At 68.4% G+C, this 56,023-nt stretch carries 55 protein-coding genes, 4 tRNA genes and 1 pseudogene (2 of these 60 running past the window's edge); 44 read left to right on the top strand and 16 right to left on the bottom strand.

The window, feature by feature from the left end; translation table 11 throughout:
* The 4 genes from ACZ3H8_RS10105 to ACZ3H8_RS10090 form a co-directional block, all read right to left on the bottom strand.
* Window positions 1-1,521, bottom strand: the 5' portion of a protein-coding gene (locus ACZ3H8_RS10105; RefSeq protein WP_467399643.1) for a 2-oxoacid:acceptor oxidoreductase subunit alpha. 420 nt of this gene lie to the left of the window's left edge; only the first 1,521 of its 1,941 coding nucleotides appear in the window; the start codon lies at window positions 1,519-1,521; the stop codon falls past the left edge of the window.
* A gap of 249 nt (window positions 1,522-1,770) precedes the next feature.
* Window positions 1,771-2,430, bottom strand: a complete 660-nt coding sequence (locus ACZ3H8_RS10100; RefSeq protein WP_398991367.1) for a LuxR C-terminal-related transcriptional regulator — start codon at window positions 2,428-2,430, stop codon at window positions 1,771-1,773.
* A gap of 223 nt (window positions 2,431-2,653) precedes the next feature.
* Window positions 2,654-4,054, bottom strand: a complete 1,401-nt coding sequence (locus ACZ3H8_RS10095; protein WP_467399997.1) for a sensor histidine kinase — start codon at window positions 4,052-4,054, stop codon at window positions 2,654-2,656.
* A 331-nt stretch (window positions 4,055-4,385) separates the two neighbouring features.
* Window positions 4,386-5,582, bottom strand: coding sequence for a sensor histidine kinase (locus ACZ3H8_RS10090; protein WP_467399641.1), 1,197 nt, complete (start codon window positions 5,580-5,582; stop codon window positions 4,386-4,388).
* 261 nt (window positions 5,583-5,843) lie between these two features.
* Here ACZ3H8_RS10090 and ACZ3H8_RS10085 point away from each other — a divergent pair, with 261 nt between their 5' ends.
* From ACZ3H8_RS10085 to ACZ3H8_RS10030, 12 genes are all read left to right on the top strand, one after another.
* Window positions 5,844-6,242 carry an NADH-quinone oxidoreductase subunit A gene (locus tag ACZ3H8_RS10085; protein WP_307661724.1) on the top strand — a complete coding sequence of 133 codons (399 nt, stop codon included), beginning with the start codon at window positions 5,844-5,846 and terminating at the stop codon, window positions 6,240-6,242.
* On the top strand, window positions 6,233-6,859 hold the full coding sequence (locus ACZ3H8_RS10080) for an NADH-quinone oxidoreductase subunit B (RefSeq protein ID WP_307661723.1): 627 nt from the start codon (window positions 6,233-6,235) through the stop codon (window positions 6,857-6,859). Before ACZ3H8_RS10085 ends, ACZ3H8_RS10080 begins: the two co-directional genes overlap by 10 nt.
* A complete protein-coding gene (locus ACZ3H8_RS10075) occupies window positions 6,856-8,070 on the top strand; it encodes an NADH-quinone oxidoreductase subunit C (RefSeq protein ID WP_467399638.1) in 1,215 nt (404 codons plus the stop codon). Before ACZ3H8_RS10080 ends, ACZ3H8_RS10075 begins: the two co-directional genes overlap by 4 nt.
* On the top strand, window positions 8,067-9,035 hold the full coding sequence (locus ACZ3H8_RS10070) for a complex I subunit 1/NuoH family protein (protein ID WP_307661721.1): 969 nt from the start codon (window positions 8,067-8,069) through the stop codon (window positions 9,033-9,035). The genes ACZ3H8_RS10075 and ACZ3H8_RS10070 overlap by 4 nt, the downstream gene beginning before the upstream one ends.
* A complete protein-coding gene (locus tag ACZ3H8_RS10065; RefSeq protein WP_467399636.1) occupies window positions 9,035-9,715 on the top strand; it encodes a NuoI/complex I 23 kDa subunit family protein in 681 nt (226 codons plus the stop codon). The genes ACZ3H8_RS10070 and ACZ3H8_RS10065 overlap by 1 nt, the downstream gene beginning before the upstream one ends.
* The gene (locus ACZ3H8_RS10060; protein WP_467399633.1) at window positions 9,712-10,353 is read left to right on the top strand and encodes an NADH-quinone oxidoreductase subunit J family protein; all 642 of its coding nucleotides are present in this window, start codon (window positions 9,712-9,714) and stop codon (window positions 10,351-10,353) included. Before ACZ3H8_RS10065 ends, ACZ3H8_RS10060 begins: the two co-directional genes overlap by 4 nt.
* Window positions 10,353-10,724 carry an NADH-quinone oxidoreductase subunit NuoK gene (gene nuoK / locus ACZ3H8_RS10055; RefSeq protein WP_307661718.1) on the top strand — a complete coding sequence of 124 codons (372 nt, stop codon included), beginning with the start codon at window positions 10,353-10,355 and terminating at the stop codon, window positions 10,722-10,724. Before ACZ3H8_RS10060 ends, nuoK begins: the two co-directional genes overlap by 1 nt.
* Window positions 10,721-12,727, top strand: a complete 2,007-nt coding sequence (locus ACZ3H8_RS10050) for an NADH-quinone oxidoreductase subunit 5 family protein (protein WP_467399630.1) — start codon at window positions 10,721-10,723, stop codon at window positions 12,725-12,727. The genes nuoK and ACZ3H8_RS10050 overlap by 4 nt, the downstream gene beginning before the upstream one ends.
* Before the next feature lie 27 nt (window positions 12,728-12,754).
* Window positions 12,755-14,317: an NADH-quinone oxidoreductase subunit M gene (locus ACZ3H8_RS10045; RefSeq protein WP_467399993.1), complete on the top strand. Its 1,563-nt coding sequence runs from the start codon at window positions 12,755-12,757 to the stop codon at window positions 14,315-14,317.
* The gene (locus ACZ3H8_RS10040; protein ID WP_467399628.1) at window positions 14,314-15,843 is read left to right on the top strand and encodes an NADH-quinone oxidoreductase subunit N; all 1,530 of its coding nucleotides are present in this window, start codon (window positions 14,314-14,316) and stop codon (window positions 15,841-15,843) included. The genes ACZ3H8_RS10045 and ACZ3H8_RS10040 overlap by 4 nt, the downstream gene beginning before the upstream one ends.
* A 178-nt stretch (window positions 15,844-16,021) precedes the next feature.
* Window positions 16,022-16,885: a zinc metalloprotease HtpX gene (htpX, locus tag ACZ3H8_RS10035; protein WP_467399627.1), complete on the top strand. Its 864-nt coding sequence runs from the start codon at window positions 16,022-16,024 to the stop codon at window positions 16,883-16,885.
* Complete coding sequence (locus ACZ3H8_RS10030) at window positions 16,882-17,274, top strand: YccF domain-containing protein (RefSeq protein ID WP_307661714.1); 393 nt, start codon at window positions 16,882-16,884, stop codon at window positions 17,272-17,274. Before htpX ends, ACZ3H8_RS10030 begins: the two co-directional genes overlap by 4 nt.
* 145 nt (window positions 17,275-17,419) lie before the next feature.
* Here ACZ3H8_RS10030 and ACZ3H8_RS10025 read toward each other — a convergent pair whose 3' ends face one another.
* The gene (locus ACZ3H8_RS10025; RefSeq protein WP_467399624.1) at window positions 17,420-18,688 is read right to left on the bottom strand and encodes an APC family permease; all 1,269 of its coding nucleotides are present in this window, start codon (window positions 18,686-18,688) and stop codon (window positions 17,420-17,422) included.
* An 86-nt stretch (window positions 18,689-18,774) separates the two neighbouring features.
* Between ACZ3H8_RS10025 and ACZ3H8_RS10020 the strand changes: the two genes are divergently transcribed.
* Complete coding sequence (locus ACZ3H8_RS10020) at window positions 18,775-19,044, top strand: GlsB/YeaQ/YmgE family stress response membrane protein (RefSeq protein WP_467399622.1); 270 nt, start codon at window positions 18,775-18,777, stop codon at window positions 19,042-19,044.
* Here ACZ3H8_RS10020 and ACZ3H8_RS10015 read toward each other — a convergent pair.
* From ACZ3H8_RS10015 to ACZ3H8_RS10005, 3 genes are all read right to left on the bottom strand, one after another.
* Complete coding sequence (locus ACZ3H8_RS10015; protein WP_467399619.1) at window positions 19,041-19,748, bottom strand: alpha-ketoglutarate-dependent dioxygenase AlkB family protein; 708 nt, start codon at window positions 19,746-19,748, stop codon at window positions 19,041-19,043. The genes ACZ3H8_RS10020 and ACZ3H8_RS10015 overlap by 4 nt on opposite strands.
* Complete coding sequence (locus ACZ3H8_RS10010) at window positions 19,745-20,248, bottom strand: methylated-DNA--[protein]-cysteine S-methyltransferase (protein WP_467399617.1); 504 nt, start codon at window positions 20,246-20,248, stop codon at window positions 19,745-19,747. The genes ACZ3H8_RS10015 and ACZ3H8_RS10010 overlap by 4 nt, the downstream gene beginning before the upstream one ends.
* A 226-nt stretch (window positions 20,249-20,474) precedes the next feature.
* On the bottom strand, window positions 20,475-20,963 hold the full coding sequence (locus ACZ3H8_RS10005) for a YajQ family cyclic di-GMP-binding protein (protein WP_467399615.1): 489 nt from the start codon (window positions 20,961-20,963) through the stop codon (window positions 20,475-20,477).
* A gap of 195 nt (window positions 20,964-21,158) precedes the next feature.
* On the opposite strand from ACZ3H8_RS10005, the gene ACZ3H8_RS10000 reads away from it, so the two are divergent.
* A tRNA-Tyr gene (locus ACZ3H8_RS10000) sits at window positions 21,159-21,240 on the top strand.
* Between the two features lie 460 nt (window positions 21,241-21,700).
* On the opposite strand, the gene ACZ3H8_RS09995 is transcribed toward ACZ3H8_RS10000, so the two are convergent.
* The gene (locus ACZ3H8_RS09995) at window positions 21,701-22,009 is read right to left on the bottom strand and encodes a hypothetical protein (protein ID WP_467399612.1); all 309 of its coding nucleotides are present in this window, start codon (window positions 22,007-22,009) and stop codon (window positions 21,701-21,703) included.
* A 526-nt stretch (window positions 22,010-22,535) separates the two neighbouring features.
* On the opposite strand from ACZ3H8_RS09995, the gene ACZ3H8_RS09990 reads away from it, so the two are divergent.
* The 3 genes and pseudogenes from ACZ3H8_RS09990 (at window position 22,536) to ACZ3H8_RS09980 (ending at window position 23,289) form a co-directional block, all read left to right on the top strand.
* Entirely contained in the window at window positions 22,536-22,772 is a 237-nt protein-coding gene (locus tag ACZ3H8_RS09990; protein WP_467399610.1) for a hypothetical protein, read from the top strand.
* Between the two features lie 90 nt (window positions 22,773-22,862).
* Window positions 22,863-23,054, top strand: a pseudogene (locus ACZ3H8_RS09985) (transposase); the annotation flags it as partial.
* Window positions 23,032-23,289: a hypothetical protein gene (locus ACZ3H8_RS09980; protein ID WP_467399608.1), complete on the top strand. Its 258-nt coding sequence runs from the start codon at window positions 23,032-23,034 to the stop codon at window positions 23,287-23,289. The pseudogene ACZ3H8_RS09985 and the gene ACZ3H8_RS09980, both read left to right, overlap by 23 nt.
* A gap of 80 nt (window positions 23,290-23,369) precedes the next feature.
* Here ACZ3H8_RS09980 and ACZ3H8_RS09975 read toward each other — a convergent pair whose 3' ends face one another.
* The 3 genes from ACZ3H8_RS09975 to ACZ3H8_RS09965 form a co-directional block, all read right to left on the bottom strand.
* Complete coding sequence (locus ACZ3H8_RS09975) at window positions 23,370-23,867, bottom strand: GyrI-like domain-containing protein (RefSeq protein ID WP_467399605.1); 498 nt, start codon at window positions 23,865-23,867, stop codon at window positions 23,370-23,372.
* Between the two features lie 72 nt (window positions 23,868-23,939).
* Window positions 23,940-24,596 (bottom strand): SDR family oxidoreductase, encoded by a 657-nt coding sequence (locus ACZ3H8_RS09970; protein WP_467399603.1) that lies wholly within the window; start codon window positions 24,594-24,596, stop codon window positions 23,940-23,942.
* 124 nt (window positions 24,597-24,720) lie between these two features.
* Window positions 24,721-25,953, bottom strand: a complete 1,233-nt coding sequence (locus ACZ3H8_RS09965) for an amidohydrolase family protein (RefSeq protein ID WP_467399600.1) — start codon at window positions 25,951-25,953, stop codon at window positions 24,721-24,723.
* A 225-nt stretch (window positions 25,954-26,178) separates the two neighbouring features.
* Here ACZ3H8_RS09965 and ACZ3H8_RS09960 point away from each other — a divergent pair.
* From ACZ3H8_RS09960 to ACZ3H8_RS09915, 10 genes are all read left to right on the top strand, one after another.
* Window positions 26,179-26,251 (top strand) — tRNA-Thr (locus ACZ3H8_RS09960).
* A gap of 46 nt (window positions 26,252-26,297) precedes the next feature.
* A tRNA-Met gene (locus ACZ3H8_RS09955) sits at window positions 26,298-26,370 on the top strand.
* A gap of 89 nt (window positions 26,371-26,459) precedes the next feature.
* Entirely contained in the window at window positions 26,460-26,624 is a 165-nt protein-coding gene (gene rpmG / locus ACZ3H8_RS09950) for a 50S ribosomal protein L33 (protein WP_003956487.1), read from the top strand.
* Window positions 26,625-26,727: 103 nt separating this feature from the next.
* Entirely contained in the window at window positions 26,728-27,180 is a 453-nt protein-coding gene (locus ACZ3H8_RS09945) for an FAS1-like dehydratase domain-containing protein (protein ID WP_467399598.1), read from the top strand.
* Window positions 27,180-27,608, top strand: a complete 429-nt coding sequence (locus tag ACZ3H8_RS09940; protein WP_467399595.1) for a MaoC family dehydratase — start codon at window positions 27,180-27,182, stop codon at window positions 27,606-27,608. Before ACZ3H8_RS09945 ends, ACZ3H8_RS09940 begins: the two co-directional genes overlap by 1 nt.
* A gap of 103 nt (window positions 27,609-27,711) precedes the next feature.
* Complete coding sequence (locus ACZ3H8_RS09935) at window positions 27,712-28,305, top strand: TetR/AcrR family transcriptional regulator (RefSeq protein WP_467399593.1); 594 nt, start codon at window positions 27,712-27,714, stop codon at window positions 28,303-28,305.
* A 78-nt stretch (window positions 28,306-28,383) separates the two neighbouring features.
* On the top strand, window positions 28,384-29,826 hold the full coding sequence (locus ACZ3H8_RS09930) for a DHA2 family efflux MFS transporter permease subunit (protein WP_467399591.1): 1,443 nt from the start codon (window positions 28,384-28,386) through the stop codon (window positions 29,824-29,826).
* Window positions 29,827-29,953: 127 nt separating this feature from the next.
* Window positions 29,954-31,009 (top strand): UDP-N-acetylmuramate dehydrogenase, encoded by a 1,056-nt coding sequence (locus ACZ3H8_RS09925; protein WP_467399588.1) that lies wholly within the window; start codon window positions 29,954-29,956, stop codon window positions 31,007-31,009.
* Between the two features lie 65 nt (window positions 31,010-31,074).
* On the top strand, window positions 31,075-31,359 hold the full coding sequence (locus tag ACZ3H8_RS09920) for an RNA polymerase sigma factor (RefSeq protein WP_467399586.1): 285 nt from the start codon (window positions 31,075-31,077) through the stop codon (window positions 31,357-31,359).
* 17 nt (window positions 31,360-31,376) lie between these two features.
* Window positions 31,377-32,213 carry a hypothetical protein gene (locus tag ACZ3H8_RS09915; RefSeq protein WP_467399583.1) on the top strand — a complete coding sequence of 279 codons (837 nt, stop codon included), beginning with the start codon at window positions 31,377-31,379 and terminating at the stop codon, window positions 32,211-32,213.
* Window position 32,214: 1 nt separating this feature from the next.
* On the opposite strand, the gene ACZ3H8_RS09910 is transcribed toward ACZ3H8_RS09915, so the two are convergent.
* Window positions 32,215-32,850, bottom strand: a complete 636-nt coding sequence (locus ACZ3H8_RS09910) for an NAD(P)-dependent oxidoreductase (RefSeq protein ID WP_467399581.1) — start codon at window positions 32,848-32,850, stop codon at window positions 32,215-32,217.
* 98 nt (window positions 32,851-32,948) lie between these two features.
* On the opposite strand from ACZ3H8_RS09910, the gene ACZ3H8_RS09905 reads away from it, so the two are divergent.
* The 3 genes from ACZ3H8_RS09905 to ACZ3H8_RS09895 all read left to right on the top strand — a co-directional run bounded on the left by ACZ3H8_RS09905 (window position 32,949) and on the right by ACZ3H8_RS09895 (window position 35,087).
* Window positions 32,949-33,542 carry a TetR/AcrR family transcriptional regulator gene (locus ACZ3H8_RS09905; RefSeq protein ID WP_467399579.1) on the top strand — a complete coding sequence of 198 codons (594 nt, stop codon included), beginning with the start codon at window positions 32,949-32,951 and terminating at the stop codon, window positions 33,540-33,542.
* Window positions 33,543-33,660: 118 nt separating this feature from the next.
* Window positions 33,661-34,185, top strand: coding sequence for a SigE family RNA polymerase sigma factor (locus ACZ3H8_RS09900; RefSeq protein ID WP_467399576.1), 525 nt, complete (start codon window positions 33,661-33,663; stop codon window positions 34,183-34,185).
* The gene (locus tag ACZ3H8_RS09895) at window positions 34,182-35,087 is read left to right on the top strand and encodes a hypothetical protein (RefSeq protein ID WP_467399574.1); all 906 of its coding nucleotides are present in this window, start codon (window positions 34,182-34,184) and stop codon (window positions 35,085-35,087) included. Before ACZ3H8_RS09900 ends, ACZ3H8_RS09895 begins: the two co-directional genes overlap by 4 nt.
* On the opposite strand, the gene ACZ3H8_RS09890 is transcribed toward ACZ3H8_RS09895, so the two are convergent.
* On the bottom strand, window positions 35,084-36,103 hold the full coding sequence (locus tag ACZ3H8_RS09890) for an adenosine deaminase (RefSeq protein ID WP_467399572.1): 1,020 nt from the start codon (window positions 36,101-36,103) through the stop codon (window positions 35,084-35,086). The two genes, ACZ3H8_RS09895 and ACZ3H8_RS09890, sit on opposite strands and share 4 nt — an antisense overlap.
* A 186-nt stretch (window positions 36,104-36,289) precedes the next feature.
* A complete protein-coding gene (locus ACZ3H8_RS09885; RefSeq protein ID WP_467399569.1) occupies window positions 36,290-37,516 on the bottom strand; it encodes a pyridoxal phosphate-dependent aminotransferase in 1,227 nt (408 codons plus the stop codon).
* 171 nt (window positions 37,517-37,687) lie between these two features.
* Here ACZ3H8_RS09885 and ACZ3H8_RS09880 point away from each other — a divergent pair.
* From ACZ3H8_RS09880 to tuf, 14 genes are all read left to right on the top strand, one after another.
* Window positions 37,688-37,760 (top strand) — tRNA-Trp (locus ACZ3H8_RS09880).
* Between the two features lie 111 nt (window positions 37,761-37,871).
* Window positions 37,872-38,159 carry a preprotein translocase subunit SecE gene (gene secE, locus ACZ3H8_RS09875; protein ID WP_307661695.1) on the top strand — a complete coding sequence of 96 codons (288 nt, stop codon included), beginning with the start codon at window positions 37,872-37,874 and terminating at the stop codon, window positions 38,157-38,159.
* 75 nt (window positions 38,160-38,234) lie between these two features.
* Entirely contained in the window at window positions 38,235-39,164 is a 930-nt protein-coding gene (gene nusG / locus ACZ3H8_RS09870) for a transcription termination/antitermination protein NusG (protein WP_467399567.1), read from the top strand.
* Window positions 39,165-39,331: 167 nt separating this feature from the next.
* Window positions 39,332-39,766 (top strand): 50S ribosomal protein L11, encoded by a 435-nt coding sequence (gene rplK, locus ACZ3H8_RS09865; RefSeq protein ID WP_307661693.1) that lies wholly within the window; start codon window positions 39,332-39,334, stop codon window positions 39,764-39,766.
* A gap of 82 nt (window positions 39,767-39,848) precedes the next feature.
* Complete coding sequence (gene rplA, locus ACZ3H8_RS09860) at window positions 39,849-40,571, top strand: 50S ribosomal protein L1 (protein WP_307661692.1); 723 nt, start codon at window positions 39,849-39,851, stop codon at window positions 40,569-40,571.
* A gap of 137 nt (window positions 40,572-40,708) precedes the next feature.
* Window positions 40,709-41,644 carry an SCO4651 family lipoprotein gene (locus ACZ3H8_RS09855; RefSeq protein WP_467399563.1) on the top strand — a complete coding sequence of 312 codons (936 nt, stop codon included), beginning with the start codon at window positions 40,709-40,711 and terminating at the stop codon, window positions 41,642-41,644.
* A gap of 258 nt (window positions 41,645-41,902) precedes the next feature.
* A complete protein-coding gene (gene rplJ / locus ACZ3H8_RS09850) occupies window positions 41,903-42,433 on the top strand; it encodes a 50S ribosomal protein L10 (protein ID WP_307661690.1) in 531 nt (176 codons plus the stop codon).
* A 112-nt stretch (window positions 42,434-42,545) separates the two neighbouring features.
* On the top strand, window positions 42,546-42,929 hold the full coding sequence (gene rplL / locus ACZ3H8_RS09845; RefSeq protein ID WP_142214215.1) for a 50S ribosomal protein L7/L12: 384 nt from the start codon (window positions 42,546-42,548) through the stop codon (window positions 42,927-42,929).
* Between the two features lie 540 nt (window positions 42,930-43,469).
* The gene (rpoB, locus tag ACZ3H8_RS09840) at window positions 43,470-46,952 is read left to right on the top strand and encodes a DNA-directed RNA polymerase subunit beta (protein WP_467399561.1); all 3,483 of its coding nucleotides are present in this window, start codon (window positions 43,470-43,472) and stop codon (window positions 46,950-46,952) included.
* A 97-nt stretch (window positions 46,953-47,049) separates the two neighbouring features.
* Complete coding sequence (locus ACZ3H8_RS09835) at window positions 47,050-50,970, top strand: DNA-directed RNA polymerase subunit beta' (RefSeq protein WP_467399558.1); 3,921 nt, start codon at window positions 47,050-47,052, stop codon at window positions 50,968-50,970.
* A 319-nt stretch (window positions 50,971-51,289) separates the two neighbouring features.
* Window positions 51,290-51,661 carry a 30S ribosomal protein S12 gene (gene rpsL, locus ACZ3H8_RS09830; protein ID WP_003948652.1) on the top strand — a complete coding sequence of 124 codons (372 nt, stop codon included), beginning with the start codon at window positions 51,290-51,292 and terminating at the stop codon, window positions 51,659-51,661.
* 2 nt (window positions 51,662-51,663) lie between these two features.
* Window positions 51,664-52,134, top strand: a complete 471-nt coding sequence (gene rpsG / locus ACZ3H8_RS09825; RefSeq protein WP_147987673.1) for a 30S ribosomal protein S7 — start codon at window positions 51,664-51,666, stop codon at window positions 52,132-52,134.
* A gap of 38 nt (window positions 52,135-52,172) precedes the next feature.
* Window positions 52,173-54,299: an elongation factor G gene (gene fusA / locus ACZ3H8_RS09820; RefSeq protein WP_467399556.1), complete on the top strand. Its 2,127-nt coding sequence runs from the start codon at window positions 52,173-52,175 to the stop codon at window positions 54,297-54,299.
* Between the two features lie 153 nt (window positions 54,300-54,452).
* Window positions 54,453-55,646 (top strand): elongation factor Tu, encoded by a 1,194-nt coding sequence (tuf, locus tag ACZ3H8_RS09815; protein WP_307661685.1) that lies wholly within the window; start codon window positions 54,453-54,455, stop codon window positions 55,644-55,646.
* A gap of 97 nt (window positions 55,647-55,743) precedes the next feature.
* Here the strand turns inward: tuf and ACZ3H8_RS09810 are convergent, their stop codons facing one another.
* On the bottom strand, window positions 55,744-56,023 hold the 3' portion of the coding sequence (locus ACZ3H8_RS09810) for a PIG-L family deacetylase (RefSeq protein ID WP_467399552.1). The gene runs 1,817 nt beyond the window's last position; the window shows 280 of its 2,097 coding nt (coding positions 1,818-2,097); the start codon falls outside the window, past its right edge; it ends in the stop codon at window positions 55,744-55,746.

Raw genomic sequence — 56,023 nt, 5'->3', positions numbered from 1 at the left:
GCCGTCCTGCTTCTCGATGCCGCCGATCCGGTGCTCGAGTCCGGGCGTCCCCGGAACCGCCCAGGGACGCGCCAGGGTCTGCGGATCACGCTTGTACGGCCAGAACACCTCCGTCCCGTCCGCCAGCTCGTGGTTGGGTCCGGTCGCGAACTGCACCCGCAGATCGGGGAGTTCGTCGATCTCCGGGATGCGCCACGGCTCGGAGCCGTTGGCCAGATAGCCGTCGCTCAGAAGGAAGACGGGGGTGCGGTAGGCGAGCGCGATGCGGGCCGCGTCGATGGCGGCGTCGAAGCAGTCGGCGGGCGTGCGCGGAGCGACGATCGGGACGGGGGCCTCGCCGTTCCTGCCGTACATGGCCTGGAGCAGGTCGGCCTGTTCGGTCTTGGTCGGCAGTCCGGTGGAGGGGCCGCCGCGCTGGATGGCGACCACCAGCAGCGGCAGCTCCAGGGAGACCGCGAGCCCGATCGTCTCCGACTTCAGCGACACACCCGGACCCGAGGTCGTGGTGACGGCGAGCGAGCCGCCGAAGGCTGCTCCGAGCGCCGCGCCGATGGCGGCGATCTCGTCCTCGGCCTGGAAGGTCCGTACGCCGAAGTTCTTGTGCTTGGAGAGCTCGTGCAGGATGTCGGAGGCCGGGGTGATGGGGTACGAGCCCAGGTAGAGCGGCAGGTCGGCCTGCTTGCTCGCGGCGATCAAGCCGTAGGACAGGGCCAGGTTCCCGGAGATGTTCCGGTACGTACCGGTGGGGAACGCCTGGCTGGCGGGCGCGACCTCGTAGGAGACGGCGAAGTCCTCGGTCGTCTCGCCGAAGTTCCAGCCGGCCCGGAACGCCGTGATGTTCGCCTCGGCGATCTGCGGCTTCTTGGCGAACTTGGTCCGCAGGAAGGTCTCGGTGCCCTCGGTCGGCCGGTGATACATCCAGCTCAGCAGCCCGAGCGCGAACATGTTCTTGGAGCGCTCGGCCTCCTTGCGGGAGAGCCCGGACTCCTTGAGCGCCTCGATGGTCAGCGTCGTCAGCGGCACGGGGTGGACGCGGTAGGCGTCCAGCGAGCCGTCCTCCAGCGGCGAGGACTCGTAGCCGACCTTGGCCATCGCTCGCTTGGCGAATTCGTCGGTGTTGACGATGATCTCGCCGCCGCGCGGCACATCGGCGATGTTCGCCCTGAGGGCGGCGGGATTCATCGCGACCAGCACGTTCGGTGCGTCGCCCGGGGTGAGGATGTCGTGGTCGGCGAAGTGCAGCTGGAAGCTGGAGACGCCCGGGAGGGTTCCGGCAGGCGCCCGGATCTCGGCAGGGAAGTTCGGCAGAGTGGAGAGGTCGTTTCCGAACGACGCGGTCTCAGAGGTGAACCTGTCACCCGTGAGCTGCATACCGTCACCGGAGTCACCCGCGAAACGGATGATCACCCGGTCCAGACGGCGGATCTCTTTCTCTCCGGCGGGTCTGCGCTGTCCGCCGACGACAGCCTCGTTATTGGCCTCGTCGGCCTGCTCGGCTGGGCTACTGACCTGGCTGGTCACTGGACTGGACCTCCCTCGAGGCGGCTGCTCGGGCCCGGCCGGCCCACCGGCCGTCCCATTAGCCACCCTACGTCGGTAAGGGTGGCCTTCCCTGGACCGTTCATATTTCGGACATCCTTTTGGGACACCCTCACGCCCTGGTTTGCCATGCTTTGCTCGCCCCCTGGGTCCTTCTGGTAAGACGCTCCCCGCTCATTCTTTGGTTCTCGGGCTGCCGGCCGACTCAACATCTGACAGAGTGTCAGTCAATTACGAGTTGAGGTAGGTCAACACTGCCAGGACACGCCGGTGATCCCCGTCACTGGGGGACAGTCCGAGCTTGAGAAAGATGTTGCTGACGTGCTTTTCCACCGCGCCGTCGCTCACCACCAGCTGTTTGGCGATCGCTGAATTCGTCCGCCCTTCGGCCATCAGACCCAGGACCTCCCGTTCGCGCGGGGTGAGGCCGGCCAGCACATCCTGCTTACGGCTGCGACCGAGCAGCTGCGCGACGACCTCGGGGTCCAGCGCGGTGCCGCCCTGGGCCACGCGGACCACGGCGTCCACGAACTCGCGCACTTCGGCTACCCGGTCCTTGAGCAGATATCCCACGCCGCGGCTGCTGCCCGCGAGCAGCTCGGTGGCGTACTGCTCCTCTACGTACTGCGAGAGGACCAGCACGCCGATCCCGGGGTGCTCCCGGCGCAGCCGCACCGCCGCCCGTACGCCCTCGTCCGTATGAGTGGGCGGCATCCGCACGTCGGCGACCACGACATCCGGCAGCGCCTCCTGGGCGGCCAGATCCCCGACCGTCTTGATCAGCGCTTCCGCGTCCCCGACGCCGGCCACGACATCGTGCCCGCGGTCGGTCAGCAGCCGGGTCAGGCCCTCCCGAAGCAGCACTGAGTCCTCGGCGATGACCACCCGCACTCTGTCCTTCACAACCCTGAAGCCCCCATGTCGATCTGCTTCCCACCCCTGCGTCTTCCAGCATCCCAGTATTCGGACCGGACCGCGCCCAGCCTTAGGGAATCGCCGGGATTGGGGGTCTGGGGGGTTGACGGTAGGGGGGTCTGGGGGATTCAGGGGTCCGGCAGGTGGTGATCGGTGTGGTGACGGGTGCGGTGATCGGTCTGGTGATCAAGGGATGGGGTCAGCCGCGCCAGGGGAGCTCGGCGGTCACCGTCGTCGGGCCGCCGGGCGGCGAGTCCACGGCCAGGATTCCGTCCACGGCGTCCAGCCGCTCGGCCAGGCCCGCGAGACCACTGCCCACCGAGTCCGCGGCAGAGCCGCTGACGGGCAACGCCGCGCCGCCCCGGCCGTCGTCGGTGACCTGCAGCATCAGCCGGTCCTGGGAGCGCCAGACGTCCACCGATGCACGGCCGGCCCGGGCGTGCTTGCTGACGTTCTGCAGCAGCTCGGAGACGGTGAAGTACGCGATGCCCTCGATGGCGGGCGCGGGCCTGGAAGGCAGGTCCACCTCGACCGTCACCGGGACCGTGCAGCGGGAGGCGACGGAGGAGAGGGCCGCGTCCAGGCCGCGGTCGGTCAGTACGGCGGGGTGGATGCCGCGGGCCAGATCGCGCAGCTCCTGCAGCGCCACCTTCACCTCGCCGTGCGCCTCGTCCACCATCCGGGCCGCCGCGTCCGGGTCCTCGAGCAGCTTCTCCTTGGCGAGACCCAGGTCCATGGCGAGGGCGACCAGGCGGGCCTGAGCGCCGTCGTGCAGATCACGCTCGATGCGGCGCAGGTCGGCGGCCGCCGTGTCGACGACCACACCGCGGTCCGACTCCAGCTCGACGACCCGGGTGGCGAGCATGGAGGGCCCGAGGAGCCCGGTGACCATGAGCCGGTCGACGGAGGCCAGGCCACGGATCAGCCAGGGGGTCGCGAGTACCAGCACCAGGCCGACAGCTGCGGTCGCGCCGATCTCGAAGGGGGTGTCGAGGTAGAACTCGTTCCCGCCGGTGTCGCCGTAGAGCGCGATGCCGGGCTCGCCGAGATAACGGGGGAAGGTCCACCGCCACAGCGGGTAGAGCAGCAGGCTCCAGCTGGTGACCCAGAACGTGACCGAGACGGTGAACGCGAAGACCGCCCAGGGGAAATGCAGTATCGCGTAGAGCAGATGCCGCCAGGAGGCGCCGCTCTTGAGGACGGCGCCGACCCAGGGCATCAGCCCGCTCTTGCCGGCGCGTACGGGGGTGGGGTCGCCGACGGACAGCCGCAGCAGCCCCCGGGCGCGGGCCCGCTCCAGCGCGCCGAGGCCACGGCAGCCGGCCAGCCCGGCGGCGAGCACCGGGATGCCGAGGAAGGTGATGAGCAGACCCGAGCCGAGGGAGATGGTCGCGACGGCGAAGGTGAAGAACACGATGCTGATCGGCAGGCTCAGCAGCAGATAGCCGAACTCGCGCCAGGTCCGGCCCTCGAGTGGCGCGCGCAGAGCCGGGGGGAGGAGACGGCCCCGGAGCTCCTGTCGCTCCCGATGCTCCCCATGCTCGTGCCGCTGCGGTCGCTGTGGTCGCGGCGCCTGCTCCGGTCGGTAGTCCGTCGCCATCGAAGTCGTCCGTTCTGCGATGCGGGCTGTCATGCCTCAAGACTGCGGCGGCGCCAGGGCCCGCACCATGAGGGCGGTTACCGTGTTGGAGCGGGGGTTTTCCCCACCATGCCCGGGCGCCCGGGCTCGTGGATGCCGTCGGGCAGCCGAACGGGACATGCGGACCCCGAAAGGGACGGGCGGGCCCAGAAGGGGAGAGGCGGGCCTTCCCTGAACGGGACAGGCCCCAACGGGACAGGCCCCAACGGGACAGGCCCCAACGGGACAGGCCCCAACGGGACAGGCCCCAACGGGACAGGCCCGAAAGGGAGGGGTGCGCTGCCGCGGGGGGTCAGCGATTGGCGCGCTCACGCCAGGGCAGCTCCGCCGTGACCGTCGTCGGACCGCCCTCCGGCGAGTCCAGGACGAACAGCCCGTCCACCGCGCCCAGCCGCTCCGCGAGGCCGGCCATGCCGGTGCCGCCGTCCAGTCGCGCGCCGCCGCGCCCGTCGTCCCTGACCTGGATCAGCAGCCGGTCGTTCGCCCGCCACACATCCACGGTCACGCTCTTCGCCTGCGCGTGCTTGCTGACGTTCTGCAGCAGCTCGGAAACCGTGAAGTAGGCGATGCCCTCGATAGCTTCGGCCGGTCGCTGGGCCAAGTCGACGGTCACCTTCACCGGCGCCGTACAGCGGGAGGCGACCGAGGAGAGGGCCGCGTCCAGGCCGCGGTCGGTCAGTACGGCGGGGTGGATCCCACGGGCCAGATCGCGCAGCTCCTGCAGCGCGAGCTTCACCTCGCCGTGCGCCTCATCGACCATCGCCGCCGCCGTGTCGGGATCTTCGAGCAGCTTCTCCTTGGCGAGACCGAGCCCCATGGCGAGCGCCACGAGCCGGGCCTGAGCGCCGTCGTGCAGATCGCGCTCGATGCGGCGCAGGTCGGCGGCCGCCGTGTCGACGACCACACCCCGGTCCGACTCCAGCTCGGCGATGCGCCGCTCCAGTTCGTCGGAGGGCGAGAGCAGCCCGCGGGCCATCGCCCGGTCGGCGTTGGTCAGCCCGCGCGCGATGAAGGGAAGCACGGGCCAGAGCACGAACAGGCTCACCATCATCACGCTGAAGGTCAGCACGCCCCACGGCAGCCGGATGAAGGAGTACAGCACCGACCGCCACGCCACCGGGTCCTTCAGGCTCGTCCACAGCCGGGGGGCGAGCCCTTCGCCGCGGTGCGGCCGGAACAGCGGGCTCGGCTCGTCGATCCGTACGCCGAGCAGCGCCCGGGCCCGGGCCCGCTCCGCCCGGCCGAGAAGGCGCGCGCCCGCGAGCCCGAGGGCGAGGAGCGGCAGACCGATCACCGTCACGGACAGTCCCACGCCGGTGAAAATCGCGAACGCCACGTAGACAAAACCGATCAGCGCGACCGGCAGATTGCCGAGGAGATACGCGATCTCCTTCCAGGTGTGGCGGTCGAAGGCGAAGCGCGCGGGCGGCGGCCGGTCGTCGCGGTCGTTGTCGCGGTCGTTGTCGGGGGCGGTGATGCTCGCGGTCATGCGGCACAGCCTGCCGGGCCCGGTCGCCGCACGCCATGGGGTACATGGGTGGGGCGAAGTAGGGATAACCCCACCTGATCCCTGACGCGACTGCTTACCGTCCCTTTAGCAGGGCCTAGACTCCGGTTCGTAGAGATAGATCGCCGAACTGGTCGAACATCACGATCACTGCGATCAGGAACGATCACGGTGATCACGGTGATCAAGGCGATCCATCTGGTCGAACGTATCGACAACGAGGTCAGGGAGCGAGGGGCGGACGTGCCGGAACCGACCGTGGCCGTGCTCGCGGCGGACTATTTCGAGGGTTATTCGGTCGTCGGACTGCTCGCGGTGATCGGCGTGCTGTTCGTCGCCGTCGCCTTCGGGGCAGGCCGGCTGCTGCGGCCTGTGGTGCCCACGCCGGAGAAACTGCTGACGTACGAATGCGGAGTGGACCCCGTCGGCGAGGGCTGGGCGCACACCCAGGTCCGCTACTACGTCTACGCGTTCCTGTACGTGATTTTCGCCGTCGACTCGATCTTCCTCTTCCCGTGGGCTACGGTCTTCGCCGCCGCGGGATACGGAGCGACGACGCTCGTGGAGATGTTCATCTTCCTCGGCTTCCTGGCCGTGGGACTCCTCTACGCATACAAGAAGGGCGTCCTGACATGGACGTGACCCAGCCCGAGGCCCAGCCCCACGCCCAGTCCGGGGCGCAGCCCGAGCTGCTGCCGGAGCCGAAGCGCCTGGGCGTTCTGTCGCGCCTGGCTCCGGAACCGATGAAGGTGGTCCTCAACTGGGGCCGCCGCTACAGCCTCTGGGTCTTCAACTTCGGGCTCGCCTGCTGCGCGATCGAATTCATCGCGGCGTCGATGGCACGCCACGACTTCATCCGCCTCGGTGTGATCCCCTTCGCGCCCGGCCCGCGCCAGGCGGACCTGATGGTCGTCTCCGGCACGGTGACGGACAAGATGGCCCCGGCGGTGAAGCGCCTGTACGAGCAGATGCCCGAGCCCAAGTACGTCATCTCCTTCGGCGCCTGCTCCAACTGCGGCGGCCCATACTGGGACTCGTACTCCGTGACCAAGGGCGTCGACCAGATCATCCCCGTCGATGTGTACGTGCCGGGCTGCCCGCCGCGGCCCGAGGCGCTGCTCCAGGGCATTCTGAAGCTCCAGGAGAAGATCGCGCGGGAGTCGCTCGGCGAGCGGTACTCGAACTCCGCACGACCCTCCGCCGCCGCCCTGCAGAGCGGCCTGGTGCTGCCGCCGACGCCGGGGGAGGGTGGCGCATGAACGCGTACGACCGTCTTCCGGACGCCGCGGCCGAGATCTTCGGCGAGGAGGCCACGGCCGAGCGGACGTACGACCTGCTCACGGTCGACGTCCCCGTCGGCTCCTGGATCGCCGCCCTCGAGACCGCCCGCGACAGGCTGGGCTGCACCTACTTCGACTGGCTGAGCGCGGTCGACGAACCGGGCACCGGCTTCCGAGTCTGCGCCCACGTGGTCGCCCTGGAGCAGGGGCGGGTGCGACGGCTGCTCGTGCGTACGACAGTCCCGCGCGAGGCTCCCGTACTCCCCTCCGCCGTCGAGATCTACGCGGGCGCGGGCTGGCACGAGCGCGAGACCTACGAGATGTTCGGCGTCACCTTCACCGATCACCCGCACCTCGTCCCGCTGCTTCTGCCGGAGGGCTTCGAGGGCCATCCGCTGCGCAAGGACTTCGTGCTGGCGGCCCGGGTCGCCAAGGCCTGGCCGGGCGCGAAGGAGCCGGGGGAGTCGGAGCACGGCGGCCCGAAGCGCCGCCAGATGCTCCCGCCGGGCGTCCCCGACCCGAACGAATGGGGCCCCCTCAAGGGCCAGCTCCCCCCGGCTCCCGCCCGCCCGGCAAGGGCGGCCCGCGGCGCGGCCGGCGCGACGGGCGACCGACCGCCGCGCCGTACGCGGAGTGTGTCGGAGGGCTCGGCGTCGCAGGCGACGGACGCACCGGGTGCGGTAGCGGGGGCGGCAACGCCCGAGGCACCGAAGGCTCCCGAGGCGCGGCCGCGCCGGGCGCGCAGCGCGACCGAGGGCTCGGCGACGCAGCGCGAGGAGACCCCCGCCACGCCGGATGCATCGGCCCCGGACCAGGACGCTTCGGCCCCGGAGGGATCCGGGCCGGCCGGGCCGCGGCGCTCCCGCAGCGCGGGCGCGGGCTCGGCGAGCCAACGGCAGGAGGCCGACGCCGCCCCGGCTGTGCCTCCCGCGCAGGAGCCCGCGGAGACCGGGGAAGCCCCGGAACCCCCGGATGCCCCGGCTTCGCCGCCGCGAACCCGCAGCGCCGACGCCCCGTGGCACCACGCGCGCCCGGCGTTCGACGACGCCGACACGAGCACTGACACGAGCACCGACGTCGATACACCCACGGGCACCCCCACGGACATACCACCCACCCCTCGGCCGAAGACCGGGTCCGCCGAAGGACCCGACGACGAGCCGACCGAATCCGCCGGAGGAGACGCGTGAACGACGCTCTCGACGTTGCCTTGCGGCTGGTCGTCGTCTTCGCTGTGTTCCTTGTACTTCCTCTCGTCATCGGGCAGACCGAGCACAAGGTGATGGCCCATATGCAGGGCCGCCTCGGCCCCATGTACGCGGGCGGCTTCCACGGCTGGGCCCAGCTCGTCGCGGACGGCGTGAAGTTCGCGCAGAAGGAGGACGTGGTCCCGGCGGGCGCCGACCGCCGTATCTTCCAGCTCGCCCCGGCTGTCGCCCTCCTCCCGTACCTCCTCGTATTGGTCGCGATCCCGATCGGCCCGAGCGAGAGCGCGGTCGGCCAGGTCGTCGACGCGGGCATCTTCTTCGTGCTCGCCGTTATGGGCGTCGGGGTGCTCGGCTCGCTCATGGCGGGCTGGGCTTCGGCCAATAAGTTCTCCCTCCTCGGCGGTTTGCGCACCGCCGCGCAGCTGCTCGCGTACGAGCTGCCGATGCTGCTCGCCGCCGCCTCCGTCGCCATGGCGGCCGGCACGGTCTCGCTGCCCGGCATCCTGAACGCCTTCGAGTGGTGGTGGCTGCCCTGGCAGATCGTGGGGGCCCTGGTCTTCTTCGTGGCGGGCCTCGCCGAACTCCAGCGCCCGCCCTTCGACATGCCGGTCGCCGACTCCGAGATCATCTTCGGCGCGTACACCGAGTACACCGGCCTGCGTTTCGCGCTGTTCCTGCTCGCCGAGTACGCGGGCATCGTCGTCCTGTGCGGTCTGACCACCGTCCTCTTCCTGGGGGGCTGGCACGGCCCGTTCGGGGCCGAGGGCCTCGGCTGGGTCTGGACCCTGCTCAAGACGGCCGTGCTCGCCTTCATCGTCATCTGGCTGCGCGTGACATATCCGCGGATGCGCGAGGACCAGCTGCAGAAGCTCGCCTGGACCACCCTCGTCCCGCTCGCCCTCGCCCAGATCGCGCTCACCGGCATCGTGAAGGTGGTGATCCAGTAATGCCTCCGATCCCCGGCTCCGGGCTCGCGAAGGGCCTCGCCGTCACCCTGCGGACGATGACGAAGAAGACGGTCACTCAGCAGTACCCGGACGCCCAGCCCGAACTCCCGCCCCGCACCCGTGGCGTGATCGGCCTGTTCGAGGAGAACTGCACGGTCTGCATGCTCTGCGCCCGTGAGTGCCCCGACTGGTGCATCTACATCGACTCCCACAAGGAGACGGTCCCGGCCGCGGCCCCCGGCGGCCGCGAGCGCAGCCGCAACGTCCTCGACCGGTTCGCCATCGACTTCGCGCTCTGCATGTACTGCGGTATCTGCATCGAGGTCTGTCCTTTCGACGCGTTGTTCTGGTCGCCGGAGTTCGAGTACGCGGAGACGGACATTCGCGAGCTCACCCATGAGCGCGACAAGCTCCGCGAGTGGATGTGGACGGTGCCCGCACCGCCCGCGCTCGACCCGGGCGCCGAGGAGCCGAAGGAACTCGCCGCGGCCCGCAAAGCGGCCGAAAAGCTCGCGGCCGCGCAGGCGGACACAACGACGGAGCCCGCTGCGGGCCCGGCCGGCCCGGGTGACGCCGCGGCGCCGCCCGCCGGCCCGAGTGACGCCGCGGCGCCGCCCGCCGGCCCCGCCGGTCCGGATGATGCCGCCGCGCCCCGCTCCGGCGAGGGAGGACCGGCATGATGCTCGCCGCAACCGAGACGCACGGCTTCCTCTCCCCGACCGGCGTCGAGGTCGCCTTCCTCCTTGTCGGCATCGCCACCCTCGGCGCGGCCGCCATAACCGTCAAGACCAAGCAGCTGGTGCACGCCGCCCTCTGGCTGGTCGTGGCGCTCGGCGGCCTCGCCGTCGAATACCTCCTGCTGACGGCCGAGTTCATCGCCTGGGTGCAGGTCCTGATCTACGTCGGTTCCGTGGTCGTCCTCCTTCTCTTCGGGCTGATGCTCACCAAGGCCCCCATCGGCCGCTCCCCGGACGCCGACTCCGGCAACCGCTGGGTCGCCCTAGCCGTGGCCGTCGCCGCCGCGGCCGCCCTGGTCTGGGTGGTCGTCGACGCGTTCCGTACGACCTGGATCGACCTCGACGGACCCGCCCAGGGCTCCACACAGGTGTCCGGCGAGATCCTCTTCCGGCACTGGGTGCTGCCTTTCGAGGCGCTGTCCGTACTGTTGCTCGCCGCCCTGGTCGGGGCAATCGTCCTGTCCCGCAAGGACGCCAAGGACGCCAAGGACGCCAACGCGACCAAGGACGCCAACGCGACCAAGGACGCCAACGCGACCAAGGACGCCAACGCGACCAAGGATCCCGAGGGGAAGAGCTGATGCACCTCGCCTATCCCGCCGTGCTCGCCGTCCTCCTTTTCTGCGTCGGGCTGTACGGAGTGCTCGCACGCCGCAACGCGATCCTGGTCCTGATGTCCGTCGAGCTGATGCTCAACGCGGTCAACCTCAACCTCGTAGCCTTCGACGTCTGGATGCGCGACACCCTGCACGCCGGCCAGGCGCTCACCCTGTTCACCATCGCCATCGCCGCCGCGGAGATCGGCATCGGCCTGGCGATCGTCCTGATGGTCTACCGCAATCGCGGAACCTCGGACGTCGACAGGCTCCGCGACACCGCCGAGGGCCCCGACGGCATCCCCGACGCCCCTGACGCGACCGCCCCGGCGCAGAAGGCTGAGGCCACCGCGTGACCACCACGACCCTCGCCGTCCTCGTCCCCCTCCTTCCGTTTCTGGGCGCCGCGGCCGGACTGCTGCTCGGCCGCACCGCCCCCGGTTTCGTACGGCCCCTGGCCGTCCTGCCGACTCTCGCCGCGGCCGCCATCGCCGTGCTCGTCGCCGTACGCCAGGGCGGCGGGAAGGCGATCGACGCCTCGACCGAGCTGACCCCCACCGGGTCGGTCCCCATCGAACTCGCCCTGCACCTCGACGGCTTCGCGGTCCTCGTCGCCGTCCTCGTCGGCCTCGTCGCCTCCTGCGTGCAGATCTACTCGACGGGCTATCTGCGCGACGACCCGCGCTACCCCTCGTACGCGGCTCTCGTCTCCCTCTTCACCTCCGCGATGCTGCTCGTCGTCTACTCCGGCGACCTGATGGTGCTGCTGGTCGGCTGGGAGATCATGGGCATCTGCTCGTACTTCCTCGTCGGCCACTACTGGGAGACGCCCGAGGCGCGCGCCGCCTCCCTCAAGGCCTTCCTGGTCACCAAGCTCGGCGATGTCCCCTTTCTGATCGGTCTGTTCGCACTCGCCGCCGACGCCGGCACGTTCCGGATCACCGGGATCCTCGGCTCCGTCGCGGCCGGCGGGATCGAGAACCCCACGCTGATCGCACTGCTCCTCCTCGCGGGCGTGGCGGGCAAGTCGGCGCAGTTCCCGCTGCACACCTGGCTGCCCGACGCGATGGCGGGCCCCACCCCCGTCTCCGCGCTGATCCACGCCGCGACGATGGTCGCGGCAGGCATCTACTTCGTGGCCCGGCTCCTTCCCGTCTTCGCCGCCTCCGCGGCAGCGCTCACCGTCCTCGCCGTGATGGCCGCGGTCACCATGATCGGCTCGGGGCTCGCCGCCCTCGCCCAGGACGACATCAAGCGCGTCCTCGCCTACTCGACCATCGGCCAACTCGGCTATATGGCGGGCGCCCTGGCCGTCGGGGACCGTGGCGCGGCCGTCTTCCACCTCCTGTCGCACGGTGCGTTCAAGGCACTGCTCTTCCTCGCCGCCGGCGTGATCATCCACGCCGCCGGCACCAACTCGCTCGCCGCCATGTCCCGGATGAGCGGCCTCGCCAAGCGCGTCCCCGACGCGTACTGGACGATGACGGTCGCCCTGCTCGCGCTCGCCGCGATTCCTCCCTTCGCCGGCTTCTTCTCCAAGGAAGCCGTCCTCGTGGCCGCCGAGCACGCGGCGCTCGGCGAATCCGACATCGCACCGGGCGCCGCGGGCTGGACGGTGCTGGTCTCCGGTCTGATCACCGCCCTGCTCACCGCCGCGTACGCAACCCGCCTGTGGCTGCTCACCTTCCGCGGCCGCGGAGCCGAAGCCCCCGACCACGGCCGCCAGCCGATCGTGATGAACGCCGTGCTCTGGGCGCTTGCCATCCCCTCTCTGGCCTTTGGCCTGACCGTCGGCTACCTCGACGACTGGTTCGACGGCCACAGCCTCACCCCGACCGTCACCACCGCCGTCCTCGGCACCGGTGTCGCACTCGTCGGCGGACTGATCACCTACGGCACCTGGCGCGCCATCCAGTACCGCGCGGACGCCGCCCGCATCCCCCTGGGTGCCGTCGCCGCACATCCGGAAGCCGCGCCGTCAGTAGTCGAGGCCGAGGCCATCGCCGCCCACGTCCCCGCATACGGCGACATCGCGGCAGCCCCCGACCCGGCGGATCCCGGCCGACTGCTGCTCGGCCCGCTCCACCGCCACGCCGCGGCCGGTTTCCACATCGACGCCGTCTACTCCGCCCTGTTCGTACGCCCCGTCCGGGCCGCCGCCCAGCTGGTCAGCTTCCTTGACCGGGAGGTCGTGGAAACGTACGTACGCGGATCGGGCACCGGAACCCGCTGGCTCGGCACGGCCGTCCGCCGCGCCCAGACCGGCAATGTGCAGACCTACCTCAGCGCGCTGCTCGCCGGCTCCGTCGTCCTGGCGATCGCCGCCGTCGTCCTTTCCAACGTCAACGCCGGATCGTGAGCCGTGATCGATATCAGCGAGTCCGTGATGCAGTTCCTTCTCGCGTTCATCGTCGTCGGCCCGCTCGTCGGGGCCGCGGCGGCGCTGCTGCCCGCCCCGCCCGGGCTGCGCGGCAGGAGCCCGGACCAGGCCGTCCTGCGGCACGGCGTGACCGTCACCGGCGCGATCCTCGCCGCGGCGATCGTGCTGGCCCTCGGCTTCGACCACGACCACCCGTCGAAGATGCAGGCCACGACGGACATCAGCTGGATCGCCGCACTCGATGTGCGGATCCACTTCGGCATCGACGGCATTTCCCTCCCCCTCTTGGTCCTTACGGCGCTGCTGACCTTCCTGTGCGCGCTGTACAGCTACTTCAAGATGCCCGCGGGCCCTTCCCCGAAGGCCTTCGTCGCACTGCTGCTCGTCCTTGAATCCGGGACCCTCGCGACCTTCGCCGTCCTCGACCTGCTGCTCTTCTTCCTGGCCTTCGAGATGGTGCTCATCCCGATGTACTTCCTCATCGCCCGCTGGGGCGGTGAGGCGCGGCAGCCCGCCGCCTGGAAGTTCATCCTCTACACGCTGCTCGGCTCGATCGTCATGCTGCTCGGCCTGCTGCTGATCGGGCTGAAGACCGGCACATTCGACATGGTGGCACTCGCCACTGACAACGGCCGTGGGCTGACCGCATCCACGCAGGTCATCGCCGTTTTGGCGATCGGTCTCGGGCTGGCCGTCAAGACTCCGATGTGGCCGCTGCACAGCTGGCTCCCGGACGCGCACACCGCCGCTCCGACCGTTGGCTCCGTCCTCCTCGCCGGCGTACTCCTGAAGATGGGTACGTACGGATTTGTCCGCATCGTGCTGCCCATCACGCCGGACGGCATGCAGACCTTCGCGCCGTACCTCGCCGCCTTCGCCGTCGTCGGCATCATCTACGGATCCCTCGCCTGCCTCGCCCTCGCCAAGCAGGGCGCGGGCGGCGACCTCAAGCGCCTGATCGCGTACTCCTCCGTCGGCCACATGGGCTTCGTACTCCTCGGCATCGCGACGATGACTCCCACCGGCGTGAACGGCGCGCTCTTCGCCAACATCGCCCACGGCCTCATCACCGGCCTGCTCTTCTTCCTGGTCGGAGCGCTCAAGGACCGTTACGGCACCGCCGACCTCGACACCCTCGCCGGCGCCACCGGAGCGGCCCTCTACGGCCGCGCGCCCCGCCTCGGCGGCCTCCTCGCTTTCGCCGCCGTAGCCTCCCTCGGCCTCCCCGGCCTGGCCGGATTCTGGGGCGAGATGCTCGCGCTGTTCGGCGCGTTCGACCCCGCCGAGGGACTGAGCCGCCCCGCCTTCCTCACCTTCATGGCGATCGCCGGCTTCGGCACCCTGCTCACCGCCGCGTACCTGCTCATCGTCGTGCGCCGCGTCTGCATGGGCGCGCTGCGGCACGAGGAGGAGCCGGACGCGAAACCGCTCGCCGACGTCCAGACGTACGAATTCGCCGCCTGGACCCCGCTCGTCGCTCTCACCGTCCTCGCCGGACTGTGGCCCGCGGTCCTCCTCGGCCTCACCGACCCGGCCGTGCAGAAGCTCCTCGCAGGAGGCAAGTCGTGACCGTGGCAGCCGACAGCGTCACCAGCCTCGTCCAGTCCGTCGACTGGCTCACCATCGCGCCGCCCACCATCACCGCGGTGGTCGCCCTGATCGTGCTGGTCGCCGATCTGTTCGTACCTGAGCAGCGCAAGCGGCTGCTGGGTGCCGTCGCGATCGCCGGTCTTGTGGCCGCGCTCATCACTCTGGTGCCACTGCGCAAAGGCAACCGCGCGACGTTCTGCCTCACGACGGACGCCGACGCCTGCAGCTACACGGCCGATCACTTCACCCTGGTGATCCAGCTGCTGGTGCTCGGGGGCGCGCTGCTGACTGCCCTGCTCTCGCTCCACGACACCCGCAAGAAGCTCCCGGCAGGGGAATTCTGGTTCCTGCTGCTCTCTTCCGCGGCCGGCGCGGCCCTGCTGCCCGCCTCGCGCGACCTGGCCACCCTCGTCGTCGCCCTCGAAGTCGCATCGCTGCCCGCGTTCGCGCTCGTCGGCCTCAGGCGTGGCGACCGGCTCTCCAGCGAAGCAGCCCTGAAGTTCTTCCTCTCCTCGGTCGCCGCGACCGCCGTGATGCTGCTCGGCGTCAGCTTCGTGTACGCCACGACGGGCACCCTGCATCTCACCCAGATCGCCGCCGAGCTCGACAAGGTCCCTGGCCAGCTGGACACCCTCGCCAAGGTGGGCGTGGCGCTGACCCTCGTCGGCTTCGCGTTCAAGACGGCCGCGGTCCCCTTCCACTTCTGGGTCCCCGACACCTATGTGGGCGCACCGCTGCCCATCGCCGCGTACCTCTCCGTCGTCGGAAAGGCGGTCGGCTTCTCCGGCCTCATCCTGGTGACCGTCATCGCCTTCCCCGGATACGCGAACGTCTGGGGACCGGCGATCGCCGTTCTCGCCGGTCTCACCATGACCGCGGGCAATGTCGCGGCGCTGCGCCAGTCGGCCACGCGCGCGTGGAGCGCGGTACGCCTCCTTGCATGGTCCTCCGTGGCGCAGGCCGGCTACCTCCTGGTGCCGATCGCGGCCGCCGCGTACTCCAGCGACGACCAGATCGGCGCCACCGTCGCGTACGCCCTCATGTACGCGGTCGTGAACCTGGGTGCCTTCGCGGTGGCGGCGCTCGTCGCCCGTACGCATCCGCTCAACCGGATCTCCGACTACCGCGGCCTCTACACCACCCGCCCGCTCACCGCCCTCGCGATGGGCTTCTTCCTGCTCTGCCTGGCCGGTCTGCCGCCCGGCATCATCGGCCTGTTCGCCAAGGTGACCGTCTTCGCGTCGGCCGTCGACGCGGGCCTTGGCTGGCTGGCGGTCATCATGGGCGTCAACGTCGTGATCGCCCTGTACTACTACCTGCAGTGGACAGCGATCCTCTTCCGCGCTCCGGCGGGCGCCGAGGAGAGCGCCGATGAGGCCCAGCCGGTCAGAAAGCGCGCCCCCGCTGCGGTCACCGTGGCCATCGTCCTGACCGCCGCCGTCGGCGTCGTACTCTCTGGCTACCCCCAGCTGGTGCTCCGCGTCGCGGCGAGCAGCCTGTTCTGAGCATTACCCGAACGGCCCACTACCCGAACGGCCCACTACCCGAACGGCCCGCTCCAAGGCCGACGGCACAAGGGAACTAGCGACCTTCGCCTGGCGTTGACCAGTACAGAAGGGTCCACTGGAGAGTGGAGACAACCACGCAAAGGGTTCCCCTGCCGCACGACTTGGAGGGCGTACCGTGCACCGTCGGCACAACAGGCTGAAGACCGCCGTACTCCTCGGGGGACTGTCCGCCCTCATCCTCGTCATCGGCAGCTTCTTCGGTCGCACAGGCCTGCTGGTAGCGCTCGTTGTGGCGCTCGGCACCAATGCGTACGCCTACTGGAACAGCGACAAGCTGGCGCTGCGGGCCATGCGCGCCCGCCCTGTCAGCGAATTCGAGGCCCCCGCGCTCTACCGCATCGTCCGTGAGCTCTCCACCGCCGCCCGTCAGCCCATGCCCCGCCTCTACATCTCGCCGACGCAGGCCCCCAATGCCTTCGCGACCGGCCGCAACCCGCGCAACGCCGCAGTGTGCTGCACCGAAGGGATCCTGCAGATCCTCAACGAGCGCGAGCTGCGCGGCGTCCTCGGCCACGAGTTGAGCCATGTCTACAACCGCGACATCCTGATCTCCTCGGTCGCCGGCGCCCTCGCCTCCGTGGTGATGTTCCTGGTGAACTTCGCCTGGCTGATCCCCATAGGCCGCTCCGACGACGATGAGGGCCCGGGTCTCCTCGGCATGCTGCTGATCATGATTCTGGGCCCGCTTGCCGCCTCCGTGATCCAGCTCGCCGTCAGCCGTTCGCGGGAGTACGAGGCCGACGCCTCGGGCGCCCAGCTCACCGGCGACCCGCTGGCCCTCGCCAGCGCCCTGCGCAAGCTCGACGCCGGTACGAAGCAGTTGCCACTGCCTGCCGAGCCGCGCCTGGAGACCGCAAGCCATATGATGATCGCGAACCCTTTCCGGCCAGGCCCGGGCCTCTCCAAGATGTTCTCGACACACCCGCCCATGGCGGAACGCATCGCCCGACTCGAGCAGATGGCAGGTCGCCGCCCATGAAGACAATCCTGAATGTCATATGGCTCATCCTGTGCGGCTTCTGGATGTTCCTCGGCTACATCTTCGCGGGGCTGCTGCTCTGCATCACGATCATCGGCATCCCGTTCGGTCTGGCCGCGTTCCGCATCGGCGTCTACGCCCTCTGGCCCTTCGGCTACACCGTGGTCGACCGCCGCGACGCGGGCGCACCGTCCTGCGTCGGCAATGTGCTGTGGCTGATCCTCGCCGGCTGGTGGCTGGCGCTCGGCCACATCTTCACCGGCATCGCCCTGTGCATCACGATCATCGGCATCCCACTGGGCATCGCCAACTTCAAGCTGATCCCGGTCTCGCTGCTGCCCTTCGGCAAGGAGATCGTCCCCACGGACCAGCCCTTCGCCTCGCGGTAGGCGTTCGCGGATCTGCCGTTGCCGGTCCGCGAACGGTACGAACTGCTCGGCTGCGCCCCTGAGGGGGACCTGCCGAACGCCGTCTTGCAGGCCAGGTCCGAAGGGCCCGCGCCGCTGGGCTTCCTGGCCTGAATGTGCGGCTGGCCTAGCGTCGCCGCCGTACCGCGTACACCACCACTCCCACGGCCAGCACGGCCGCACCCGCGGCCACCGACAGCGCCGGCAGCGCGAGAGCCAGCACCAGACAACCCACCAGCCCGCATCCCGCCGTGACCCGGACCGTCATCGCTCGAGACTCCGTCACTCGAACGGGTGTATCCCGATCCGAATCGGAACTCAGCGTCCACGCCGAGGCGTTGGCAATTGCGTAGTACACCAGCACTCCGAACGACGAGAAGCCGATCGCCCCGCGCACATCCGCCGTCGCGGCCACCACTGCGACGACCGCCCCCACAGCCAGCTCCGCGCGGTGCGGCACCTGGAAACGAGGGTGCACGGCGGCGAGTGCACCCGGCAGATGGCCGTCCCGGGCCATCGCCAGCGTCGTCCGGGAGACCCCGAGGATGAGCGCGAGCAACGACCCGAGCGCCGCCACCGCGGCGCCCACCCGCACCACAGGCGCCAGCCACTGCGCGCCCGCCGCCCGTACGGCATCGGTGAGCGGAGCCGTCGCCTTGCCCAACTCCCCGGCTCCCAGCACAGAAAGGACCGAGACCGCGACACACACATAGACCACCAGCGCGATGCCCAGCGCCAGCGGGACGGCGCGCGGGATCGTACGTGCCGGGTCCCGCACCTCCTCGCCCAGCGTGGCGATCCGCGCGTACCCCGCGAACGCGAAGAACAGCAGTCCCGCCGCCTGGAGCACCCCGTCCACGGTGGCGTCCGCGCCGACATCCAGCCGCCCGAAGTCCGCCGAGCCCGATCCGAGAGAGACCACCACGACCGCAGCGAGGACCGCCAGCACGACTGCCACGATCGCCCGCGTCAGCCACGCCGACTTCTGAACGCCCCCGTAGTTCACGGCAGTCAGCGCCACCACCGCGGCGACCGCCACCGCGTGCGCCTGCTCCGGCCACGCATACGCCCCGACCGTCAGCGCCATCGCCGCGCACGACGCGGTCTTCCCTACGACGAACGCCCAGCCCGCCAGATACCCCCAGAACTCGCCGAGCCGCTCCCGGCCGTACACATAGGTCCCGCCGGACGCCGGATAGCGGGCTGCGAGCCGCGCCGACGACATGGCGTTGCAGTACGCCACGACCGCGGCCAGTGCCAGTCCCAGCAGTAGCCCCGATCCGGCGGCCCGGGCCGCCGGGCCCAGTGCCACGAAAATGCCCGCCCCGACCATCGACCCGAGCCCGATCACGACGGCGTCGAACAGTCCCAGGGATCGCCGCAGTTCCTGTGTCATGCGCCGAACCCTACTGATCTCCGCAACCGCGCCCCGTTCCACCGTCGTCCTTCAGTTCAACACCGTACGAAAGGCAGGTTCACGGCATGGGCATCATCAGCTGGATCATTCTCGGGCTGCTCGCCGGGGCCATAGCCAAGATTCTGCTCCCGGGCCGCGACCCGGGCGGTCTGATCGGCACGACGCTCATAGGCGTCGTCGGCGCGTTCATCGGTGGCTGGATATCGGCACGCTACCTGGACCGGCCGATCACCAACGAGTTCTACGACGGGGCCACTTGGGCAGCGGCCATCGGCGGCTCGCTCGTGCTGCTGATCGTCTACCGGATCCTGTTCGGCCACTCGCGTTCGCGCTAGCCGCCCAGCCCTGTCTCCCGCAGGGTGATGTTCAGCCGCCCGCTGCTCATCCCCGTCGTCGGGTCGGCCGTGCCCGGGCACACCTTCGGCACCCCGTGGTAGGCGAAGCGCGAGGGGCCTCCGAAGACGAACAGGTCCCCGGACGCCAGTTCCACATCGGTGTACGGCCGCCCCCGCGTCTCGGTGTTCCCGAACCGGAAGACACAGGTGTCACCGATACTCAGCGACACCACCGGCGCACCGGACCGCTCCTCCTTGTCCTGGTGCATCCCCATCCGCGCGGTGCCGTCGTAGAAGTTGATCAGCGCGGTGTCGGGGGTGTACCCCTGATCGGCCCCGGCCCCGACCGCACCCGCTATGCCCTCCGCCCCGTCCGTGCCGCCCACCTCGTACGCCACGGCCAGCGCCGCACGCCCCAACTCCACCAGCCAGTCGGGGAATTCGGCGACCCGTGCGCCGTTCACATCGTCCGCGGTGCGGCTGTACCGGTACGGCAGCCAGTGCCAGCCCACGCACACCGTCTGTACGGACATCACGCCACCGCCCGGCAGCACGGTGTAGCGGATCGGCACGGGACCGCGAGCCCAGCCGCGGCAGGCTTCGACCAGTTCCCGCTGACGCCCGACCGGCAGCCACCCGGGCACATGCACCGCTCCCGGGGCGACCACCGCACGCTCTCTCGGGAACAGTGCCTCGCCGCTCACGACGCCAGCGCGCCCTCGAGTCCGAGGAGCCGCTCCTTGCGCTCCAGGCCGCCCGCGTACCCCCGAAGGGCGCCGTCCGACCCGATCACCCGGTGGCAGGGCCGGACGACGAGCAGCGGATTGCGCCCGATCGCAGTGCCCACGGCCCGTACTCCCACGGCCGATGTGCCGACCCGCTCGGCAATCTCTCCATACGTCGCCGTCGCCCCGTACGGAATCTCCTCCAGCGCCCGCCACACCCGCCGCTGGAACTCGGTGCCGCCGAAGACGTACTCGATCTCGAAGCGCGTCAGCCTGCCGTCGAAGTACGAGGTCAGCTGATCGCCGATCTCCTCAAAGGCCGCCGGGTCGCGCCGCCAGCCGTCCCGGACGACAGCCGCGCCCTTCTGGCCCGGCAACGACAGCGAGGCGAGCGCAGTGCCGCCCTTTGCGGTGGCGGACTCCTCGCCGACCAGCAGCAGTTCGCCCAGCGGGCTGTCGATGGCCGTGTAGACCGTCATGGCTCGTTCCCTTCCGCGCGGCGTGTCCCGCGCCGTACCCGTGCGGCACTTCCTGCGCCGTACTTCTTGCGCCCTACTTCTTGCGCCGTACGCCTACGAGTCTGCGACCCCCACCCCGCCGAAGCTGGCGGATATCGGACGTCGCATCGACGGCCCGCTGACACGGGGCGGGGGCGGGGCGGCCGAGCCGCTCCCGCCCCCGGTCCGCCCGGAGCGCCCGCCGGAATCAGCGGTAGTTCACGAACTGCAGCGCGAAGTCGAAGTCCTGCCCCTTCAGCAGCGCCTGCACGGCCTGCAGGTCGTCCCGGCTCTTCGAGCTGACCCGCAGCTCATCGCCCTGGACCTGCGCCTTGACGCCCTTCGGGCCCTCGTCGCGGATGATCTTCGCGACCTTCTTGGCGTTCTCCTGGGAGATGCCCTCCTCGATCGAGGCGAAGATCTTGTACTCCTTGCCGGACAGCTGCGGCTCGCCCGCGTCCAGCGCCTTCAGCGAGATCCCGCGCTTGACCAGCTTGGACTGGAAGACGTCGAGGATGGCGGCGACCCGCTCCTCGGAGTTCGCCTGCATAAGGATCTTCTCGCCGGACCAGGCGATCGAAGCCCCGACGTTCTTGAAGTCGTAGCGCTGAGAGATCTCCTTCGCGGCCTGGTTGAGGGCGTTGTCGACCTCCTGCCGCTCGACCTTCGAGACGATGTCGAAACTGGAGTCGGCCATGTCCTGTGGCTCCTTGTATCGGGTGCGTGGAGACGCGGCCGGAAGTCCCCCGACCGCTCCCGCAAGCCTAGCCACCCGCACCCGCCCCGAGGGCTGATCAATCCAGTGGCGGAGCACCCCTGGGCATCGGGTATCGTTTACGTCGTTGCCACGGAGCACCGCCCCACAGCGGTCACTCTCGCGGCGACATCCCATGGCGGTGTGCCCGAGTGGCCAATGGGAACGGACTGTAAATCCGTCGGCTCTGCCTACCCAGGTTCGAATCCTGGCGCCGCCACGTGATGAAGATGGCCCCTGATCTGCGGAAACGCGGGTCGGGGGCCATCTGCGTGCGGGCAGCCGTCAGGCTGGACTGTCTCGCAATGTCTCGCTCCCGCACGCTCTCTACCAGTAGTTCTGGACGGGGCGTGGACGGGAATCCCCGCCCCGAGCAGGCTCTACGACCTGATCGCGATCGGGATCCGGCTGAGGGGTTCCGGTGCTGGTTCAGGCGGGCTGAGATCTTCGCATTGGCCGCGTCTTCGCCGCCCTTGAGGATCTTGGCGTAGATCCGGAACAGCACCGCCAAACTGCGCCCCGCTCGCTGCGCGACGATCTGCGGCTCCACTCCCGCACTCAGCCACGTCGACACACTCTTGCAGCCGTTAGCGAGGAAAGCTGAGTGCCCCCGACCGGGGTGGCCTGGGGGCACAAGGGGTGGCGCACGTTCATCGGGGCCGCCTGGAAGGCTCTTTGCGTCAACTACTGCGGCGGTAAAGGCAGATGTAGAGCAGAGGCAGGAGAACCGAGAGTGTCAGAAAGGCTGCTGGCACCTGCCAGGGTTCGGTTACCTTGGCGGCCTCCAAGGCCTTCGCCATCAGGTACGGCGCAGTCACTGACCCAATCACGCCTGACGTGATCCTGAGTGTTTCGAGGAGACGAACAGAGTGCTCCTCTGGGACGCCCACTGAGAGGGCCGGCCCCTCAGATGTCGTGAAAGTGACGTAGGCCGCTGCGGTCTGCTGGTCTTCGGTGCTGTCAAGCGTCGGAGCGCCTTCGGTGGCCATCTCAGACCCTTCACTATCACCCGTACCAGGTGCTTTTCACCTAGGTGGGAACCGGGTTCAAGGGCTTCACGGGACTCACCTCCTCCTCGCGTCGTGGGTCGCGTCGTGGGTCTGTCGCGCCAGCTAATTGACGCTGGTCACTTCCTCAAAGGTGCTCAGGACCCTCCTCTCACGATGGGCGTGACAAGGCCCGGATGCGCACCGCGTCGCCGCCTTGAAGCGGAGACGCGACCGCCGACGCTGCACCCCGAGCGCTACCGCAGGGCTTCCCCCTTGTGAGCCCCTTGCCGGTAGCGCCCGGGACGGGTCAAGGCTGGCCGCGTGCGCTTCAGGCGCGCGGACAGCGGTGACACCCGGGGCCAAGCAGCATCGAGCAGTGGGCACCGTCGGTGCTACTTCGCCCACACAGCGTACCGCTCAGGTGCATTTCTGCACCAGCATGGTTCAATAGAGGTGCTCATGAGGGTGCGGACGTCTGGGACGGCGGCCCGTACCTGGTGGATCTCACCGGAGAGGAGAAGGCTTCATGGCACAGCAAGCCGGCCCGCCGCAGACGACGGCCAGTGAGCGCTACTCGGTGACGCTCGTCCCGCCAGCGGTGAAGGCAGTTGCTGAACTCGTAGAGCGGAGCGGCCTGAGCAAGACGGATGTGATCAACCGAGCAGTCCAGATCTACGCCTATCTCGAAGCGCAGAAAGAGGAGGGTAGGGATCTCCTGCTCCGTGGCTCGGACGGATCGTTGGAGCGACTCCACATTGTTTGATCCGCCGCAAGTGTTCCGCCGAGGTCGCAGACGCTGAAGTCGAGTTCGGCGAGACGGCGCCAGGGCCTGTTGCGAAAGTGGATCTTGCTTGTGAAACGATCACGCCTCGTGGGGCGTGGTGATCTGACGAACAGCCAGTGGGTCCGGCTGCAGCCGTTGTTGCCGAAGGGCATCAAGCCGGGCCGCCCGCCGGTGTGGACCCCGCGGCAGCTGATGGACGGCATACGGTGGCGGACCCGGACGGGTGCTCCGTGGCGTGATGTGCCGGAACGGTATGGACCGGCGGGCGGACAAGGCGTACGACTCCCGTAAGAACCGCGCCTACCTGCGCAGACGCGGGATCAAAGCAACGATCCCGGTTCCCGCAGACCGCGTCCGCAACCGCCAGAAGCTCGGCACTCGTGGTGGCCGGCCGCCGAAGTTCGACAAGACCGACTACCGCGAACGCCACGCGGTCGAGTGCGGAACCTGCGCACCGCAGTCCGCCGCGTCCAGCTGGAGCACCGCCCGCACGTAGTTCCGGCCGCGCCTGCCCCCGCCGCGACTCCCGCCGCCGCTTCCGAATCCCCCTCCACTACGCCCCCCACTCTGCCGGTCTCAGTCAGCCAGCCGGAAAGCCAGCTCGACCTCCCACTTGGACATGTCCGGTTCCACCCGCGGGTCGGTCAGATAGGACTCCAGCCGGCACGCCCAGCGCTCAACGCCGTCGACCACCGTCATGTCCCACTCCAGCCCCTCCCGCTCGGCCCACTCCCGAACAGCCGTGATCACCCCGAACAGCTGGTCGGGATGGCCGACATGAGTGACCGTCACATAGTGACCCGCGGGCAGCACGGCGATCCCGATGTCCCCTTCGGGCTCCGGCATGGACACGACGGGCATGCCCGCCTCGACCTCCGACTCCGCGTCCATGTCGATGCTGTTGAAGCGGAAGAAGGGGGCGCCGGCGAACTCCGCCCCGCGGCCGGTCAGCCAGCCGATCAGTTCCGGCAACCGGTCCGCGATCGGGGCGAAGTCGTCCATCCGGACGGACCCGCGGATGAAGGCGTACAGCTGCTCCCCGCGGTCCACGATCGCGGGCTGAATCTCAGGCATGTGTTCCCTCATGACATCAAGGACCGTACGGAGACCGGAAATTAATCGGCGACCAATCCGCGAGTCAGCCGGTCAGTTTCCGGCGACGTCCTTCACCGCAACGGTCACCGGCACCGACCCGCTGATCAGTTCCAGCGTCAGCCCTGCCGTGGCCGGCGTCTCCACCAACTCAGCGAGCACCGCCGCCACATCGTCGCGCGGCACCATCCCGCGACCCGTCGAAGCCTTCAGTTGTACGAGACCTGTGCCCGCGTCGTTCGTCAGCGTGCCCGGCCGCAGAATCGTCCAGTCGAGGCCCGACCTGGACCGTACGTCGTTGTCCGCGGCGCCCTTCGCCCGCAGATAGGCGTCGAACTCCCCGTCGCCAGGGTGCTTCGCGTCGGCGCCCATCGACGACACCACGAGGTACCGCGGTACGCCTGCCCGTTCCGCTGCGTCCGCGAAGAGCACTGCGGCGCCGCGGTCCACTGTCTCCTTGCGGGCGATGCCGCTGCCAGGGCCCGCGCCCGCCGCGAAGACCGCCGCCCCGGCGCCCTGCAGCACCGCGGCGACCTCCTCGACCGAGGCCGACTCCAGGTCGAGTACGACTGGTTCGGCTCCGGCTTCGCGCAGGTCGGCGGCCTGTTCAGGTTTGCGGATGATGCCTACGACCTCGTGCCCGCCCGCCGCGAGCAGCCGCTCCAGACGGAGTGCGATCTGACCGTGTCCTCCAGCGATGACAATGCGCATGACTACGACGGTACGTCCGAAGCGCGGAGCCCGCTCAGGGACTGACGCGTTCCCTGCTCAAGGCCCAGGCTCAAGGCCCGGCCTTACGGCTCAAAGGCCGGGCTCAAAGCTCAAGAAGCAAGGCTCAGGGCCCCGGATCCGGGCGCCCCTGACGCGGCAGTTCCAGCGCCACCGCGACCGCCGAGTCGCAGTACTCGCGTACCGCGCTCGTCCGCGCCACCACCCGCCCGCGATGGATCACGATCCTGCTGTACGCCAGCGACAGCACCCCCGAGATCCGCTCGCCACGCACCGCCAGCAGCTCCGCGGGGAAACCGGCCTCCACCCGCACCTCGGGCAGTCCCATCGCCTCCCGCGCCGCCCCGGCCACCGATCCGTACGCGTCCTTCGCCCGCATCCCGCCCTGCGATGCCAGCAGATACGCCGCTTCCAGCGGATCGCCGCGCCCCACCGGATTCGATACGTCCCGCAGTGCCCCGCTGCCCGCCGCGACCCGCACCCCGGCCGCGCGCAGCAGACGCACCGGCGCGTTGCCCCGGAGTTCCACGGCCCCGCAGCCGCCCTGCGGCACGCAGACCACCGTCACGCCGGCCGCCGCGAGCTGGTCCGCGGCCCTCGAGGCCACTTCACGCGGCAGTCGGGCGAGCCCCGCGCACGGCCCGATCACCACCCCGGACCGCAGCCCGCCCGCCATCGCCGCCAGCCGTGCGAGCCGCGCCGGGTCGTCACCGTGCGTGTGCAGATCGACGGGGCAGCCGTGCTCCGCGGCGACCTCCAGCACCGCCTCCGCGTACCCGGTCGGATCCGGGTCGGCGTCCGGGCATCCGCCCACCACCCCCGCGCCCATCTTCACCGCGTCCCGCAGCATCGCCAGACCGTCCGCGCCCGCGACGCCCGTCAGCAGCCGGGGCACGGCCACAGCCGTCAGATCGGCGAGCCCGCGCAGCGAGCGCCGCGCCTGCAGGACCGCCTCCAGCGGGCCGAGCCCCTGCACATCCCCGATCCGTACGTGCGAGCGCAGCGCAGTCGCTCCGTGGCCGAGCTGCAACAGCGCGGCCTCTGTGGTGCGCCGCTGGACGTCCTCGGTGTCGTACGAGACGGGCCCGGGGGAGTCGGCGGTGAGCGCGGTGTCGCCGTGGGCGTGCGGCTCGGCGGGGGCAGGGAGCAGCAGGTAGCCGCTCAGATCCACTCGGGTGGAGCGCGGGGTGAGGCTGCCCGCGGTGCCGACAGCCTCGATGCGGCCGCCGCTGAGCCGTACGTCGACGGTGCGGCCGTCCGTGAGCCGGGCGCCGCAGAGCAGCAGCGCAGTGGTGTCCGCGGTGGTGCCGTCGGGTGGCTGCGGCTGGCTGTCGGGCATCGCGCTCCTGGGTGGGGCGGTGGGGCTCGGGCGGCGCGACGAGGGGCAAGATCACGCGGCGTGGGTCGAGCCTAGGGGCGCACCGAGCGCGCTTCGAGGAGGAGCGCAATAGTCGTACCGGTGTGGCCACGAGTGGCGTACGGGACGGGCGAGGTGGGGGCCGTGAGGGGAGCGGGAAACGGATTTGGGCGATCGGCGACCGACCGTGTAATGTCTTCATCGCTCGCCCCAATAGCTCAGTCGGTAGAGCGTCTCCATGGTAAGGAGAAGGTCTACGGTTCGATTCCGTATTGGGGCTCTGATGTCGGAGATCCTCACCTCCGGGTGAGGGGATCCGGTATCGCAGCGGTGTAGCTCAGTCGGTAGAGCAAGCGGCTCATAATCGCTGTGTCACCGGTTCAAGTCCGGTCACCGCTACACACAGTAGCCGATTGTGGGGTCGGTCCTCCGGTCGGCTACTCTCTTATGCGTTCATCCGTTCATCCGTCCGTCCAAGGAGCACTCACGTGGCTGCCACCGACGTCCGCCCGAAGATCACGCTGGCCTGCGTGGAGTGCAAGGAGCGGAACTACATCACCAAGAAGAACCGGCGCAACAACCCGGACCGTCTTGAGATGAAGAAGCACTGCCCGCGCTGCAACTCGCACACGGCGCACCGCGAAACGCGCTGAATCAGGCTCGTATACGAGGCCGTCCCCACTGGGGGCGGCCTCGTGTCGTTTGTCGTGGTCAATCCATCAGCTTGTGGTCAATCCATCAGGAGGGAGCCAGTCCATGGCGCTCGACCAGTCCTTTGTCGGGCGGACCTATCCGCCCACCCCGCCCTATGAGGTCGGCCGGGAGAAGATCCGTGAGTTTGCCGAGGCGGTGGGTGACGCCAATGCCGCGTACACCGACCCGGAAGCCGCCAAGGCTCTCGGCTACTCCGATGTGATCGCTCCGCCGACTTTCGCCTTTGCGATCACTTTCAAGGCAGCGGAACAGGTCATTCAGGATCCACAGTTGGGGCTGGACTACGACCGCGTGGTGCATCGCGACCAGAAGTTCGCGTACACGCGGCCGGTGCGGGCAGGGGACCGGCTGACGGTCACCTCGACCATCGAGACCATCAAGTCCCTTGCGGGCAACGACGTCGTGGACATCCGCGGCGAGGTGCACGACGAGGCCGGCGAGCATGTCGTGACCGCGTGGACCAAGCTGGTGGCGCGCGCCGCCGAGGAGGCGTGATGACGGCGAAGATCTCATACGCGGGCGTCGAGGTCGGCACCGAGCTGCCGGCACAGAGCTTCCCCGTCAGCCGGGCGGCGCTGGTGCAGTACGCGGGCGCCTCGGGCGACTTCAATCCGATCCACTGGAACGAGAAGTTCGCCACGGAGGTCGGACTTCCCGACGTGATCGCACACGGCATGTTCACCATGGCCGAGGCGGTCCGCGTGGTGACCGACTGGGTCGGCGACCCGGGTGCGGTCATCGAGTACGGAGTGCGCTTCACCAAGCCCGTCGTCGTGCCGAACGACGAGAAGGGCGCGCTGATCGAGGTCAGCGGCAAGGTCGCGGTGAAGCTGGACGACAACCTGGTGCGGGTCGACCTGACGGCGACGAGCGCCGGGGAGAAGGTGCTCGGGATTTCCCGGGCCGTCGTGCGGCTCGCCTGAGCGATACGGCGACGAGGTAAGGGGCACCCCGCAATGCGGGGTGCCCCTTACTCGGTTCTGCCCCTCCTTGACTTAGTTAGTGATTGGACACTAACTTAGTTTCATGGCCAGGATGAGTGCAGAGGAGCGACGCGAGAGCGTCATCCGCGCCGCGATCACCGAATTCGCGCACGGCGGCTACAACGGCACCTCCACCGAGGTGATCGCCAAGCGGGTCGGCGTATCGCAGCCGTATCTCTTCCGCCTCTTCAAGAACAAGCGGGAGCTGTTCCTGGCCGCGGCCCTCCGCTGTCTGGAGGAGACCCCCAAGGCATTTGCCGACGCCCTGGAGCGGCGTCCCGACGATTCGCCGATGGAGGCGATGGCTGCCGCGTACATGCGGCTCATCGATGACAGCGACAAGCTTCTGATGCAGATGCAGACGTATGTCGCGGTGGCCTCCGCCGACGCGGCCGGGGACCACGAGTTCGGTGAACGGATCAGGGCAGGCTGGGCCGAGGTCTGGGACCAGGCTCAGGTCGCCTTCGCCGGGGACTCGAAGCAGACGACCGACTTCCTCGGCTGCGGCATGCTGATCAACGTTCTGGTGGCGCTGGGCTTCCCGGAGGAGCACCGGGTGTGGTCCGGACTGAACATGTCGGACATCAAGGTCGCGTCGGACATCAAGGCTGCGTCGGACATCAAGGGTCCGCGCTAGTTGCAGCAACCGCCCCTTTCCCGGGGTGAGTTGTGCCTGTGAAAGTTAGTCATTAATAACTAACCCTCTGGGGGAGCAATGAACCAGCAAGCAGGCCGCCGCTCCAGCGCCGCCTGGGCCCTCGTCATCACCAGCGTCGCCGGCTTCATGGCGGCCCTCGACAATCTCGTCGTCACCACCGCTCTTCCTTCCATTCGCAAGGACCTTGGGGGCGCGCTGGAGGACCTCGAGTGGACGGTGAGCGCGTACACCCTCACCTTCGCCGTCCTGCTGATGCTCGGCGCCGCCCTCGGTGACCGCTTCGGCCGCCGCAGGCTCTTCATAGCGGGCCTGGCGATCTTCACCGGAGCATCCGCAGCGGCCGCCCTCGCGCCCGGTATCGACGCCCTCATCGCGGCCCGCGCCGTCCAGGGCGTCGGCGCCGCGGTCATGATGCCGCTCACCCTGACCCTGCTCACCGCGGCTGTCCCCGTCGCCCGCCGTGGCGCGGCCCTCGGCATCTTCAGCGCCGTCACCGGCCTCGCCGTCGCCAGTGGACCCCTCATCGGCGGCAGTCTCACCGAGCACATCTCCTGGCAGTGGATCTTCTGGCTGAACGTTCCGATCGGCCTTGTCCTGCTGCCGCTGGCCCGGCTGCGCCTGGACGAGTCGTACGCCCCCAACGCCCGGCTCGACGTCCCCGGCACCCTGCTCGTCAGTGGCGGCCTCTTCGGCATCGTCTACGCCCTGGTCAACGGCCAGGCCGACGGCTGGACCAGCACCCCGATCCTGGCCGGTCTGATCGTGGGCACGGCGCTCATCCTCGCTTTCGTCCGCTACGGGATCACCAGCAAGAACCCCATGCTCCCCATGCGGCTCTTCCGCGACCGCGCCTTCTTCGGGATCAATGTCGCGAGCCTGCTGATGTTCCTTGGGATGTTCGGCTCGATCTTCCTGCTCAGCCAGTTCCTGCAGGGCGTCGCCGGCTATTCGCCCACCGAGGCGGGCCTGCGGATGCTCCCCTGGACGGGCATGCCGCTGATCGTCGCGCCCATCGCCGGCTACCTCTCCGACAAGATCGGCGGCCGTCCGGTCGTCGCCACCGGCCTCGCCCTCCAGGCGGTCGGCCTCGGGCTCTTCGCCATCGTCCTGGAACCGGGTGTCTCGTACGCGGCTCAGCTCCCCGGCCTGATCCTCGGTGGCGTCGGTATGGCGCTGTACTTCGCCCCCGCGGCCAGCGTGGTCATGTCCAGCGTCCGCCCCGCCGAGCAGGGCATCGCCTCCGGCGCCAACAACGCCCTGCGCGAGGTCGGCGGAGCCCTCGGCATCGCGGTCCTGGGCGCGGTCTTCGCCGCCCAGGGCGGCTACGAGACCCCCGACGCCTTCACCGACGGCACCGTCCCGGCGCTCTGGATCGGCGCGGGAGCAGTGGCCCTCGCGGCGCTGGTCGCGCTGCTGATCCCGGGCCGCCGCCGCACGGCCCAGGCGGGGACGGAGGAGGCGGCCGCGACCGCCGATGAGCGCGCGCCCGTCGCCGTGTGACAGCCGCCTCACGGCAGCCGTGTCGCAGCCCGATAGCAGCCCTGTCGCAGCCGTACGACAGCGTGTGTACGCATGTGGTCCGTGGCCCCGCCCGAGCGGCGGGGCCACGGACCGTACCCTTGTCCCCGTGCAGGAACTCCACGACGCCCCCCTCGCCCCCCTGACCACCTTCCGGCTCGGCGGCCCCGCGACCCGCCTCGTCACGGCGACCACCGACGACGAGGTGATCGCCGCCGTACGCGAGGCGGACACCGCCGGCACCCCGCTGCTGATCATCGGCGGCGGCAGCAATCTGGTCATCGGCGACAAGGGTTTCGACGGCACCGCGCTCCGCATCGCCACCCGCGGCTTCGAACTGTCCGGCACGAAGCTCGAGTTGGCGGCCGGCGAGGTGTGGACGGACGCCGTCGCCCGCACCGTCGAGGCGGGCCTCGCGGGCATCGAGTGCCTGGCCGGCATCCCCGGCTCGGCCGGTGCGACCCCGATCCAGAACGTCGGCGCGTACGGCCAGGAAGTCTCCAGCACCATCACCGAGGTCGTCGCCTACGACCGCCGCACCGGCGAGACGGTCACCGTCCCGAACGCCGAGTGCGCCTTCTCGTACCGCCACAGCCGCTTCAAGCAGCACCCGGAGCACTATGTCGTCCTGCGCGTGCGCTTCGATCTTGAGGACGCGGACGGCCTCTCCGCCCCCCTCAAGTACGCCGAGACGGCCCGCGCCCTCGGCGTCGAGGCGGGCGACCGCGTCCCGGCCGCCGCGGCGCGCGAGACCGTACTGAAGCTGCGCGCCGGCAAAGGCATGGTGCTGGACCCCGAGGACCACGACACCTGGTCCGCAGGGTCCTTCTTCACCAACCCGATCCTGACGGCCGGGGAGTACGAGTCCTTCCTCACCCGGGTCCGTGACCGGCTCGGCGATGACGTCGCGCCGCCCGCCTTCCCGGCGGGGGACGGCCTCACCAAGACGTCGGCGGCCTGGCTGATCGACAAGGCAGGCTTCACCAAGGGGTACGGCACGGGCCCGGCCCGTATCTCCACCAAGCACACCCTTGCCCTGACCAACCGTGGCGAAGCCACCACCGAGGACCTGCTGGCCCTGGCCCGCGAGGTCGCGGCGGGCGTGCGCGAGGCGTTCGGCGTCACGCTGGTCAATGAGCCGGTGACCGTCGGCGTCAGCCTCTGAGGCCCCCGGCGGAACCTGCTGGGCTCTCCAGGTTGTCGAGTGGGTGACAGGGTCCTCGCGCATTCGTGGCAGGGAGCGTGCGTCGTCGCCGCGGACGGCTCGTCTGCCGGCGGGACGCCCCGCACACACCGCCGAAGATCCGGTGCAGGCCGCGCTCGTACGCGCCATCCGCACCAGGGTCGACGGCGGGCCGCGCGGACGCGAGGATTGGAACCGCCCGCGCGTTCACCACTCGCGAGGACCTGTCGCAAGAGACGGCCGAGGTACTCGGCCGTTCGCCCGGGACGGTCAGGAGCCGTACCCACAGGGCCTTGGAGCGGCTGCGTGCTGCGGGTGGCGCCGGCCGGTGACGCGGGAGGGGCACGTGATGAGTGACGAAGATCTGTTGAGGCGCGGACTGCGAGAACTGGCCGGGTCGGACGGTCGGCCCGGGCGCCCGCCCGTGGTGGACGCGCTGGTGACCCGCGGCCGCCGCACCCGGGCCCGCCGCCGGGTAGGGGCCGTGTGCTGCGCGACGGTCCTGATCGCGGGCGGCACGGGCCTCGGCCTGCGGTCGACGGACCATGCGCCGCGCACCCCGGACTCGGCGGCCTCCACCGCGACCGTCCCTGCGGATCGGCCCCTGCGACTGGGGCCGGCCGAACCGAAGATCGGCGTCAAGTACCCGTACGACCTGGTCACCAGCTGTGGGCTGCGCTTCGCCATATTCGGCGATGGCAAATGGGTCAGCACCTCGCAGCCGAGCTCCACGGCGAGCTCTGCCGGCGACCGGGTGTCCGGTCATATGACCCTGACGTCGAAGAACACCGCACGGTTCGAGTTCCCCGCAGGATCACCGGGCGGCACCATCACCTTTCATCCCGCGAGGGGCGGTGGACACTGCCCCCTCCTCCTCCCCGCACCGAACCCGGCCAAGCCGCCGGTCCTGGAACTCGCGCCCGACAAGGCCCGGGAAGGGGTCTGGTACCCGTACAACCTCTACGTCCACTGCGGCCTCCGCTATGCCACTTTCGACAGCCGGTTGTGGAAGACCGTCCGCACCTATTCGGAGGCGGAGACCGGCCTGGGCGGTGGGCGGGGGTTCCTGATGGTGAACGGCTTCATGAAGATGACGGGAGACAGGCTCCGGTTCGAGCTCGCCGAGGGCGGTCCGATCGAATTCCGTCCGGCCGATGCCGGCGAGCAACCGCCCCGTTGCGCCTGATTCAGTACGCCACCCCCACCGCCTGCTTGAGCGTCGCCGAATCATCGGCCATCGCCAGCATCGCGTGCGCCACATCCGCCCGCCCGATCTTCGATCCGCCCCGCAGATTGGCGCCGACGGCCGTCCGGTAGACGCCCGTCACCGGCGTATCGACCAGCTTCGGCGGCCGCACCGACGTCCAGTCGGTCGCGCTCCGCCGGAGCTCGTCCTCCATGACCCGCAGGTCGTCGTAGTGCTTGCGCAGAATCCGCGAGATCAGCGGCGTCCCGATGTAGCGCAGGAGGAACGTCTCGTTCGCCGGTACGGGCCCCAGGGGCGCCGCGCTCGCCACCAGGAAGCGGCGTACGCCCTCCGCGTCCAGCGCCTGAAGGATCACGCGCGTCAGGCCCGACGCGATGCCCACCTGCTTCATCGTGCGCGGGCCGAGCCCCGAGAACACCGCGTCCCGGCCCGCCACGGTCGGCCGCAGCGTTTCCGGGTCGTCGATGCCTGCCGTGAAGACCTCCAGACCCTCACCCGTCACCGTCAGCCGCGCCGGGTCCCGCACCACCGCGGTGACCTGGTGGCCCGCCGCCAGACCCTGCCGGACGATCTCCTGCCCGATACCCCCGGTCGCGCCGAAAACTGTGAGCCTCATGGCCCGCACCTCCAAGGTGGGTAAGTGTTCACTCACCCCTAGAGTGGGTAAGCACTCACCCACTCGTCAAGCCCCCGGTGTCCCGGTTCGGAGGATCCATGCAGAAACCGGCCCGCGTCCGCATCCTCGACGCCGCGCACGAGCTCATGCTCACCATCGGCCTCGCCCGCGCCACCACCAAGGAGATCGCCAGGGCGGCCGGCTGCTCGGAGGCAGCGCTCTACAAATACTTCGCGAGCAAGGAAGACCTGTTCGTGACCGTGCTGATGGAGCGGCTGCCCAGGCTCGGGCCGCTGCTCGGCAGTCTGATCGCGGACCCGGGCGAGCGGAGTGTCGAGGAGAACCTCACCGAGATCGCCCGCGAGGCCGCGCTCTTCTACGCCCAGAGCTTCCCCCTCGCCGCTTCGCTCTACGCCGAGCCCAGGCTCAAGCAGCGCCATGACGCGGCCGTGCGCGAGCTGGGCAGAGGCCCGCACATGCCCATCCGGGGCCTCGACGCCTATCTGCGGGCCGAGCAGGAAGCTGGCCGCATCGCCGCCGGAGCCGACACCTACGCGGCCGCGTCCCTGCTGCTCGGCGCCTGCGCCCAGCGGGCCTTCGCGTACGACATGACCGAGGACGGCAAGCCTCCGCAGCCACTCGACGAGTTCGCCGCGGGAATCGCCCGCACACTGCTGCGCGGAATCGGTTAGCAAAATCGGTCAGTCGTCCGGAGGCCCACCACACCATCCGATGGAACCTGCTGGGCTCCCCAGGTTGTCGAGTGGGGGACAGGGTCCTTGGACCTCAGACTCCTTGGGGGGAGCACCCGTGGGTGAGGGCGGTTCGGTTCGCGACGCGGAGTTCGCGGATTTCGTGGCGGGGGCGCACGCGTCGCTGCTGCGGACGGCCCGTCTGCTGACAGGCGATCGGCACACTGCCGAAGATCTGGTGCAGGCGGCGCTGGTGCGGGTCTATCTGCGCTGGGGCCGTTCGGCGGGCTGGGACTCGCCTCAGGCATATGCCCGCAAGGTGGTCGTCAATCTCTACGCGACCTGGCGCAGGCGCCGCTGGCACACGGAAGTCGTACGCCCCGAAGGGGACACCGGCTCTGACGGCCATGACATGGCGGGGAGTGCGGAGGCGAGGCTGGAGCTGGGGCGTGCGCTTGCCGCTCTGCCCCGTCCTCAGCGCGCGGTGGTGGTGCTCCGTTTCTACGAGGACCTGTCGGTGGAACAGACGGCCGAATTGCTCGGCTGTTCGCCCGGGACGGTCAAGAGCCGTACCAACAGGGCCTTGGAGCGGCTGCGCGCTGCGGGTGCGCTGGCCGGTTACGCGGGAAGGGGCACACGATGAGCGAGACAGCCCACTCGAACGAAGAGCTGTTGAGGCGGAGCCTGCACGATCTGGCCGAGTCGGACGGCTCGCCCGGGGGTCCGCCGGCGGTGGGCGCACTGATGGCCCGGGGCCGCCGGACCCGGGCCCGCCGCCGATTGGCGGCCGTGTGCTGCGTGACGGTCCTGGTCGCGGGCGGCACAGGCCTCGCCCTGTGGCCGACCGACGAGCACACGGCGCCGTCCGATCGTGCCTCGTCCATGGCCAAGGTGCCCCCGACGAAGCAGCTCCCGCCCGATGGGCTGGCGTCCAGGATTCGTCCGCCCCTGTCGCTGGAGGGCCCTTTGGCCACCGGACCCGCCAAGCCCAAGGAGCTGGTGAGGTACCAGTACGACCTGTCCGCGGCGTGCAATCTGGACTATGCCGTCTTCGGTGGCCGGACGTGGCAGCGCAGCAAGGACGGCATGCAGGTCGCCGTCAGCTGGGTGAGCAAGGATGCCCGCATGGGCGGGTACATGACCCTGACCGGGAAGGACACCGCCGTCTTCGACACCGATACGCCCGCGATGCCCGTGATGACCTTCCACCCCGTATCGGGCGATGCCCCCTGCCTGGCCGAGGAAGGGGAACGGAAGCTGTCCGACGAGCCCGCCCTCCCGATGGGCCCCTCGGCCCCGCACCTTCGGTCCACTTACCCGTACTCGCTGAGCAAGGACTGCGACCTGCGGTACGCCACGTTCGGAGGCAGGATCTGGGAGAGCGAGGACGCTGCTCGATTCGCCGCCACTGCCAGCTGGGCGAACAGCTCACCCATTGCCGGGTACATGACCCAGCTGTCGGCGGACACCGCCCGCTTCGAGACCCTCGGCCCCTCGAAGCAGACATTCACCTACCGAGCGGTCGACAAGAGGAGCGAGTGCTAGCCGGCCAGCCAGTCGTCGATCCCCGCCAGCAGCTTGTTCCGGACATCCTCCGGCGCCGCCGAGCCCCGCACCGACTGCCGCGCCAGCTCCGCCAGTTCCGCGTCCGTGAAGCCGTGGTGCTTCCGCGCCAGTTCGTACTGTGCCGCCAGCCGCGAGCCGAACAGCAGCGGGTCGTCCGCCCCCAGCGCCATCGGCACCCCCGCGTCGTACAGCGTACGCAGCGGCACGTCCGCCGGCTTCTCGTAGACGCCCAGTGCCACATTCGACGACGGGCACACCTCGCACGTCACCCCACGCTCGGCCAGCTTCCGCAGCAGCCGGGGGTCCTCCGCCGCCCGCACCCCGTGCCCGATCCGGGACGCGTCCAGATCGTCCAGACAGTCCCGTACGGACGCCGGTCCCGTCAGCTCGCCGCCGTGCGGCGCCGCCAGCAGTCCGCCGTCCCGGGCGATCGCGAAGGCGCGGTCGAAGTCCCGTGCCATGCCGCGGCGTTCGTCGTTGGAGAGGCCGAAGCCGACGATCCCCCGGTCCCGGTACCGGACCGCGAGCCGCGCCAGTGTGCGGGCGTCCAGCGGGTGCTTCATACGGTTCGCGGCGACCAGCACCCGCAGGCCGAGACCGGTCTCCCGCCCGGCACGCTCCACGGCGTCCAGGATGACCTCCAGCGCTGGGATCAGACCGCCCAGCATGGGGGCGTACGAGGTCGGGTCGACCTGGATTTCGAGCCAGCCCGAGCCGTCCCGCACATCCTCCTCGGCCGCCTCGCGCACCAGCCGCTGGATGTCCTCGGGGGAGCGCAGACAGGACCGCGCGATGTCGTAGAGCCGCTGGAAACGGAACCAGCCGCGCTCGTCGGTCGCCCGCAGTTTGGGCGGTTCACCGCTGGTCAGCGCATCGGGCAGATGGACGCCGTACTTGTCGGCGAGCTCGAGCAGGGTGGTGGGCCGCATCGACCCGGTGAAGTGCAGATGCAGATGGGCCTTCGGCAGCAGCCTGAGGTCTCGTACGTGCTCCATTGCAGGATCTTGCCGCACACGCGCGCAGACCGGCAGCCCCTTTCCCCGATCGGGCGCTTGCCCGAACGAAGAAACGGTCCTCAACCGGGCTCCCGCCGCCGACCCCGGCAAAAACGCCGGACGGGCTGGAGATCCAGCCCGTCCGGCGTTCGAGTACAGAAGGGGACGTAAGGGGATGTAGCGGAATCAGTCGCGGGCCTCCGCCAGCAGCTTCTGCATCCGCGACACACCCTCGACTAGGTCCTCGTCGCCCAGCGCGTACGACAGCCGCAGATAGCCCGGCGTACCGAACGCCTCGCCCGGTACGACCGCCACCTCGGCCTCGTCCAGGATCAGCGCCGCCAGCTCCACCGAGGTCTGCGGGCGCTTGCCGCGGATCTCCTTACCGAGAAGCGCCTTCACCGAGGGGTACGCGTAGAACGCGCCCTCCGGCTCCGGGCACAGCACGCCGTCGATCTCGTTGAGCATCCGCACGATCGTCTGGCGGCGGCGGTCGAAGGCGGTACGCATCTCGGCGACCGCGTCCAGCGAACCGGAGACGGCGGCCAGCGCGGCCACCTGCGCCACGTTCGACACATTGGACGTGGCGTGCGACTGCAGGTTGGTCGCGGCCTTCACCACATCCTTCGGGCCGACGACCCATCCCACACGCCAACCGGTCATCGCATAGGTCTTGGCCACACCGTTGACCACGATGCACTTGTCGCGCAGCTCGGGCACGAGCGCCGGCAGCGAGGTGAAGGTGGCGTCGCCGTACACAAGGTGCTCGTAGATCTCATCCGTCAGGACCCACAGACCGTGCTCGAGGGCCCAGCGTCCGATCGCCTCCGCGTCGGCCCGGTTGTAGACCGCGCCGGTCGGGTTGGACGGCGAGACGAAGAGCACGACCTTCGTACGCTCCGTGCGCGCCGCCTCCAGCTGCTCCACGGAGACCCGGTAGCCGGTGGTCTCATCGGCCACGACCTCGACCGGGACACCGCCCGCGAGGCGGATCGACTCGGGGTATGTCGTCCAGTACGGCGCCGGGACGATGACCTCGTCGCCCGGGTCGAGGATCGCCGCGAACGCTTCGTAGATCGCCTGCTTGCCACCGTTGGTGACCAGGATCTGGGCGGCCTCGACCTCGTAGCCGGAGTCGCGCAGCGTCTTCGCGGCGATGGCGGCCTTGAGCTCGGGGAGCCCGCCGGCCGGGGTGTAGCGGTGGTACTTCGGGTTGCGGCAGGCCTCGATCGCGGCCTCGACGATGTAGTCGGGTGTCGGGAAGTCCGGCTCACCCGCGCCGAAGCCGATCACCGGACGCCCGGCGGCCTTGAGAGCCTTTGCCTTGGCGTCGACGGCGAGGGTTGCGGACTCGGAGATCGCGCCGATGCGGGCGGAGACCCGGCGCTCGGTGGGAGGGGTTGCAGCGCTCATACGGCCCATGGTCCCAGACGGCAAACGGACCCGGCACACAGGTTTCGAGTAGCGGACAGGAACCGTCCGGGAGCTATCTGTTCGACGCCGGGCCTGCGACCACGTACACTCACTCGTCGTTGGCCCCTCACCAACCACATTCGCGGATGCGGTAGGTTGGGGAAACCACAAAGGGTCGTAGCTCAATTGGTAGAGCACTGGTCTCCAAAACCAGCGGTTGGGGGTTCAAGTCCCTCCGGCCCTGCTACACACACCTTCGCCAGGATGTGTGCGCATGTATGCACGTAATTCATTGCACAGCCGTGCGGCTCAACCGGGCGCGGCACGGCCACGACCCGGAATCAGGTGAGAGATCGTGACGGACGCCGTGGGCTCCATCGACATGCCTGATGCCGATGACGAGGCGCCGGAGTCGAAGAAGAAGACTCGTAAGGGCGGCAAGCGCGGAAAGAAGGGCCCGCTGGGTCGTCTCGCGCTCTTCTACCGCCAGATCATCGCCGAGCTGCGCAAGGTCGTCTGGCCGACTCGCAGCCAGCTGACGACCTACACGACAGTGGTGATTGTCTTCGTAGTCGTCATGATTGGTCTTGTGACCGTGATTGACTATGGGTTCCAGGAAGCCGTCAAGTACGTCTTCGGCTGATCCCGCGGAGGGCGCTGGCAGCGGCGCCCCTTTCGCATGTTCCACCCCATCTGTATCCAGGAAGAAGCAGCCACCGTGTCTGACCCGAACCTGAACGACGCCGTCGAGCCCGTGGAGGGCGAAGAGGCTGCGGCGACGGCCGAGGCGGCCGAGGCTGCGCCGGACACGGTCGACACCGACGCGCTCGACATCATCGAAGGGGCCGACGAGGTCGACCTCGTCGAGGCTGCCGACGCCGCGGCGGGCGAGCCGGCCGAGCAGGCCGCGATGCACGTCGAGGACGAGGCCACCGCCGTCGCCGAGGTGGCAGAGGACGAGACCGTCGCGGCCGACGCCGACGATGTCGAAGAGGCCGCCGACGCCGAGCCGGCCGAGCCCGAGGCCCCGGCGGACCCGATCGCCGCCCTCCGCGAGGAGCTGCGCGGCCTGCCCGGCGAGTGGTACGTCATCCACACGTACGCCGGATACGAGAAGCGCGTGAAGGCCAACCTTGAGCAGCGCGCCGTCTCGCTGAACGTCGAGGACTTCATCTACCAGGCCGAAGTGCCCGAGGAAGAGATCGTCCAGATCAAGAACGGCGAGCGTAAGAACGTCCGCCAGAACAAGCTTCCCGGGTACGTCCTGGTCCGTATGGACCTGACGAACGAGTCCTGGGGCGTCGTCCGCAACACCCCCGGCGTCACCGGCTTCGTGGGCAACGCCTACGACCCGTACCCGCTGACCCTGGACGAGATCGTCAAGATGCTCGCCCCGGAGGCCGAGGAGAAGGCCGCGCGCGAGGCCGCCGAGGCCGAGGGCAAGCCGGCTCCGTCGCGCAAGGTCGAGGTCCAGGTGCTGGACTTCGAGGTCGGCGACTCGGTCACCGTCACCGACGGCCCGTTCGCGACGCTGCAGGCGACGATCAACGAGATCAACGCCGACTCGAAGAAGGTCAAGGGCCTCGTCGAGATCTTCGGCCGCGAGACCCCGGTCGAGCTGAGCTTCGACCAGATCCAGAAGAACTGAAGCCTTCTGGAACATACGCCTCCGAACAGGTCAGACCGGCTCTCGCGGCCGCTCTGACCTGCTCGGTTTTTGGCCGCGCAGCTATACCCGTTATCGTTGTGCGGTATGCCTCCATCCGGATGATCGGGTGGAGCGCTGAAAACTCTCACTAGGACCCGGAGAGAGCAATGCCTCCCAAGAAGAAGAAGGTCACGGGGCTTATCAAGCTCCAGATCCAGGCCGGCGCGGCCAACCCGGCTCCGCCGGTCGGCCCCGCGCTCGGTCAGCACGGCGTCAACATCATGGAGTTCTGCAAGGCCTACAACGCCGCGACCGAGTCGCAGCGTGGCATGGTCGTGCCGGTGGAGATCACGGTCTACGAGGACCGTTCCTTCACCTTCATCACCAAGACTCCGCCGGCCGCCAAGCTGATCCTCAAGGCCGCGGGTGTGGACAAGGGCTCCGGCGAGCCTCACAAGACCAAGGTTGCCAAGCTCACCGGCGCCCAGGTCCGCGAGATCGCCACGGTCAAGATGCCCGACCTGAACGCCAACGACCTGGACGCCGCGTCGAAGATCATCGCCGGCACCGCCCGTTCGATGGGCATCACGGTCGAGGGCTGATCAGCCCCCGCGTGACCTCAGTGGTAGGACCAAGCGCTGGTCCGCACCACGACTCCATACCTGAAACGACACAGGAGCAGAAGTGAAGCGCAGCAAGACTCTCCGCGCTGCGGACGCCAAGATCGACCGGGAGCGCAACTACGCCCCCCTCGAGGCCGTCCGTCTCGCCAAGGACACCGCCGCCACCAAGTTCGACGGCACCGTCGAGGTCGCCATGCGTCTGGGTGTTGACCCGCGCAAGGCCGACCAGATGGTCCGTGGCACCGTGAACCTTCCGCACGGCACCGGTAAGACCGCCCGGGTCCTGGTCTTCGCGACCGGTGACCGTGCCGAGGCCGCGCGTGCCGCGGGCGCCGACATCGTCGGCGCCGACGAGCTCATCGACGAGGTTGCGAAGGGCCGTCTGGACTTCGACGCCGTCGTCGCCACCCCGGACCTCATGGGCAAGGTCGGCCGCCTCGGCCGCGTGCTCGGTCCGCGTGGTCTGATGCCGAACCCGAAGACCGGCACCGTCACCCCCGATGTCACCAAGGCTGTGAACGACATCAAGGGCGGCAAGATCGAGTTCCGCGTCGACAAGCACTCGAACCTGCACTTCATCATCGGCAAGGTCTCCTTCGACGAGACGAAGCTGGTCGAGAACTACGCCGCGGCGCTGGAGGAGATCCTCCGTCTGAAGCCGTCCGCCGCGAAGGGCCGCTACATCAAGAAGGCGACCCTGACGACGACGATGGGCCCCGGCATTCCGCTGGACGCCAACCGCACCCGCAACCTCCTCGTCGAGGAGGACCCGGCCGCCGCCTGAATCTGACGGCAGCCGCGGGTCTCGCGTGCTGAGCCGGCCCCCGCACCTCTTCGGAGATGCGGGGGCCGGTTTTCGTTGTCCCTGTGTCGTAGGCGTGCGTTACCGTTCAAGCGTTCGCAAACAACAAGGGGTGGGGCATGACCATGTCCGCATGGACGCGCGCGGGCGTCTCTTTGACGGCTGTGGCCGTCGTAGTCGGCGTAGCAGGCTGTCAGGGTGGCGACGGGGAGAAGAAGGCCGCCGAGACGCCCAGGAAGACCGAGACGCAGTCCCGCGCGGCGGTGACGCAGGTCCTCACGGCGGCGTACAAGAAGACCTCGGCCGCGAAGTCGGCGAAGGTCCGTATGACGATGACGATGCCGGCCGCCGTGGAGGGCGGCGGCACCATGGAGATGTCCGGAGTCATGGGGTGGGACCCCACGCTGATGGACATGACCATGAAGGGTTCCATGTTCAAGGCTGACCCGGCCGCCCCGGAGCAGATCCGCATGGTGTGGCTGAGCAACGCCATGTACATGGACATGGGCGCCAAGGCCGCCAAGGACATGGACGGCAAGCGCTGGATGAAGCTCGACCTCGGGGCCGCCGCCGAGGCGTCGGGGGACAAGGCGCTGCAGAAGCAGATGACCGGCAGCCTGGAGAGCATGAACCAGGACCCGGCCCAGCAGCTCGCGATGCTGCTCGAGTCGCCGAACCTCAAGCACATCGGCGCGGAGAAGATCGACGGGGTCGAGGCCCAGCACTACAAGGGCACGCTGACGCTCGACGAGATGGTGGCGTCGAACAAGTCGCTCAAGACGCTCAGCGAGAAGGAGCGCAAGGACCTCCTCGCCAATATGAAGAAGTCCGGCATCAAGGGGTACGACACCGAGGTCTGGGTCAACCAGGACAACTACCCGGTGAAGATGGACATCGGCATGGACAGCCCCGAGGGCAAGGTGAAGATCGTCGCCAACTACTCGGACTACGGCACCAAGGCCACCGTGCAGGCGCCGCCGGCCGGGGACACCTTCGACCTCATGGAGATGCTGAAGAAGGCCGGCGAGGGCATGGAGTCCGCGGGGCAGAGCTGACGCCCGCCCGATTTGCCTGACCGGGATCCTCTCCCGTACTCTTCCACAGAAGCCAAAGACCGCTGGTCGTTGCCGTGTTCTCGCAAGAGGGTGCGGCGGCCGAAGGATCCGCTAGCTGCGGACGTCCTGCGCAGGTGACTGTGGAAAGCTCCCGGACTCGCTCCGGTCGAGCTACGCCCCGTGCGCCTGCGCCGGGGCGTTTTGTTTGCCCAGCCCCTTCTGAGCGGTCCTCATCACCCGGAAGGAGGCCGACGCTCTATGGCAAGGCCCGACAAGGCTGCCGCGGTAGCCGAGCTCGCGGACCAGTTCCGCAGCTCGAACGCCGCCGTGCTGACCGAGTACCGGGGTCTCACCGTGGCTCAGCTCAAGGAGCTGCGCCGTTCGCTCGGTGAGAACGCCCAGTACGCCGTGGTGAAGAACACGCTGACCAAGATTGCGGCCAACGAGGCCGGGATCAACGCGCTCGACGACCTGTTCGCGGGTCCGACGGCGGTTGCCTTCGTCACCGGTGACCCGGTGGAGTCGGCGAAGGGTCTTCGTGACTTCGCCAAGGACAACCCCAACCTCATCATCAAGGGCGGTGTCCTTGATGGTAAGGCGCTCACCGCTGATGAGATCAAGAAGCTTGCGGACCTCGAGTCCCGCGAGGTTCTGCTCGCCAAGCTGGCGGGCGCCATGAAGGGCAAGCAGTCCCAGGCTGCCGCGCTCTTCCAGGCGCTTCCCTCGAAGTTCGTCCGCACCGCGGAGGCGCTTCGTGCCAAGAAGGCCGAGCAGGGCGGTGCCGAGTAATTCGGCTCGCGCATTGACCGTCGCCGCGTAGTGCGGCCGGTCGCAGCGGGCCGTTGTACGCCCGCCGACACAGACAACCGGCACCAGCCGAATTAGTGGAAGGACCGCCATCATGGCGAAGCTCAGCCAGGACGACCTGCTTGCGCAGTTCGAGGAGATGACCCTCATCGAGCTCTCCGAGTTCGTGAAGGCCTTCGAGGAGAAGTTCGACGTCACCGCCGCCGCCCCGGTCGCCGTTGCCGCTGGTGGCGCCGCTGCCGCCCCGGCCGAGGCCGAGGCCGAGCAGGACGAGTTCGACGTCATCCTCACCGGCGCCGGCGAGAAGAAGATCCAGGTCATCAAGGTCGTGCGTGAGCTGACCTCCCTGGGTCTGAAGGAGGCCAAGGACCTCGTCGACGGCACCCCGAAGCCGGTCCTCGAGAAGGTCGCCAAGGAGGCTGCCGAGAAGGCTGCCGAGTCCCTCAAGGCCGCCGGCGCGTCCGTCGAGGTCAAGTGACTTTCTGAGTCTCTGACTCATGGTTCCGCAAGGGACCGCTGAAGGCACAGCAGAAGGGCGATCACCCATACGGGTGGTCGCCCTTCGGCGTTGCCGTGGTGGCTGCCTTGCTCTTCCGTCCGCGGCGAGTATCGTGATCTTCGTCGTACGCCTCGCTGTGTCCCAGTAGCCCCGTTTGGGCTGGGGGGCCTTGACGAACCGCACGCAGCGCGCAATTCTCAGGACGCGTCGTCACAACGATCCGTATCCGAGGCATGGATCGACGACCGAACGGGCAGTATCGAGGTGCGCCACACGGCGCGAGGGTGTCGCGGAGTTGAGAACAACGAGGGTCTCGAAAACCCGCACTGGACATCAGTGTGCCAAGTGGCTACACTGACCCTTTGCGCTGCCTGTTAGCTGCCCCCTGCCCGTCACCAGGGGCATCCCCACGTATGAGCACCGTAGATTGAATCATCCCTGACCTGGGATTTCTATCTCCGTGCCCAGCATGGGACCGGTACGCGCGTAGTGAGTCCGAGCCCTCGGAAGGACCCCCTCTTGGCCGCCTCGCGCAACGCCTCGACCGCGAATACGAACAACGGCGCCAGCACCGCCCCGCTGCGCATTTCCTTTGCAAAGATCAAGGAGCCCCTCGAGGTTCCGAACCTCCTCGCGCTGCAGACCGAGAGCTTTGACTGGCTGCTCGGCAATGCCGCCTGGAAGGCTCGTGTCGAGGCGGCTCTGGACAGCGGACAGGACGTCCCCACCAAGTCCGGCCTGGAGGAGATCTTCGAGGAGATCTCTCCGATCGAGGACTTCTCCGGGTCGATGTCGCTGACCTTCCGCGACCACCGCTTCGAGCCTCCCAAGAACTCCATCGACGAGTGCAAGGAGCGCGACTTCACGTACGCTGCCCCGCTCTTCGTCACTGCCGAGTTCACCAACAACGAGACCGGCGAGATCAAGTCCCAGACGGTCTTCATGGGTGACTTCCCGCTCATGACCAACAAGGGCACCTTCGTCATCAACGGCACCGAGCGTGTCGTTGTGTCGCAGCTGGTCCGCTCGCCGGGTGTCTACTTCGACTCCTCCATCGACAAGACGTCCGACAAGGACATCTTCACGGCCAAGATCATCCCGTCCCGGGGTGCCTGGCTCGAGATGGAGATCGACAAGCGCGACATGGTCGGTGTCCGCATCGACCGCAAGCGCAAGCAGTCCGTCACCGTCCTGCTCAAGGCTCTCGGCTGGACCACCGAGCAGATCCTCGAGGAGTTCGGCGAGTACGAGTCGATGCGCGCCACCCTGGAGAAGGACCACACCCAGGGCCAGGACGACGCGCTGCTCGACATCTACCGCAAGCTGCGCCCGGGCGAGCCCCCGACGCGCGAGGCCGCTCAGACGCTGCTCGAGAACCTCTACTTCAACCCGAAGCGCTACGACCTCGCCAAGGTCGGCCGCTACAAGGTGAACAAGAAGCTCGGCGCGGATGAGCCGCTGGACGCCGGCGTGCTCACCACCGACGACGTCATCGCGACCATCAAGTACCTGGTCAAGCTGCACGCCGGTGAGACCGAGACGGTCGGCGAGAGCGGCACCCAGATCGTCGTCGAGACCGACGACATCGACCACTTCGGCAACCGTCGTCTGCGTAACGTCGGCGAGCTCATCCAGAACCAGGTCCGCACGGGTCTGGCTCGTATGGAGCGCGTCGTGCGTGAGCGCATGACGACCCAGGACGTCGAGGCGATCACGCCGCAGACCCTGATCAACATCCGGCCGGTCGTCGCCTCCATCAAGGAGTTCTTCGGCACCAGCCAGCTGTCGCAGTTCATGGACCAGAACAACCCGCTGTCGGGTCTCACCCACAAGCGCCGTCTGTCGGCGCTTGGCCCGGGTGGTCTCTCCCGTGAGCGGGCCGGCTTCGAGGTCCGTGACGTGCACCCGTCCCACTACGGCCGCATGTGCCCGATCGAAACCCCTGAAGGCCCGAACATCGGTCTGATCGGCTCGCTCGCCTCGTACGGCCGGGTCAACGCGTTCGGCTTCGTCGAGACGCCGTACCGCAAGGTCGTCGACGACCAGGTGACCGACGAGGTCGACTACCTGACCGCCGACGAGGAGGACCGGTTCGTTATCGCGCAGGCGAACGCCGCGCTCACCGAGGACATGCGGTTCGCCGAGAACCGCGTGCTGGTTCGCCGCCGTGGCGGCGAGGTCGACTACGTGCCCGGCACGGACGTCGACTACATGGACGTCTCGCCGCGCCAGATGGTGTCGGTCGCGACTGCCATGATCCCGTTCCTCGAGCACGACGACGCCAACCGTGCCCTCATGGGCGCGAACATGATGCGCCAGGCCGTTCCGCTGATCACGGCCGAGGCGCCGCTGGTCGGCACCGGCATGGAGTACCGCTGCGCGGTCGACGCCGGTGACGTCATCAAGGCGGAGAAGGAAGGTGTTGTCCAGGAGGTCTCCGCGGACTACATCACCGTCGCCAACGACGACGGCACGTACACCACGTACCGCATCGCCAAGTTCTCCCGGTCGAACCAGGGCACCTCGGTCAACCAGAAGGTTGTCGTGGACGAGGGCTCCCGGGTCGTCGAGGGCCAGGTCCTCGCCGACGGTCCGGCCACCGAGCAGGGCGAGATGGCGCTCGGCAAGAACCTGCTGGTCGCGTTCATGCCGTGGGAGGGTCACAACTACGAGGACGCGATCATCCTGTCGCAGCGCCTCGTGCAGGACGACGTCCTCTCCTCGATCCACATCGAGGAGCACGAGGTCGACGCCCGTGACACCAAGCTCGGCCCCGAGGAGATCACCCGGGACATCCCGAACGTCTCCGAGGAGGTCCTCGCCGACCTCGACGAGCGCGGCATCATCCGCATCGGCGCCGAGGTCGTCGCCGGTGACATCCTGGTCGGCAAGGTCACGCCCAAGGGCGAGACCGAGCTGACCCCGGAAGAGCGGCTGCTCCGCGCGATCTTCGGTGAGAAGGCGCGTGAGGTCCGTGACACCTCGCTGAAGGTGCCGCACGGCGAGACCGGCAAGGTCATCGGCGTACGCGTCTTCGACCGCGAGGAGGGCGACGAGCTGCCGCCGGGCGTGAACCAGCTGGTTCGCGTCTACGTCGCGCAGAAGCGCAAGATCACTGATGGTGACAAGCTCGCCGGCCGTCACGGCAATAAGGGCGTCATCTCGAAGATCCTGCCGATCGAGGACATGCCGTTCCTGGAGGACGGCACCCCGGTCGACATCATCCTCAACCCGCTGGGTGTCCCGTCCCGAATGAACCCGGGACAGGTCCTCGAGATCCACCTCGGCTGGCTCGCCAGCCAGGGCTGGAAGGTCGAGGGCAGCGAGGAGTGGATGGAGCGGCTCAAGACCATCGGCGCGGACGAGGTCCAGCCCGGTACGAATGTCGCCACCCCGGTCTTCGACGGTGCCCGCGAGGACGAGATCGCCGGTCTCTTCGAGTCCACGATCCCGAACCGCGACGGCAACCGGATGGTGCAGCCGTCCGGCAAGGCCAACCTGTTCGACGGCCGCTCCGGTGAGCCGTTCCCGGACCCGATCTCGATCGGGTACATGTACATCCTCAAGCTCCACCACCTGGTCGACGACAAGCTGCACGCCCGCTCGACCGGTCCGTACTCGATGATCACCCAGCAGCCGCTGGGTGGTAAGGCCCAGTTCGGTGGCCAGCGATTCGGTGAGATGGAGGTGTGGGCGCTGGAGGCTTATGGCGCCGCTTACGCCCTCCAGGAGCTGCTGACCATCAAGTCCGACGACGTCACCGGCCGCGTGAAGGTCTACGAGGCCATCGTCAAGGGCGAGAACATCCCCGAGCCCGGCATTCCCGAGTCCTTCAAGGTGCTCATCAAGGAAATGCAGTCGCTCTGCCTCAACGTGGAGGTGCTGTCCTCGGACGGCATGTCCATCGAGATGCGCGACACGGACGAGGACGTCTTCCGCGCTGCGGAGGAACTCGGTATCGACCTGTCCCGGCGCGAGCCGAGCAGCGTCGAAGAGGTCTGACGGGTCTGGCCGGGACCTCCTCGTGAGGTCCCGGCCCTGCCCCGGACCCGTACAGACCATGATTGAGACACGACCCCGAAAGAGGGATTGACGACAAGTGCTCGACGTCAACTTCTTCGACGAGCTGCGGATCGGCCTGGCCACCGCGGACGACATCCGACAGTGGTCGCACGGCGAGGTCAAGAAGCCGGAGACCATCAACTACCGCACGCTCAAGCCCGAGAAGGACGGACTCTTCTGCGAGAAGATCTTCGGTCCGACCCGGGACTGGGAGTGCTACTGCGGTAAGTACAAGCGTGTCCGCTTCAAGGGCATCATCTGTGAGCGCTGTGGCGTCGAAGTCACCCGCGCCAAGGTGCGCCGTGAGCGGATGGGCCACATTGAGCTGGCCGCGCCTGTCACGCACATCTGGTACTTCAAGGGCGTCCCGTCGCGCCTTGGCTACCTGCTCGACCTCGCGCCGAAGGACCTCGAGAAGGTCATCTACTTCGCCGCTTACATGATCACGTTCGTGGACGAGGAGCGCCGTACGCGCGACCTGCCCTCGCTGGAGGCGCATGTCTCCGTCGAGCGCCAGCAGGTCGAGAACCGCCGCGACGCCGACCTCGAGGCCCGCGCCAAGAAGCTCGAGACCGACCTGGCCGAGCTCGAGGCCGAGGGCGCCAAGGCCGACGTGCGCCGCAAGGTGCGCGAAGGCGCCGAGCGTGAGATGAAGCAGCTGCGTGACCGTGCGCAGCGCGAGATCGACCGCCTCGACGAGGTGTGGAACCGCTTCAAGAACCTCAAGGTCCAGGACCTGGAGGGCGACGAGCTGCTCTACCGCGAGCTGCGTGACCGCTTCGGCACGTACTTCGACGGCTCGATGGGTGCCGCGGCGCTGCAGAAGCGCCTGGAGTCCTTCGACCTCGAGGAGGAGGCCGAGCGTCTCCGCGAGATCATCCGTACCGGCAAGGGCCAGAAGAAGACCCGTGCGCTCAAGCGCCTCAAGGTCGTCTCCGCGTTCCTGCAGACCAGCAACAGCCCCAAGGGCATGGTGCTCGACTGCGTGCCGGTCATCCCGCCGGACCTGCGTCCGATGGTGCAGCTGGACGGTGGCCGCTTCGCGACCTCCGACCTGAACGACCTGTACCGCCGTGTGATCAACCGCAACAACCGCCTCAAGCGTCTCCTTGACCTCGGTGCCCCCGAGATCATCGTGAACAACGAGAAGCGGATGCTGCAGGAGGCCGTCGACGCGCTGTTCGACAACGGCCGCCGTGGTCGCCCGGTGACCGGTCCCGGTAACCGCCCGCTGAAGTCCCTGAGCGACATGCTCAAGGGCAAGCAGGGTCGTTTCCGTCAGAACCTGCTCGGTAAGCGAGTCGACTACTCGGCCCGTTCCGTCATCGTCGTCGGCCCGCAGCTCAAGCTGCACCAGTGCGGTCTGCCGAAGGCCATGGCGCTGGAGCTCTTCAAGCCGTTCGTGATGAAGCGTCTGGTCGATCTGAACCACGCGCAGAACATCAAGTCGGCGAAGCGCATGGTCGAGCGCGGCCGCACGGTCGTGTACGACGTGCTGGAAGAGGTCATCGCCGAGCACCCGGTTCTGCTGAACCGTGCGCCGACGCTGCACCGCCTCGGCATCCAGGCCTTCGAGCCGCAGCTGGTCGAGGGCAAGGCCATCCAGATCCACCCGCTCGTCTGCACCGCGTTCAACGCGGACTTCGACGGTGACCAGATGGCCGTCCACCTGCCGCTCTCCGCGGAGGCGCAGGCCGAGGCCCGCATCCTGATGCTGTCCTCGAACAACATCCTCAAGCCGGCCGACGGCCGTCCGGTCACCATGCCGACCCAGGACATGGTGCTGGGCCTGTTCTTCCTCACGACCGACGAGGAAGAGCGCAAGGTCATCGGCGAGGGCCGGTCCTTCGGCTCCACGGCCGAGGCGATCATGGCGTTCGACGCCCGCGAGCTCTCGCTCCAGGCGAAGGTCGACATCCGCTTCCCCGTCGGCACCATTCCGCCGCGCGGCTGGGTTCCCCCGGTCGCCGAGCAGGGTGTTGCGGACATCAGCGGCTCCGCTGGTGAGTGGCAGCAGGGTGACAGCTTCCGGCTGCGTACGACTCTGGGCCGCGCGCTCTTCAACGAGCTGCTGCCCGAGGACTACCCCTTCGTCGACTACTCGGTGGGCAAGAAGCAGCTCTCCGAGATCGTCAACGATCTGGCCGAGCGCTACCCCAAGGTCATCGTGGCGGCGACGCTCGACAACCTGAAGGCGGCCGGCTTCTACTGGGCGACCCGTTCCGGTGTCACCGTGGCCATCTCCGACGTCGTGGTCCCCGAGGCCAAGAAGGCGATCGTCGCGGGCTACGAGGCGCAGGACGAGAAGGTCCAGAAGCAGTACGAGCGCGGTCTGATCACCAAGGACGAGCGCACCCAGGAGCTCATCGCGATCTGGACCAAGGCGACCAACGAGGTTGCCGAGGCCATGAACGAGAACTTCCCGAAGACCAACCCCATCTTCATGATGGTCAACTCGGGTGCTCGTGGAAACATGATGCAGATGCGTCAGATCGCCGGTATGCGTGGTCTGGTGTCCAACGCCAAGAACGAGACCATCCCGCGGCCGATTAAGGCGTCGTTCCGCGAGGGTCTGTCCGTGCTGGAGTACTTCATCTCCACGCACGGTGCCCGTAAGGGTCTGGCCGACACCGCCCTGCGTACCGCCGACTCGGGTTACCTGACCCGTCGTCTGGTGGACGTCTCGCAGGACGTCATCATCCGCGAAGAGGACTGTGGCACCGACCGCGGCCTCAAGCTGCGGATCGCCGAGCGCGGCGCCGACGGTGTGCTGCGCAAGGCGGAGGACGTCGAGACGTCCGTGTACGCGCGGATGCTCGCCGAGGACGTCGTCGTCGACGGCAAGGTCATCGCGCCGGCCAATGTCGACCTGGGCGATGTGCTCATCGACGCGGTCGTCGCCGCGGGCGTCGAGGAGGTCAAGACCCGTTCGGTCCTGACCTGTGAGTCCGCGGTCGGCACGTGTGCGTACTGCTACGGCCGTTCGCTCGCCACCGGCAAGCTGGTGGACATCGGTGAGGCGGTCGGCATCATCGCCGCCCAGTCCATCGGTGAGCCCGGTACCCAGCTGACGATGCGTACCTTCCACACCGGTGGTGTGGCCGGTGACGACATCACCCAGGGTCTGCCCCGTGTCGTCGAGCTCTTCGAGGCTCGTACGCCCAAGGGCGTCGCCCCGATCTCGGAAGCGGCAGGCCGCGTCCGTATCGAGGAGACCGAGAAGACCAAGAAGCTCGTCGTCACCCCCGACGACGGCAGCGACGAGACGCCCTTCCCGATCTCGAAGCGTGCCCGTCTGCTGGTGGGCGAGGGCGACCACGTCGAGGTGGGCCAGAAGCTCACCGTGGGTGCCACCAACCCGCACGACGTGCTGCGGATCCTCGGTCAGCGCGCGGTCCAGGTCCACCTGGTCGGCGAGGTCCAGAAGGTCTACAACTCGCAGGGTGTGTCGATCCACGACAAGCACATCGAGATCATCATCCGGCAGATGCTGCGCCGCGTGACGATCATCGAGTCCGGCGACGCGGAGCTGCTGCCGGGCGAGCTTGTCGAGCGCTCGAAGTTCGAGACCGAGAACCGTCGTGTGGTCACCGAGGGCGGTCACCCCGCCTCCGGCCGTCCGCAGCTGATGGGTATCACCAAGGCCTCGCTCGCCACCGAGTCGTGGCTGTCGGCGGCGTCCTTCCAGGAGACGACCAGGGTTCTGACCGACGCGGCGATCAACGCCAAGTCGGACTCCCTGATCGGCCTCAAGGAGAACGTCATCATCGGTAAGCTCATCCCGGCCGGTACGGGCTTGTCCCGTTACCGCAACATCCGGGTGGAGCCCACCGAGGAGGCCAAGGCCGCGATGTACTCGGCCGTCGGCTACGACGACATCGACTACTCGCCGTTCGGCACCGGCTCCGGCCAGGCCGTTCCGCTGGAGGACTACGACTACGGTCCGTACAACCAGTAAGCGATAGCAACGACCACAGGGCGGCCATCCCTCGCGGGATGGCCGCCCTGTGCCGTATGTTGCAGCCTGGTGTGTCCTGCGCGTGTGCATTTGTTTTGACCGCAGCCGATGCGGTAGGTACGCTCTGTCCTTGTGCCTGGGGTGTGCCTGGGCTCGTGTGCGTGTCCTCAACCGCATGGCGAGTCTGAAGAATCGGCCACCGTAATCTGCGCTCTCTCTGCCTTGCGGCGGGAGCCTGCAGTATTCGACACACCCGACCGCGTGGGTCGGCGACGTTCCAGGTTAGCTTCACGAACGGCACACAGAAACCGGAGAAGTAGTGCCTACGATCCAGCAGCTGGTCCGGAAGGGCCGGCAGGACAAGGTCGAGAAGAACAAGACGCCCGCCCTCGAGGGTTCCCCTCAGCGTCGTGGTGTCTGCACGCGTGTGTTCACGACCACCCCGAAGAAGCCGAACTCGGCCCTGCGGAAGGTCGCGCGTGTGCGTCTGACCTCCGGCATCGAGGTCACGGCCTACATTCCGGGTGAGGGACACAACCTGCAGGAGCACTCCATCGTGCTCGTGCGTGGTGGCCGTGTGAAGGACCTGCCGGGTGTTCGCTACAAGATCATCCGCGGTTCCCTCGACACCCAGGGTGTCAAGAACCGCAAGCAGGCCCGCAGCCGCTACGGCGCCAAGAAGGAGAAGTAAGAATGCCTCGTAAGGGCCCCGCCCCGAAGCGCCCGGTCATCATCGACCCGGTCTACGGTTCTCCTCTTGTCACGTCGCTGATCAACAAGATCCTGCTCAACGGCAAGCGTTCCACTGCCGAGCGGATCGTCTACGGCGCCATGGAAGGCCTCCGCGAGAAGACCGGCGCTGACCCGGTCATCACGCTGAAGCGCGCTCTCGAGAACGTCAAGCCGTCTCTCGAGGTCAAGTCCCGCCGTGTCGGTGGCGCCACCTACCAGGTGCCGATCGAGGTCAAGCCCGGTCGCGCCGCCACCCTCGCGCTCCGCTGGGTCGTGGGTTACTCCCGCGCCCGCCGCGAGAAGACCATGACCGAGCGCCTCATGAACGAACTGCTCGACGCCTCCAACGGCCTCGGCGCTTCGGTCAAGAAGCGTGAGGACACGCACAAGATGGCCGAGTCCAACAAGGCCTTCGCGCACTACCGCTGGTAGTCGCTACCCACATCGAGACCGAGAGAAGATTGAGCCTTATGGCCACCACTTCGCTTGACCTGGCCAAGGTCCGCAATATTGGGATCATGGCCCACATCGACGCGGGCAAGACGACGACCACCGAGCGCATCCTGTTTTACACCGGTGTGAGCTACAAGATCGGTGAGGTCCACGACGGCGCTGCCACGATGGACTGGATGGAGCAGGAGCAGGAGCGCGGCATCACGATCACGTCCGCCGCGACGACCTGTCACTGGCCGCTCGAGGACGTCGATCACACCATCAACATCATCGACACCCCGGGTCACGTCGACTTCACGGTCGAGGTGGAGCGTTCGCTCCGCGTGCTCGACGGTGCCGTCACGGTGTTCGACGGTGTCGCCGGCGTTGAGCCCCAGTCCGAGACTGTGTGGCGCCAGGCGGACCGCTACGGCGTTCCGCGTATCTGCTTCGTCAACAAGCTCGACCGCACCGGCGCGGAGTTCCACCGCTGCGTCGACATGATCGTGGACCGCCTCGGCGCGACCCCGATCGTGATGCAGCTGCCGATCGGTGCCGAGGCGGACTTCAAGGGCGTCGTCGACCTCGTTCGTATGAAGGCTCTTGTCTGGTCCGCCGAGGCCACCAAGGGCGAGATGTACGACGTCGTCGACATCCCGGCCACGCACACCGAGGCTGCCGAGGAGTGGCGCGGCAAGCTGGTCGAGACCGTGGCGGAGAACGACGAAGAGGTCATGGAGCTGTACCTGGAGGGCGTCGAGCCCACCGAGGAGCAGCTGTACGCCGCGATCCGTCGTATCACCATCGCGTCCGGCAAGGGCGGCGGCACCACCGTCACCCCCGTCTTCTGCGGTACCGCGTTCAAGAACAAGGGCGTGCAGCCCCTGCTCGACGCGGTTGTGCGCTACCTCCCCTCCCCCCTGGACGTCGAAGGCATTGATGGCCACGACGTGAAGGACGCGGAGAAGGTCATCACGCGCAAGCCGTCCGACGACGAGCCGCTGGCCGCTCTCGCCTTCAAGATCGCGAGCGACCCGCACCTGGGCAAGCTCACCTTCATCCGGGTCTACTCGGGTCGCCTGGAGTCCGGCACCGCTGTGCTGAACCCCACCAAGGGCAAGAAGGAGCGCATCGGCAAGATCTACCGTATGCACGCGAACAAGCGTGAGGAGATCGAGTCGGTGGGCGCCGGCGACATCGTCGCCGTCATGGGCCTGAAGCAGACCACCACCGGTGAGACGCTGTGCGACGACAAGAACCCGGTGATCCTGGAGTCCATGGACTTCCCGGCGCCGGTCATCCAGGTCGCGATCGAGCCCAAGTCCAAGGGTGACCAGGAGAAGCTGGGTGTCGCCATCCAGCGTCTCGCGGAGGAGGACCCTTCCTTCCAGGTCCACTCCGACGAGGAGACCGGCCAGACCATCATCGGTGGTATGGGCGAGCTTCACCTCGAGGTGCTCGTCGACCGTATGCGGCGCGAGTTCCGCGTCGAGGCGAACGTCGGCAAGCCGCAGGTCGCGTACCGCGAGACGATCCGCAAGACCGTCGAGCGTATCGACTACACGCACAAGAAGCAGACCGGTGGTACCGGTCAGTTCGCGAAGGTGCAGATCGCGCTGGAGCCCATCGAGGGCGGCGACGCGACCTACGAGTTCGTGAACAAGGTCACCGGTGGCCGCATCCCCCGTGAGTACATCCCCTCGGTGGACGCGGGCGCGCAGGAAGCCATGCAGTTCGGCATCCTGGCCGGTTACGAGATGGTGGGCGTCCGCGTCACCCTTCTCGACGGTGGCTACCACGAGGTCGACTCCTCCGAACTCGCGTTCAAGATCGCCGGTTCGCAGGCGTTCAAGGAGGGTGCTCGCAAGGCGTCCCCCGTGCTTCTCGAGCCGATGATGGCCGTCGAGGTCACCACGCCCGAGGACTACATGGGCGATGTCATCGGCGACCTCAACTCCCGCCGTGGCCAGATTCAGGCCATGGAGGAGCGCAGCGGTGCCCGGGTCGTCAAGGGCCTGGTTCCGCTGTCGGAGATGTTCGGCTACGTCGGAGACCTCCGCAGCAAGACCTCGGGTCGCGCAAGCTACTCGATGCAGTTCGACTCCTACGCCGAGGTTCCGCGGAACGTCGCCGAGGAGATCATCGCGAAGGCCAAGGGCGAGTAACTCTCCCGAGTACACGCTTTAGGCTTGTCACCGGAGCCTGCTGGGGCATTCCATCCGAATCCCGGATGGAATGCCCCGGGCCCCGGCATCCCAGCAAAGATCACCTGGCGCCGATGAGTAAGGCGTACAGAACCACTCCACAGGAGGACCCCAGTGGCGAAGGCGAAGTTCGAGCGGACTAAGCCGCACGTCAACATCGGCACCATCGGTCACATCGACCACGGTAAGACGACCCTCACGGCCGCCATTACCAAGGTGCTGCATGACGCGTACCCGGACCTGAACGAGGCCTCGGCCTTCGACCAGATCGACAAGGCTCCTGAGGAGCGCCAGCGCGGTATCACCATCTCCATCGCGCACGTCGAGTACCAGACGGAGTCGCGTCACTACGCGCACGTCGACTGCCCGGGTCACGCGGACTACATCAAGAACATGATCACGGGTGCGGCGCAGATGGACGGCGCCATCCTCGTGGTCGCCGCCACCGACGGCCCGATGCCGCAGACCAAGGAGCACGTGCTCCTGGCCCGCCAGGTCGGCGTCCCGTACATCGTTGTCGCCCTGAACAAGGCCGACATGGTGGACGACGAGGAGATCATGGAGCTCGTCGAGCTCGAGGTTCGTGAGCTCCTCTCCGAGTACGAGTTCCCGGGCGACGACCTCCCGGTCGTGCGCGTCTCGGCGCTCAAGGCTCTCGAGGGCGACAAGGAGTGGGGCCAGTCGGTCCTGAACCTGATGGCCGCCGTCGACGAGGCGATCCCGCAGCCCGAGCGTGACGTCGACAAGCCGTTCCTGATGCCGATCGAGGACGTCTTCACGATCACCGGTCGTGGCACCGTCGTCACCGGTCGTATCGAGCGTGGTGTCCTCAAGGTCAACGAGACCGTCGACATCGTCGGTATCAAGACCGAGAAGACCACCACCACGGTCACCGGCATCGAGATGTTCCGCAAGCTGCTCGACGAGGGCCAGGCCGGTGAGAACGTCGGTCTGCTCCTCCGTGGCATCAAGCGCGAGGACGTCGAGCGCGGCCAGGTCATCATCAAGCCCGGTTCGGTCACGCCGCACACCGAGTTCGAGGCCCAGGCCTACATCCTGTCGAAGGACGAGGGTGGTCGTCACACCCCCTTCTTCAACAACTACCGCCCGCAGTTCTACTTCCGTACCACGGACGTGACCGGCGTTGTGACCCTCCCCGAGGGCACCGAGATGGTCATGCCGGGCGACAACACCACCATGACGGTCTCGCTGATTCAGCCGGTCGCCATGGAGGAGGGCCTGAAGTTCGCCATCCGTGAGGGTGGCCGGACCGTCGGCGCCGGCCAGGTCATCAAGATCAACAAGTAATTGCTGATCTGATCTGGTTGCTCCCTGGAGCATCAGCAAGGGCCCCGCACCATCGGTGCGGGGCCCTTGTTCGCGTCTGGTTCGCGTCTTGCCGGTCTCAGCCGGCCGTTCCCGCCTCGGGCAACCAGGTCCAGGGGTGCGCGTCGGCCCCCAGGCCCACGACGGCGGCGCCGGAGTGGCCTACATGGAGGCCGGGCGCGTCCAGCGCCGCGATGCCATGAGCGCGCGTCAGAAGCCCTCTGCGGGTGCGGAGTTGGATCCGGCCGCGGGTGTCCTTGCCGAGCAGTACGAGGCCGCCGGGGGCCGCGGACGCGCTGAGTGGGCCGTAGCCGTCGAAGCCTTCCTTGCGGGGCCGGGCGGGCGCGCCGCCGGTGCGT

The sequence above is a fragment of the Streptomyces sp. NPDC002868 genome, from assembly GCF_055563295.1.
The sequence above is the reverse complement of the archived record's forward strand: the minus strand, read 5'-3'. Positions and strand labels throughout refer to the sequence as shown.

Coding starts and splice junctions, on each gene's coding strand:
- ACZ3H8_RS10075 (WP_467399638.1), top strand. CDS start 6,856: ATGAACGCGTACGACCGTCTTCCGGACGCCGCGGCCGAGATCTTCGGC.
- ACZ3H8_RS09990 (WP_467399610.1), top strand. CDS start 22,536: ATGGCACAGCAAGCCGGCCCGCCGCAGACGACGGCCAGTGAGCGCTAC.
- rplL (WP_142214215.1), top strand. CDS start 42,546: ATGGCGAAGCTCAGCCAGGACGACCTGCTTGCGCAGTTCGAGGAGATG.
- nuoK (WP_307661718.1), top strand. CDS start 10,353: ATGCACCTCGCCTATCCCGCCGTGCTCGCCGTCCTCCTTTTCTGCGTC.
- ACZ3H8_RS10065 (WP_467399636.1), top strand. CDS start 9,035: ATGCCTCCGATCCCCGGCTCCGGGCTCGCGAAGGGCCTCGCCGTCACC.
- ACZ3H8_RS09945 (WP_467399598.1), top strand. CDS start 26,728: ATGGCGCTCGACCAGTCCTTTGTCGGGCGGACCTATCCGCCCACCCCG.
- ACZ3H8_RS09885 (WP_467399569.1), bottom strand. CDS start 37,516: ATGAGCGCTGCAACCCCTCCCACCGAGCGCCGGGTCTCCGCCCGCATC.
- ACZ3H8_RS09905 (WP_467399579.1), top strand. CDS start 32,949: ATGCAGAAACCGGCCCGCGTCCGCATCCTCGACGCCGCGCACGAGCTC.
- ACZ3H8_RS10080 (WP_307661723.1), top strand. CDS start 6,233: ATGGACGTGACCCAGCCCGAGGCCCAGCCCCACGCCCAGTCCGGGGCG.
- rplK (WP_307661693.1), top strand. CDS start 39,332: ATGCCTCCCAAGAAGAAGAAGGTCACGGGGCTTATCAAGCTCCAGATC.
- ACZ3H8_RS10060 (WP_467399633.1), top strand. CDS start 9,712: ATGATGCTCGCCGCAACCGAGACGCACGGCTTCCTCTCCCCGACCGGC.
- ACZ3H8_RS09970 (WP_467399603.1), bottom strand. CDS start 24,596: ATGCGCATTGTCATCGCTGGAGGACACGGTCAGATCGCACTCCGTCTG.
- ACZ3H8_RS09895 (WP_467399574.1), top strand. CDS start 34,182: ATGAGCGAGACAGCCCACTCGAACGAAGAGCTGTTGAGGCGGAGCCTG.
- fusA (WP_467399556.1), top strand. CDS start 52,173: ATGGCCACCACTTCGCTTGACCTGGCCAAGGTCCGCAATATTGGGATC.
- ACZ3H8_RS10010 (WP_467399617.1), bottom strand. CDS start 20,248: ATGACGGTCTACACGGCCATCGACAGCCCGCTGGGCGAACTGCTGCTG.
- ACZ3H8_RS09980 (WP_467399608.1), top strand. CDS start 23,032: ATGTGCCGGAACGGTATGGACCGGCGGGCGGACAAGGCGTACGACTCC.
- ACZ3H8_RS10020 (WP_467399622.1), top strand. CDS start 18,775: ATGGGCATCATCAGCTGGATCATTCTCGGGCTGCTCGCCGGGGCCATA.
- ACZ3H8_RS09965 (WP_467399600.1), bottom strand. CDS start 25,953: ATGCCCGACAGCCAGCCGCAGCCACCCGACGGCACCACCGCGGACACC.
- ACZ3H8_RS09995 (WP_467399612.1), bottom strand. CDS start 22,009: ATGGCCACCGAAGGCGCTCCGACGCTTGACAGCACCGAAGACCAGCAG.
- ACZ3H8_RS09855 (WP_467399563.1), top strand. CDS start 40,709: ATGACCATGTCCGCATGGACGCGCGCGGGCGTCTCTTTGACGGCTGTG.
- ACZ3H8_RS09915 (WP_467399583.1), top strand. CDS start 31,377: ATGAGTGACGAAGATCTGTTGAGGCGCGGACTGCGAGAACTGGCCGGG.
- ACZ3H8_RS09930 (WP_467399591.1), top strand. CDS start 28,384: ATGAACCAGCAAGCAGGCCGCCGCTCCAGCGCCGCCTGGGCCCTCGTC.
- ACZ3H8_RS10025 (WP_467399624.1), bottom strand. CDS start 18,688: ATGACACAGGAACTGCGGCGATCCCTGGGACTGTTCGACGCCGTCGTG.
- rplJ (WP_307661690.1), top strand. CDS start 41,903: ATGGCAAGGCCCGACAAGGCTGCCGCGGTAGCCGAGCTCGCGGACCAG.
- ACZ3H8_RS09890 (WP_467399572.1), bottom strand. CDS start 36,103: ATGGAGCACGTACGAGACCTCAGGCTGCTGCCGAAGGCCCATCTGCAT.
- ACZ3H8_RS09975 (WP_467399605.1), bottom strand. CDS start 23,867: ATGCCTGAGATTCAGCCCGCGATCGTGGACCGCGGGGAGCAGCTGTAC.
- ACZ3H8_RS09910 (WP_467399581.1), bottom strand. CDS start 32,850: ATGAGGCTCACAGTTTTCGGCGCGACCGGGGGTATCGGGCAGGAGATC.
- ACZ3H8_RS10005 (WP_467399615.1), bottom strand. CDS start 20,963: ATGGCCGACTCCAGTTTCGACATCGTCTCGAAGGTCGAGCGGCAGGAG.
- ACZ3H8_RS10095 (WP_467399997.1), bottom strand. CDS start 4,054: ATGGCGACGGACTACCGACCGGAGCAGGCGCCGCGACCACAGCGACCG.
- ACZ3H8_RS10090 (WP_467399641.1), bottom strand. CDS start 5,582: ATGACCGCGAGCATCACCGCCCCCGACAACGACCGCGACAACGACCGC.
- ACZ3H8_RS09935 (WP_467399593.1), top strand. CDS start 27,712: ATGGCCAGGATGAGTGCAGAGGAGCGACGCGAGAGCGTCATCCGCGCC.
- ACZ3H8_RS10030 (WP_307661714.1), top strand. CDS start 16,882: ATGAAGACAATCCTGAATGTCATATGGCTCATCCTGTGCGGCTTCTGG.
- rpsG (WP_147987673.1), top strand. CDS start 51,664: ATGCCTCGTAAGGGCCCCGCCCCGAAGCGCCCGGTCATCATCGACCCG.
- ACZ3H8_RS10045 (WP_467399993.1), top strand. CDS start 12,755: ATGCAGTTCCTTCTCGCGTTCATCGTCGTCGGCCCGCTCGTCGGGGCC.
- ACZ3H8_RS09940 (WP_467399595.1), top strand. CDS start 27,180: ATGACGGCGAAGATCTCATACGCGGGCGTCGAGGTCGGCACCGAGCTG.